A 57671-nucleotide genomic window follows, 5' to 3' on the forward strand; every position below is an offset into this window, starting at 1 on the left:
CGGACTTTTTTCATCATGACCTCTGCAAATTAAAGGGCAGAAAATCTAATTATAGCTGTCTTATTTTAGGGGAAGTGGACAATTCATTACTTTCATACCACTTCACAATCTAAACGTGGTGATCAAGTTACTGCAAATACGCTAACGACTAACTTTAAAAAGGCGAGAAATAAAACAGATATTGATTGGGGAGAAGGAACGCCTGCAACATTTCATGAACAGCGTTCTTTATCTGAAAGGTTATATCGAGCACAAGGTATAAACACTAAAGATTTACTCGGTCATAAGAACCAAATTCAAACAGATAAATACCATGATGATCGAGGGAAAGATTGGATCAAAGTAGTGATATAAATAAACTCTATGTGTATTAAACAAGAATGTCAGTATATTATGCTAGATATAGCATAATATACTGACTAGACCATATTTCTTTATTTTAAATTTTTCAACTTTTCTGTTTCATTTCAATTATTTTAGAAAAGTGATTTCGCAGTAAAACTATAGATGATATCAACCTTGCTAAGGTCTAATATCATCTGCTGCTTAATTATGAAGCGAACCTTATTTTTCAGAAGAGAATATCCTAGTTAATCTTCTGAATGAAGAATCGAATTTAGATGATCCTTAAAGCGCACTTGAATCATTTTACGAGCATCTGTTAGATTAACATTAGTCGTATCAAAACTCTTAAGTGCTTTTTCTAAGAGATTAATACATTGTTCGTAGTTTAAATCACTTCGAATTTTATGCATATAAAGTATATAGAAAATTTTCTGTTCTATTTTTTGGATACTATCAGTTGATAATGAATATGCTTTTTTAACATTAAAGTAACAATCGATTATTTCGGGAGCCTCGGATAAATTAAAGTTTGCTTCACTAAAAATTTCATCGTAATACTTGCCAAAAATATGTTGCTTTTGATTTGATGATTTCTCTGGGAATCCTTGTATAGCAAAAAGTATCTGGCCAAACTGCTCCATGCTAATTTTATAACGGTATTCTTTTTTATCATCCATTCCAGTATCGCCACTTTTTCTAGAATAGATAATATCGTGGGCATCTAGTAGCTGTTCCAACTGTATTTGCAATGTGCTTAATGATTTAAGATCCACGTTTGAAATGGAATTTTGGCTATTTGTATACTCAGCTATTTTATTTGCAGTTTCACTACTCGAAGCATTAAAAATTCGCACAAGAATTTCGCTTTTTGAAAGAAACTCCGTAATGTGGGATTTATCTGTAGCATTAAAATCATGAAAAGTCCTAAGTGTCTGACCTCCATTCAGTACCTGAATGCCTGTAAGACTAATTCTAACTTTTCTATTTCCATTTACAGGATATGCTTTAATATCATTAGCAACAATGGTTAAGCCATTATTATACATGAAGAACTTCCCTGGTTCCTCTCGAAGGGTTTTGGCTATTCCTCCATTATATCGTGATCGCTGAACTAAACCCCTTACGTTATCAAACAGTACACTAAAATCTATCTTTTCTTCAGCTAACTGTTCAATACTCTCACAATTATGCTCTAAACGTAGATCAACATTTCTACATGTAATCCTTATCACATCAGCAGCGTTCAATCGAACAACATATGATTTTGATGTCGATATTGAGCTTTCAGAGTAGGACATTAATGCATCATTATCGATTATCAATTCAGCATTAATAGGAGCCGGTCTTATTGACATAATACTAGCAATATGAGGCAAACATATCGATATCACTTCCATGTCATAAAAACTTTTTAGTTGCTGGATGGCACTCTCGTCATGCTCTATCGGAACCATTTCATTACTGATCATATAAAGCGAAAGCTTCCAAACATCGTTACCATTAAGCATTTCATTGACAGATTGAACATATAATTTAAGCTTTCCATCTAAACCAGTTATGCTTTCGTTCATTATACAATTGACTAGTTTAGTAGAAATAAAAGCTTCATTAAAACTTTGCTTTTGATCTGATTTAAATTTTTCACGAAATTTAAAGTTGAATAATTTTATCTCTTTATTTTCCTCATCAATGAAAAATGCATCAATACCATGGTCATCATAACGATCACCTGTTAAATAAGTATTATATTCTGTATCAGTAATATAATTACTTATCTTATCAATATCTTTTTCATTACAAAGAGACTCAAGCATAAACAGGTAAAAACCAAATCTTTGTTGAAGTTTAGTATCAATAACAGGATTAGTGAATGCATTTGTTTTACTGAAAAGGTCAAAATATTTTTGGTATTTAATATTTAGTAATTTGAAATCATTAATACTGACATACGACATAAGAAAATCCCTTCAGGCAGGAGATACTTTTTATGTATTATACCAGATATATATCCAATACCTGTGATCAACTATGTATTATCTATCAATAAAGCCATACTTGAATTAGAGTAATTTTTATATCCAATCTTTCGTAAATAGATATATATCCTCTCTCCATAAAAAATTATAAATTAACATTCGCTCTCCTTATCAAGGATAATTGGCTCATTTTCACCTAAAATAACTCATATAAATTTAGAGGTTTTAGCTAGTTTTGATAATTCGTTTTGATAACTTTTTGATAACCGTTTCAAAATTGACAATAAAAAACGGGAACTAATAAGCTCCCGTTAACTATTTATCAAATCAACAATTACATGTGTTTGATAATCGCGTCACCAAACTCGCTACATTTTAGCAGTTTAGCGCCTTCTAATTGACGCTCGAAATCATAAGTGACAGTTTTAGCGGCAATCGCGCCTTCCATACCTTTAATGATTAAGTCAGCAGCTTCTGTCCAACCCATGTGGCGTAGCATCATCTCAGCGGAAAGAATGATAGAACCAGGGTTAACTTTATCTTGGCCTGCATATTTAGGTGCTGTACCGTGTGTTGCCTCAAATAAAGCACACTCATCACCAATATTTGCACCTGGAGCGATACCAATACCCCCCACTTGAGCTGCTAATGCATCAGAAATATAGTCACCATTTAGGTTCATACATGCGATTACATCATACTCTGCTGGACGTAATAGGATTTGTTGCAAGAACGCATCAGCGATAACATCTTTAACGATGATTTCTTTACCTGATTTTGGATTCTTGATTTTAACCCAAGGGCCACCATCTAATAATTCGCCACCGAACTCTTCGCGAGCTAACTCGTAGCCCCAGTCTTTAAAGGCACCTTCGGTAAATTTCATAATATTACCTTTGTGTACCAATGTAACTGAATCACGGTCGTTATCGATAGCGTATTCAATTGCCGCACGAACTAAACGTTTAGTTCCTTCTTCTGAACAAGGTTTAATGCCAATACCGCAATCTTGTGGGAAGCGGATCTTGGTTACACCCATTTCATTTTGCAGGAATTTAATCACTTTATCTGCTTCTGCTGAGCCTGCTTTCCACTCAATACCTGCATAGATATCTTCTGAGTTTTCACGGAAGATAACCATATCAGTTAGTTCAGGTTGTTTAACTGGGCTTGGAGTACCTTTGTAATAACGTACTGGACGTAGGCAAATATAGAGGTCTAGTTGTTGACGTAATGCAACGTTTAATGAACGGATACCACCGCCAACTGGGGTAGTAAGAGGACCTTTAATAGAAACACGATATTCACGGATAAGATCTAAGGTTTCTTCTGGTAGCCAAACATCTTTACCATAAACCTGTGTTGATTTTTCGCCGGTGTAGACTTCCATCCACTCAATCTTACGTTCTTTGCCGTAAGCTTTTTCAACTGCAGCATCAACAACTTTTAACATTGCTGGCGTAACATCGATACCGATACCGTCCCCTTCGATATAAGGGATAACCGGATTATTTGGAACAACAAGCTTACCTTTAGCATCTAGTGTAATTTTAGCGCCATTAGCCGGAACAACTACTTTGCTTTCCATTTACCTCTCCTTTCATGTAAGCGCATGCTTTGTTAATTTTTTGTAAGAGACCTGTCAATACTACTTGATTATTCAGCTAACGCCAATCGCTTCTCTTTTAAGGTATAATCAATCTCCCATTTTTTACAAAAATTAACTATGGCAAATCAACTTAAAAATAGCGCTAAATCGAGAAAACATCACACGCCATCAGCACAAAGAAAACCCGTGCGCCCAAGAGGTGAGCGTAAAGTCGTTATCTTCAACAAGCCCTTCGATGTTCTTGTTCAATTTACAGACGAAAATGGCAGAAAAACACTAAAAGATTTTATTCCTGTTCGTGATATTTATGCTGCTGGACGTTTAGATAGAGACAGTGAAGGACTTTTAGTCTTAACAAATGATGGAAAGCTACAAGCAAAATTAACACAACCGGGTAAAAAAACAGGAAAAATCTACTATGCTCAGGTTGAAGGGAGCCCAAGCGATATCTCATTACAACAATTTAGAGATGGATTAGCGCTTAAAGATGGCAAAACATTACCTGCACAAGTCGAAATAGTTGAACAACCTGAATGGTTATGGGCGCGAAATCCGCCAATTAGAGAACGTCAAACTATCCCGACAACTTGGTTAAAAATAACGTTATTTGAAGGTAAAAACCGTCAAGTGAGACGAATGACGGCACATATCGGTTATCCAACATTGCGTTTGATCCGCTTTAGTATGGGAAATATTACATTGGATAATTTATTACCCGGTGAATGGAAGGAGATTGATTTTGTTTAAACCTAATGTGACTGTCGCTTGTATCGTTCATGCAAAAAATAAGTTTCTCGTTGTTGAAGAAACGGTCAATGGAAAAGCAACTTGGAATCAACCAGCTGGACACCTTGAAGCCAATGAAACACTGATTCAAGCGGTTCAACGCGAATTATGGGAAGAGACTGGATTAACACTTCCCGTTCAGTATTTTCTTAAATTACATCAATGGATTGCCCCAGATAAAACGCCTTTTCTACGTTTTCTTTTTCTTATTGAAGCGCAAGAACAATTGGAAACTCAACCTCAAGATAGCGATATTGATTGTTGTCACTGGGTTAGCGCCGATGAAATTATGCATAGCCAGCAATTACGCTCACCGTTGGTAAGAGAAAGTCTACTTTGTTATCAACAAGGTCAACGCTATCCCTTATCTCTTTTAAGCAGTTTTGGCGATCCTTTCCATTAAATGATGACGAAAGAAAAACAAGGCATTAAAAACAGAGCAAGACTTGATGCACCTGTCTCTGTGATATGGTAAAGTATGGCGCTTATTTTTCCGCAGTGAGATCCAGTCATGTCAGATAACAGCCAAAAAAAAGTCATCGTAGGAATGTCCGGTGGCGTAGATTCATCCGTCTCAGCCTATCTTCTTAAGGAACAGGGATATCAGGTCGTTGGTCTGTTTATGAAGAACTGGGAAGAAGACGACGATACAGAATATTGCTCAGCCTCTACCGATCTTGCCGATGCGCAAGCTGTGTGCGATAAACTTGGCATTGAGCTTTATACCATCAATTTTGCTGCTGAATATTGGGATAATGTTTTTGAACACTTTTTATCCGAATATAAAGCGGGCCGCACCCCAAACCCAGATATTCTGTGTAATAAAGAAATAAAATTTAAAGCATTTTTAGAATATGCAGCTGAAGATTTAGGTGCTGATTATATTGCTACTGGTCACTACGTTCGCCGTCGTGATATTGATGGCAAAAGTCAATTACTTCGCGGTGTTGATAATAACAAAGACCAAAGCTATTTCTTATACACATTAAGTCACGAGCAAATTGCACAAAGCCTTTTCCCTGTTGGCGAAATGGAAAAACCTGAAGTCAGAAAAATTGCTGAAAAACTTGAGTTAGCGACAGCAAAGAAAAAAGATTCAACAGGTATTTGTTTTATCGGTGAACGTAAATTTACCGATTTCTTATCGCGCTATTTACCTGCAAAGCCCGGCGCTATCGTGACTGTTGATGGTGAAACCATTGGTGAACACCAAGGCTTGATGTATCACACATTAGGTCAGCGTAAAGGCTTAGGTATTGGTGGTACAAAAGATGGCGGAGAAGATCCTTGGTATGTCGTTGATAAAGATGTTGAGAACAACATTCTTGTTGTCGCTCAAGGCCATGAACATCCAAGATTAATGTCTGTCGGTTTAATTGCTCAGCAGTTACATTGGGTATCGAGAGAACCTATTACTGAAGCTTTCCGCTGTACTGTTAAAACACGATATCGCCAACCTGATATTGCGTGTACAGTAACACCATTAGGTGAAGATAAAATTGAAGTCCGCTTTGATTATCCTGTTGCAGCAGTGACTCCGGGACAATCAGCCGTCTTTTATCAAGACGAAGTCTGTTTAGGTGGCGGTATCATTGAAACCCGTATTCAGGAGTAGATGTGGCTAAAGATTTTCGTGATATAACACTTGCATTGGCAGGCATCTGCCAAGCAAGTCGTCTTGTTCAACAAATTGCTTACCAAGGTAGTGCGAACGAGAGCGATGTTGAAGTGATGGTTAACAGTGTTTTTAATCTCAATCCAACTTCAACATTAGATGTTTATGGCAATCAAGTCAGCCACTTAAAATTAGGCTTTCAAACACTGAAGGCCATTCATCAAGCGGTAAGAAGAGAAAAATTAACGCTTGAATTGATGACTTACCAGCAAGGTTTAATCAATCTAGAGCGTCTTATCAATAGAAATGATGATTACAGCTCTCGTTTATCGCAAAAAATTTCTCAATTGGAGCGCCAAAAAAGTTACTTTGAACCCATGTCTGAAGGTGTATTTAATGCACTTGCGGGCGTTTATGTTGATGCAGTTAGCCCTGTTGGCCCTCGCATTCAGGTTCACGGCTCAATTGATTTGTTAAAGAACCCTATTATCCAAGCTAAAGTTAGAGCGTTGTTATTAACTGGCATTCGTAGTGCTGTGCTCTGGCGTCAAGTAGGTGGTCGTCGTTTTGATTTTTTACTGCATCAAAAGACTATCCTGCGACAAGCTGATGATTTTCTCGCTCAATGTTAATACTTTAAATTCAACCTGGGAGTTGCCAACAATGGAATTATCTTCGCTGACAGCGATTTCACCGATTGACGGTCGTTACGGTAGTAAAACTTCGTCATTACGCTCTATTTTTAGTGAATTCGGTCTTCTGAAATTCCGTGTACAGGTAGAAGTTCGCTGGCTACAAAAGCTGGCATCTTGCGCCGACATTAAAGAAGTTCCAGCCTTTGAAAAAAACGCAAACGATTACCTTGATGCGATTGTTGCTAACTTCAATGAAGAAGATGCAGCTCGTATTAAAACTATCGAACGCACCACTAACCATGATGTAAAAGCCGTAGAATATTTCTTAAAAGAAAAAGTGGCGACCATCCCTGCTTTACATCAGGTTTCTGAATTTATTCACTTTGCTTGTACTTCTGAAGATATTAATAACCTGTCTCATGCCATCATGCTGGAAACAGCACGCCAAGAGATCTTATTACCCGCATGGCGTGAACTTATTGATACCATTAGTAAAATGGCGCAAGAATACCGTGATTTACCACTGCTTTCTCGTACTCATGGTCAACCTGCGACACCATCTACAATTGGTAAAGAGTTTGCTAACGTTGCCTACCGTATGGAACGCCAATATCGTCAACTAACACAAGTTGAGATCTTAGGTAAAATCAATGGTGCAGTGGGTAACTATAATGCCCACTTAGCGGCATATCCTGAAGTAAACTGGCATCAATTTAGTGAAGAGTTTGTCACTTCATTGGGTATTACATGGAACCCATACACAACTCAAATCGAACCACACGATTATATTGCGGAGCTTTTTGATTGTATTAGCCGCTTCAATACTATCTTGATCGATTTCGACCGTGATATTTGGGGTTACGTAGCACTGAATCACTTTAAACAAAAAACTATTGCGGGTGAAATTGGTTCATCAACTATGCCTCATAAAGTAAACCCTATTGATTTTGAAAACTCTGAAGGAAACTTAGGGTTAGCAAATGCAGTTATGGGACATCTTTCTAGCAAATTACCTGTTTCTCGCTGGCAACGTGACTTAACAGACTCAACGGTACTGCGTAATTTAGGTGTTGGTATGGGTTATGCGCTGATTGCTTATCAATCAACCATGAAAGGCCTTAATAAACTTGAAGTGAATGAGAACCATCTTCGTGAAGAATTAGACTGCAACTGGGAAGTATTAGCAGAGCCGATTCAAACTGTAATGCGTCGTTATGGCATTGAAAAACCTTACGAAAAACTAAAAGAGCTGACTCGCGGTAAACGCATCACAGAACAAGATATGGCCGTTTTCATTGATGGTTTAGAACTACCGGAAGATGAAAAAACACGCTTAAAAGCAATGAAACCTGAAAGTTATATTGGTTTTGCAACTCAACTTGTTGATAAATTAAACTAATTTACCTCTCTAAAAAGGCAGATAACATCTGCCTTTTTTTATCACTCAAACACAAAGAAAACTATCTATAACCTAAACACTTTGCTAGATACAGTGTTTTTTAAGCGATAGATTGTCTATGATGAGCCCATATTTTTATCTGATAGGTTGACTATCATTTCCTATATTTATTTTACAACAGTGAATTTTTGCTGATTGTACTCAAGGTGGAATAATGCGGATCTTAATTATTGAAGATAATATCTTACTTCGCCATCACTTATCTGTGCAATTTCGTGATGCAGGACATCAGGTTGATGCAGCAGAAGATGCCAAAGAAGCAGATAGTTTTATTGCAGAAGGTACACCTGATGTTGCCATTGTGGACTTAGGGTTGCCAGATGAAGATGGCATTAGCCTTATTCGTAGATGGCGAGAAAATAATATTACCCTACCAATAATGGTCTTAACAGCACGAGAAAGTTGGCAAGAAAAAGTTTCAGCGTTAAATGCGGGTGCTGATGACTATGTGACAAAGCCCTTTCATTTTGAGGAAATTGTTGCACGTATTCAGGCATTAATGCGAAGAAATATGGGAATTGCATCACAAACCCTCGCTATTGAACCTTTTGAATTGGATTTGTCACGTAAAGAGTTCATGATTTCAGGAGAGCAAATTAAGTTAACCGCGTTTGAATATACAATTTTAGAAACCTTGATGCGCAATCAAAATAAAGTTGTTAGCAAAGATGCATTAATGCGTCAGTTGTATCCAGATGCTGAATTAAAAGAAAGTCACACTATTGATGTACTAATGGGCCGCTTACGTAAAAAAATCTTAGAAAAATACCCTGATGACGTGGTGGTTACAGTACGTGGACAAGGCTACCGTTTTGATATGAAACCTTAATATGCAAAAAAAGCAACGCTCTCCACTCTCATTACGAACGCGTTTTTTACTTGCAACTAGTGCCATAATTTTGGCACTTACGCTCTCTTATGGGTTAGTTGCCATTGTCGGTTCGATTGTTAGTGTAGATAAAACCACTTTCATGCTGATGCGTAGTCAAAGCAATCTTTACTACAGTTTAGCGCAGTGGGATAAGGGCAAGCTGAATATTGAGTTTCCCATAAACCTTCATAATAATAACACCTCACTGGTGATCATTTTTGATGATAAAGGCAGTGTCTTATGGACGCCTCCCGATTTACCCAAAGCTATTCCGGATAGTATTAAACATAAATGGCGCCATGAAGAAGGCTTATTTGAGATCTCCGTTGATATCAAAACAACACGGCTGATGTTAAAGCAGTTACCGCAATATCGTGTTTATCTTAAACGCCTTGAGGAATACTCCAGTGATGAGTTTTTAACTCACTCAGTTGTAATTAATCATTATCCTGCAGCGGATAATATGCCTTATATGGCGATCGCGGTTATCGATCCTATTCCTCAACGTATGCAAAAAGTCAGTCAAGTTTGGGATTGGTTCTTATATATCATTCTTGCAAATCTATTTTTGGTTGTTCCTTTAATTTGGTTGGCTGCACATTGGAGTTTAAGGCCCATAAAACAAGTTATTGAACAAATCAGTGCATTAGAAAAAGGGACTCGCAATGATTTGGATGAAAACCCGCCAACCGAGTTAAAAGGCTTAGTCCGAAATTTAAATGTGTTATTGCGAAATGAACGCAGTCGTTACAGTAAATATCGCACAAGTTTATCTGATCTTACCCACAGTTTAAAAACACCACTTGCCGTGTTGCAATCAACATTACGCTCTTTACGTTCAGGCAAACCGATGGCGATAGAGCAAGCTGAACCTATCATGCTCGATCAAATAGAACGCATCTCACAACAAGTCGGTTATTACCTGCACCGAGCGTCCATCCATGGTGATCACGATATTACCACGCGAAAACTCCATTCACTCTCAGGATTGCTAGATAATCTTTGCAGTGCATTAAGTAAAGTTTACCAGTCAAAAGGCGTTGATTTAACACTCAATGTTTCGCCTGAAATCATGTGGTTAGGTGAGAAAAATGATTTTATGGAAGTGATGGGCAATATTCTTGATAATGCCTGTAAATACTGCTTAGAATTTGTTGAAATCAATGTTAGCAATAATGAAAGTAGTGTAATAATTATTGTTGATGATGATGGTCCGGGCGTTAGTCCTGAAAAAAGAGAGGCCATTTTCCAACGAGGAATAAGAGCAGATGCTCTGCGTCCTGGACAAGGTTTAGGATTATCTATCGCGGCAGATATTATTGAACAATACAGTGGTGAAATTACGATTACCGATAGTCCTTTAGGGGGAGCTCGTATCACTGTAACCTTTGCAGAGCAGCAACTTACTACTGAGCGTGAATAATCATTGTTAATAAAAAGCCTCTTTCTTTTTTTAAATTACCGCTAAATATACGGCATTATGTATGATATCTGTTCAGTTATTATCGTGTGACTCGCTATTACTCACATTGCTCAAAGGAATGTTTAGCAGGAAGTTAAAATTCATTATACTATGGCTTCAGGCTTCCCGAATTCAGGATATACACAATGGACTATAAACTTAATTTAGATTGGCAATCATTCCTCGAAAGCCATTGGCAAAAACGCCCTTTATTAATTAAAAACGGCTTCTCTCGTTTTGTTGATCCTTTATCTCCTGACGAACTTGCTGGTCTTGCAATGGAAGATGAAGTCGATAGCCGTCTTGTTAGCTGTCAAGACGGACAGTGGGGAGTCAAACACGGGCCTTTCGAGCACTTTGAAGGTCTTGGTGATAAAGATTGGTCTTTACTTGTACAAGCCGTCGATCACTGGCATTTTCCTAGTGCGGCATTAATGAAGCCATTTCGTGTGTTACCCGATTGGCGTATTGATGATTTAATGATCTCTTATTCTGTTCCCGGTGGTGGTGTAGGCCCACATCTTGATCAATATGATGTCTTTATTATTCAGGGACAAGGTCGTCGTCGTTGGCGTGTGGGGGAAAAAATCCCAATGAAACAACACTGCCCTCACCCTGATCTGCTTCAAGTTGATCCTTTTGAAGCAATTATTGATGAAGAGTTAGAACCGGGCGATATTCTTTATATCCCACCAGGATTCCCACATGAAGGCTATGCGATTGAAGAATCGCTAAACTACTCTGTTGGTTTCAGATCGCCGAATGCTCGTGAACTTTTCAGTGGTTTCGCTGACTATGTGCTAGCAAATGATTTAGGTAGCTATCGTTATAGCGATCCTGATCTCACACCGCGTGAAAACCCAGCATTAGTGCAGCATCAAGAGTTAAATAAGCTACATGACATGATGGAAGATTTACTTGCTCAACCAGAAGTATTCCGTCATTGGTTTGGTGAATTTATTTCTCAATCTCGTCATGAACTTGATCTCGCAGTTCCAGAGCCTTTGTATGAAAATGCGGAAATTCATGATTTGCTGCAACAAGGCGAGCAACTTCATCGTTTAAATGGCCTTCGCGCACTGCGTGTTGGTGATAACTGTTTTGTAAATGGCGAATTAATCGATACTGATCATATTGAAGCAGCAGATGCACTTTGCCAATATGATTATATTGATAAACAACACTTAGGTGATGCACTAGCTGATCCGAAATTTGTGCGTTTATTAACACACTTAGTTAACCAAGGTTATTGGTATTTTGAAGATTAATTATCACTAATTTTCAATTATAAGTTACAAAGCCTTGCCATATTTATGGCAGGGCTTTTTATTATTAGAAATATTAAAAATATATCTTATTTTAAAATCTAACGAATTAAATAACTTATTGATTCTTTTAAAAGCACTCTTGTATTATGAAAGAAGAAAGGAATTGCGACAAAAAAAGTACTTTGTAAGAAAAAGAGTAATAACGTATGTTTGCTATTTGTTGCATAAAGAGAAAATGAGATTAAAAAAGTTATTAAAAAATAGCTAAAAATAATCATAAACGATTGCTGCTCAGATTTTTTTATCACTTTATTTTTATAAGACCTGAGTTGATCTTCTATTACAGGTTTTAATAATTTTCCTGTTATGGTTTCCATTCAATATCCTTATATTATATTTGTTTATTTCACTATAATTATAAAGGAAATCCAGTAAATTCAATTTATCAAGGAGTTATTAATATTAAGCCTATATTAAAAGTTTAAGAGTAAATAATATGTAAGCCTATTATTATAAAATTATTCTATTTTTAATTAAGTAAACTTCCCCATTAACATTCCGTCTATTTTCCAGCCAGTTATCCTATTTTATGTCATCAATTCCCTCTAAGCTAAAATGAGTTTTTTATTGCATTGATATCATCGGTGGATCAAATACCATTTAGCTGAAAATAAAAATCGCCCAGAAAAATCCATTTAGCCATTATTAAAAAAATAATAGCCGAAATATCGGCTATTATTTTTATTTTCGAAGCTCAATAAGCGATTAGCTAATCACTTTAGTCTTTTCTCTTTCAGCCGTTATTTCAGCAATGCGCATAATCACACTCACCGCCGCTTCCATGCCTTCTAAAGAGATAAATTCATGCTTACCATGGAAATTATACCCCCCTGTAAAAATATTAGGGCAAGGTAATCCACGGTAAGAAAGTTGAGCGCCGTCTGTTCCACCACGAATAGGCTTGATATTTGGCTCAATATCACAATCAATCATGGCTTGTTTGGCTATTTCAATGATATGAGGGAATTGAACAACTTTATCATGCATATTGTAATAGCTATCATCAATCGTTAGCTCAATATAGCAATCAGGGTGCAGGCCCTTACCCACTTTCTCTGCAATCGCAATCATATTCTGTTTACGCTTTTCAAATAAGTTACGATTAAAATCACGGATAATATAATGCATTTCCGCTCTTTCTACCGAGCCTTTGATACTTTGCAGATGGTAAAAACCTTCATAGCCATCAGTATTTTCTGGAGTTTCATCAACAGGGAGTTCTTGATGGATGCGTGTTGCTAATCCTAATGCATTAACCATCACCCCTTTTGCACTGCCTGGGTGAACATTGTTACCGACAATTTTGATATTCACCGATGCAGCATTGAAGTTTTCATATTCCAATTCGCCAACACCACCACCATCAACGGTATACGCCCAGCTTGCGCCGAATGCTTTTAAATCTACATAATGCGCACCACGCCCGATTTCTTCATCAGGCGTAAAAGCGATGCGAATATCCCCATGAGGTCGATTGGTTTCTTTTAAGCGCACCATCGCAGTGATAATTTCAGCAATACCCGCTTTGTCGTCTGCACCCAGTAATGTTTTGCCATCCGTAGTAATTAATGTTTTACCAATCATTGAATGTAAGATTGGGAACATAACTGGCGATAACACTTCATCACCAATACCTAAAGCAATATCACCACCACGATAATCTTCAAGCACTTGTGGTTTTACATGTTTTCCTGAAAAATCAGGAGATGTATCAAGATGCGAAATAAAGCCAATAACGGGCACTGGCCAAGATACATTGGATGGTAAACTTGCCATTACACATCCTTTGTCACTGAGCGTTACATCGGAAAAACCCAGTTTTTTTAATTCTTGAGCCAATGCCTTAGCAAGTTTTAATTGTCCATCACTGCTTGGTGACATTTTTGAAGAAGGTTTTGATTGTGTATCAAAATTAATATATTCAAAAAAACGTTCTAATAATTTATCCATTTTGCCCCCTAAGATCTCTCTAAGAACAATAATAGGGAACTCTATAAAATAATTATTGCGTCAAATCAGCTTTAGGATCATTAATTAATTCAAACAATTTATGAACATATTCATCAACGACCTGACTTGCAGGACCATAATGTTTCTCTTCAAATTGGCTTTCAACCAAACTGGGTTCAAGATTTAACTCTACGGTATGAGCGCCTGTTAACCGAGCTTCGTGGACAAAACCCGCAGCTGGATAAACATTTCCAGATGTACCGATAGAGATAAAAATATCCGCCTCCGCCAAAGCACGATAAATCTCTTCCATACCAATAGGCATTTCACCAAACCAAACAATATGCGGGCGTAGTGGTGATGGGAATTGACAACAATGACAACGATCGGTTGTTTCTAAGTTCCCCTTCCACTCAAATACTTGACGAGATTGAGGACAACGCACTTTCAGCAATTCGCCATGCATATGCAAAATATGTTTACTGCCTGCTTTTTCATGCAGGTTATCAATATTTTGCGTCACCAGTAAAAAATTTTCTTTACCTAAACATTGTTCTAGTTTCGCTAATGCATAATGCGCTTCATTAGGTTGAATAGAGGGTTGTTGCAATTGGCGACGACGTTCATTGTAAAACTGCTGAACCAATTGGGGATTGCGTTGATAACCTTCAGGTGTTGCAACATCTTCAACGCGATGTTCTTCCCACAATCCATCTTCTGATCGGAATGTTTTAATTCCTGATTCAGCCGAAATGCCAGCCCCTGTTAATACAACAACTTTGGGTAAATTCATTTCATGTTCCGTTTTATGGGTTAGATGAAAATAGCGACAACGTGAATGTTGTCTACGCAAATTCTTAATTTTACGAAACTTCCTAAGCCGACGATGACGAAGTTTAAGTTTCATCATTACAATCCTTGGTTTTCAAGTTTAAATATCGCGTTTCTTATCTTCATTAGTTTAAGCATTTTTTCTTCTTTGTATGTCAATAAACTTATTGTCCACTTAAAATTCTTGCAGGATCTAGTTTAGTGGCTCGACGTGCCGGATACCAACTCGCTATCAGGCTTAAGATCACAGTGGTGATAAATACAGAGAAAACGTCAATTAAATGCACTTCAGAAGGGAGGAAATCGACGAAATAAACATCGCCAGACAACACACTATGTCCCGTTAATGATTCAATAACAGACACTAATGGCGTTAAATTATAAGCAACCAATACACCAAATATTACACCAGCAACACAGCCAATCATGCCTGATAATAAGCCATACCATAAAAAGATATTCCGAATATGGCTATCTCGTGCGCCTAGCGTTCGTAAAATAGCAATATCACTACTTTTATCTCTTACTGCCATAATCAGTGTTGAGACAATATTAAAACACGCTACACCAATCACTAAGATCATCGATAAATACATAATGCTACGGATCATCTGAATATCGCTATACATATAGCCATAGTCGCTTATCCAACTTTTGGCATAAACATATTCTTTGCTATTTAAACCTGCATTATGAATAATTTCATTCGCGAAAAAAGGATCTACTGTTTTCACTTCAATCCCTGTAATGCCTTGCCCATAATCCATATAGTGTTGAGCATCGGCTAAAGGAATTAAGGCTAATTGGTGATCGAGCATCCCACTTAATTTAAAGATACCACTGACTTGTAGGCGAATACGTTTAGGCTGTAATAGCTTAGTTGGATCATCATTATTCGGGATTAATACCGTTAACCAATCACCCTGTTTAATTTTTAATGCATCTGCAACACCTTGCCCAATAATAATTTGTTGCTTACCAGCCTTAAAATTTTGCCATGCATTGTTTTGTACATATCGAGGTAATAAGCTGATATCACCTTGTTTTTCAGGTGAAACCCCCATCACTTGTACTGCCTTTAACTCTGTTCCTTTTTCTAACAATCCCGTAAGTAAAATATAAGGAGCCGCAGCGACAACACCTTGGGTATTTTCAATACGAGGTAATGCTGATTGCCATTGTACAAATGGCTGTTCTACTGAATAAATTTGTCCGTGAGGCACCACAGATAAAATGCGATTTTTTAATTCACGTTCAAACCCATTCATAGCACTTAAGCCAATAATTAAGACAGCAACACCAAGCATAATACCCAGTGTTGAAATAACTGAAATTAAAGAAACCATTCCCGCACGTTTTCGCCCTCTTGAAAAACGTAATGCGGTCACTAATGCAAGTGGCAATTGCGCCATTATTTCACTCCTGAAATTGCGTTTTGTGACTGTAGTTGACCATCTTTCATTTCAAGTTGGCGCTGAAAACGAGCAGCCAGTGATAAATCATGCGTTACGACCAGAAAAGCGGTTTGTTTTTCTCTGTTCAACTTAATCAACAATTCAAAAATCCCTTCTGCATTTTTCTGATCAAGATTACCCGTTGGTTCATCAGCAAGGACTAATGCAGGATCGTTCACTAATGCTCTCGCAATCGCAACACGTTGTCTCTCACCACCAGAAAGCTCTGAAGGACGGTGATGAGCGCGACCTTTTAACCCAACCGCTTCAAGTAAAGACATCGCTTTTTCTTTCGCAACTGAAGCGCTCGTGCCACCAATCATCAGTGGCATAGCAACATTTTCAAGTGCGGTAAAATCAGGTAATAAATGATGAAATTGATAAATAAAACCCAATTGGCTATTACGTAGATCAGCCTTTTCAGAAGAGGTTAATTTATTAAGTGATTGCCCTTTAAAAAAGACTTCACCTGATGTTGGTGAATCTAATCCACCCAGTAAATGTAATAAGGTACTTTTTCCTGAGCCTGAACTTCCCACTATGGCAAGAAAATCGCCCTTCTCCATTTTAAAAGAGACTGATTTCAGCACTTGAGTGGAAATAGAACCATCTTGATATTGTTTACATAGGGCGTGGCAATCCAATAAACCATCTTTGTTAATTTGCATTTGTTTTTCTGATGCCATGGGTTGTTTATTCAAAGAAGAATTACTCATAACGTAGCGCCTCTGCTGGCTGAATAGCCGCGGCCCGCCAAGACGGGTATAAAGTGGATAAAAGGGAAATGACAATAGCGGAGAAACCAATCATAAAGACGCGCCCCCACTCCAGTGTTGCGGGCAATTCCACACCTTGAGGGATAAGTCCTACCGCTGGCATAATGACGTTTAATTGGCTTGAAAGTAATGCGCCTAACAGCCCACCAGCCACTGCCCCTAAAATACCTGCTCCTGCACCTTGTAGCATAAAGATGGACATAATCTGAGCGCGTTTTAAGCCCATAGTTTGCAAGATAGCAACTTCACCTTGTTTTTCCATGACCAACAAAGAAAGTGAAGTAATAATATTAAAAGCTGCCACCGCTATAATTAAGCTTAATAATAATCCCATCATATTTTTTTCCATTTTAACCGCTTGGAAAAATTCACCTTTACGCTCGCGCCAATCTCTCCAACTTAGATTTTTATCTAAAGGTTGGGCACTGTATTTTTCAATATTGAGAGGATCAGTAAAGAAAAGACGCCATCCTGTAATATTACCTGGCTGATAGCGCATTAAACGCGCTGCATCTTGCTGATTCACTAAGAGTTGTGAGGCATCTGCATCACCACCACTTTGGAAAATACCTTTAACGGTAAATAACCGTTGGCTCGGTAATCTCCCCATTGGCGTTAATTGGCTCACGCTTGGCACAATAAGGCGGATATTATCACCTTCTTTTGCTTTTAACTGTTTAGCTAGGCCACTTCCTAAAATCACACCATAATCACCCGCTTTTAACATAGAAAAATCGCCATAACGAATATGTTTCGTTAAAGGTTCATCTTGCTCTTTTTCTATACCCAGCATGACACCAACGCTGATATTGTCTTTACTTTGCAAAACAACATCGCCTTCTACTAAAGGCGTCACGTTTATGATACCTTCACGCGTCAGTAATCTTTCAGCTATATTGGGATCTCGGGGTAATTGCCCGTTAGGTGATGTCACGATTGCTTGTGGAATATAAGCAAGAATGCTTTCTTGCAATGAACGTTCAAAGCCATTCATGACAGAGGTCACTGTGATCAGTGCCGCTACACCTAACATAATCCCTAAAGCGGATAGCCATGAGACGAAGCGACCGAATTTATCGACCGCACGACCCCGCATATAACGGAGCCCTATATAAAATGAGACAGAATTGTACATGAAATCTGTGCTGTTCCTGTTGCTAATGCGAAGTGTTCAGGGATAATAAAGGGTAGTCTTACTGAATGGAACCACTCTATTCCCAAACTGTGGTTTTTTCTTTTATCTTAACCTGCCCGCCAGTTTAAGCTTTAGCCATTAAGCTAAAGATGTGTTGGGAGTTAACTACAACAAAGAGTTCACATTACACGCTTATGTCCTCAGAATATCGTTATCAACTTCCTATAAAACAAGGGGATACTCGTCAGCTAGGTCAACTGACTGGTGCCGCTTGTGCTCTAGAATGTGCAGAGATCATCAAACGTCACTCTGGATTAGTCGTTCTTGTTACTCGTGATATGCAAAATGCGTTGCGTTTACAAGATGAAATCCGTCAGTTTTGTGATTATCCAGTAGAGACATTATCGGATTGGGAAACGCTGCCATACGACAGTTTCTCACCGCACCAAGAAATTATCTCAAACCGCCTTTCTACGCTATACCGTATTCCATCACTTCTCAAGGGAATTTTAATCTTACCTGTCAATACGTTAATGCAGAAAGTCTGCCCTACGGATTATCTCGCAAGTCATGCGTTGGTAATGCAAAAAGGAGAGGTACTTTCTCGTGATAATTTACGTAAAACGTTAGATGGAGCGGGATATCGCCACGTCGAGCAAGTATTAGAGCATGGGGAATACGCTACGCGTGGTGCATTATTAGACTTATTTCCTATGGGAAGTGAATTTCCTTATCGTATTGATTTTTTCGATGACGAAATAGATAGCCTGCGTACTTTTGATGTCGATACACAGCGGACATTAGCTGAAGTTGATCAAATTAATTTACTGCCTGCCCATGAATTCCCAACAGATGCAAATGCGATCGAAATTTTCCGTAGCCAATGGCGTGAACGATTTGATGTAAGACGTGATCCTGAACATATTTATCAGCAAGTCAGTAAACACATATTGCCAACGGGTATTGAATATTGGCAATCCCTGTTTTTTGAACAACCCTTATCTCACTTATTTGCTTATTTTCCTAAAAACACATTGATAGTGACGCAAGATCTACACGATTTTGCAGAAAAATTTTGGCAAGACATTAATCAACGTTTTGAAAGCCGTCGCGTTGATCCTATGCGACCCCTGTTACCACCTGATGATATTTGGCTGAATGTTGATAAATTTAATAAAGAGTTAAAACAGTGGCCTCGTATTCAACTTAAAACAGAAACGTTGCCAGAAAAAGCGGGGCAGACCAATTTAGGCTATCAACCCCTTCCTGATTTATCGATTAACGCTCAAAGCAAATCACCTTTAGATAACTTACGCCGATTCCAAGAACAATTTTCAGGCAGTGTTATTTTCTCTGTTGAAAGTGAAGGACGACGTGAAACCGTACAAGAGCTTTTATCGCGGATAAAAATAGCCCCCAAGCAGATCATTGAATTATCGGATGCTCAAGAGAAAGGTTTTTACTTTATCATTGGTGCGGCTGAACATGGATTTATTGATAGCCATCGTCAATTAGCCATGATCTGTGAAAGTGATATGTTGGGTGAACGCGTTAATCGTCGTCGCCAAGACAATCGTCGCGCTATTAATACAGATACTTTAATTCGTAACCTTGCTGAATTAAGCATAGGACAACCGGTTGTCCACCTTCAGCATGGTGTTGGTCGCTATCAAGGAATGACCACTCTCGAAGCGGGTGGCGTTAAAGCTGAATACTTGATGTTAAGCTACGCGGGCAATGACAAGCTTTATGTACCTGTTTCATCACTGCATTTAATCAGCCGTTATTCTGGTGGCGCCGATGAAAATGCCCCACTGCATAAATTGGGTGGCGATGCATGGGTAAGAGCGCGCCAAAAAGCCGCCGAAAAAGTGCGTGATGTCGCAGCAGAGTTATTAGATGTTTATGCTCAGCGTGAAGTAAAAACAGGCTTTGCCTTTAAAATGGATAAAGAGCAGTACCAGTCATTCCGCCAAAGCTTTCCTTTTGAAACAACACCTGATCAAGAAATGGCTATCAATGCTGTACTTAGCGATATGTGCCAAGCCATTTCAATGGATAGATTGGTGTGTGGCGATGTCGGATTTGGTAAAACAGAAGTGGCAATGCGTGCCGCATTTCTTGCCGTGAACAACAATAAACAAGTCGCCATTTTAGTGCCAACCACCTTATTGGCTCAGCAACATTTTGATAATTTCCGTGATCGTTTTGCTAATTGGCCCGTTAACATTGAGATGATCTCACGTTTTCGTAGCGCAAAAGAGCAACAGCAAATTACAGAAAAATTGGCTGAAGGAACGGTTGATATTGTCATTGGTACACACAAACTCCTGCAACCTAATATCCAATGGAAAGATTTAGGGCTATTAATTGTCGATGAAGAGCACCGCTTTGGGGTTCGTCACAAAGAGCGGATAAAAGCCATGCGTGCAAATGTCGATATTTTAACGCTAACAGCAACACCTATTCCTCGTACGTTAAATATGGCAATGAGTGGCATGCGTGATCTTTCCATTATTGCAACACCACCAGCACGTCGTTTATCCGTGAAAACCTTTGTACGAGAATATGATGACTTAGTGGTGCGCGAAGCTATCTTGCGTGAAACATTGCGTGGCGGACAAGTTTATTACTTGTATAACGATGTTGAAAATATCGAAAAAGCACGCGATAGACTGGCTGAACTTGTTCCTGAAGCACGTATTGGTATCGGTCATGGACAAATGCGTGAACGTGAACTTGAGCGTGTGATGAATGATTTCCATCACCAACGTTTTAATGTGTTACTTTGCACCACAATTATTGAAACTGGTATCGATATACCAAGCGCGAACACCATTATTATTGAACGTGCCGATCACTTTGGTTTAGCGCAATTACACCAGTTACGTGGTCGCGTAGGTCGTTCTCATCATCAAGCTTATGCTTATTTGTTGACACCACATCCTAAAGCAATGACAAAGGATGCGCATAAACGTTTAGAAGCGATTGCTTCACTGGAAGATTTGGGGGCAGGTTTTGCATTAGCGACTCATGACCTCGAAATTCGAGGTGCCGGTGAATTATTAGGTGAAGAGCAGAGCGGTCAAATGAATACCGTCGGCTTCTCTCTTTATATGGAATTGCTAGAAAGTGCGGTAGAAGCGCTTAAAGAAGGTAGAGAACCCTCACTTGAAGATCTCACCAATCAACAAACTGAAATTGAATTAAGAATGCCAGTCTTGTTGCCTGATGAGTACATTCCTGATGTAAATGTCAGACTTTCATTCTATAAACGAATAGCCAGTGCTATCGACTTAACAGAGCTTAATGATCTAAGAGCAGAGTTAATTGATCGATTTGGTAAATTGCCTGATGCTGGGCGTTATCTACTGCGTAATGCGGCGATTCGCTTAAGCGCAATGAGCTTGGGTATCACGCGAATTGAAGCCCATGATAAAGGTGGATTTATTGAGTTTGGTGAAAAGAACAAGGTTGATCCAGGATATTTAATCAGCTTACTTCAAGAGCAGCCTGCTATTTTCCGTTTAGATGGCCCATCAAAACTGAAATTTATTACTGATTTAACTGAACGCGAGAAACGACTCACTTTTATTGATGATATGTTAAAGGCATTTGATGAGCATAAAATAGCCGCACTCTAACGGTTATCGAATTAACAGAAAGGCGTAATAAAGTAACTTTATTACGCCTTTCTTTTTATATTGTTAGGTTTATTCTTTGCGGCAAGGTACTTTTTCATTCATAGAACAATAAGGTTCTTGTTCTAAAATCAACCTACCATCAGGATCTAACGCGATAACTTCACCGGGTTTAAACGTGGTACGGACTTTGCCCGGTGTTCCATCGATAGTATAAAGTACATCGTAACCAACGATTCTACGCTCTTGTCGATAAATCGGGATGCACTCTTTAAATTGAGGATAAGGGAAATTAGCAATATTGCTGTTATTGAGTGCTTCAATCATATAAAACACTCGACACTCTTGTTCTGCTGGGTGAAATCGTGACAATTTTTCTGGTGTAAAAGGTGTCGGTAAGCCAATTCGATGACAATACTCTTCTGTCACAAAAACGGTCGATTTAATAGGTGTAGCCGAAACGACATGAGCGTATTGAGGCTGGGGAAATACCCACCTCCATATAATAAATGAAAGAATAGCTAATACAATGATTAGTCCTATTAGTGTGTACTTTCTGACATTAACACCCACTTTTACCCCTTTTTATCTGTTTTATCCTTAATTGCTACAGATACGTAATAAAAGCCACTGTTTCACGCTAACTGGCTAATATATTGAGTATTCAATAAATAAATTCTCTAATCTGATAGCTTAATTCAACATCCATGCTGATTAACATAATAAGTAAACTACGTATTTATGACATGTTAAATACACCACTTATTTCTGTTTTAATTACTTAATTAAATAAATACTGACTACATTCTTAATGACTTACACATTATATTAAGATAGATCTTAATTTATTAAGCTGAAAAAATAGAAATCGTTATCCTATTTATAATACATCATTATGATAACACTAAGTTAACAAATGTCGCCTAAAAATAGGAGATATTTCATATTTAACTCATATTATAAAATTTACTTTTAAGATTTATAAAATTATTTTACCCACTTAAACATGAGTAAAAATAACACGTTAAGCATATCTTTAATAATTTTCACTTATTAGCTTTCTAATATAAAGCTACGAAATACCATAACATTTTATTTGATGAATTAATGAATTAAACATCATTTTTTATTTAAGAAAAGTCTTAAATAATTTAGCGTAATAAATAAAATAAACGCTATCTTTAATATTACAAGTTTGACCTTAATGATAAAATTATATTTATCATTGTTCTATTGAGCTTTAGAGTTATTGGTTATTTTCGATATGGACAGATAAATCATCTAGTGCTTTATGCTGAGATTATTTATCTTATTTAGATATTCTCATTTAATTATTTAATTTGAAAGAAAAAATAGATAAAAAACCCTCATATAATATGAGGGTTTAAAAAGATAACTTCTATCTTACCTGAAAAGCAAAAGATAAATTAATGAAGTTTTAGTTTAGGTCTAATCACTCTGTTGATTGATCCGACTAACATCATAAGTCCCGTTTTGATATAACCATGCAAAGCGATTTGATGCATTCGATATAAAGAGATATATACAATCCGCGCTATGCGCCCTTCGATCATCATATCCCCTTTCATCAAATTACCCATCAAACTCCCGACAGTACTAAATTTAGAGAGTGAAACTAATGAGCCATGATCGGTAAACACATAATCTTTTAGCGGTTTGTCTTTTAACATTGCTAAAATATTGCCGTAACAACGACTTGCCATTTGATGTGCGGATTGTGCTCTTGGAGGAACAAAGCCGCCCTCTTTTCTTGGACAAGAAGAACAGTCACCAATCGCAAAGATAGACTCATCTAAGGTTGTTTGTAAGGTAGGTTTAACAACCAACTGATTAATACGGTTAGTTTCTAGACCCGCAATCTCTTTCATAAAATCAGGCGCTTTAATACCAGCCGCCCACACCATTAAGTCAGCATTGATATGCTCACCCTCTTTGGTGTTTAATCCACCTTCATCTGCGCTTGTGACCATGGTTTTGGTCATCACTCGCACACCTAATTTTGTTAATTCTTGATGCGCAGCACTAGAAATACGCACTGGTAATGCAGGTAATATGCGTTCTCCAGCTTCAACCAAAGTAATATTTAATGCTGAAGGTGCTAATTTTTTTAATCCATAGCTATTAAGCTGGCGTACCGCATTATGCAGTTCAGCTGAAAGCTCAACCCCCGTTGCACCACCACCCACAATCGCAATATTTACCTTACGATTTTCTTCTTGTGCATTGGTATCTGCGGAGTATTTTAAAAATAAATTCAACATTTCGTTATGAAAACGATGTGCTTGTTGAGGACTGTCCAAGAAAATACAGTTCTCTTTAATACCTGGAGTGCCAAAATCGTTTGATTTACTGCCCAATGCCATCACTAAAATATCGTAATCTAATGTGCGTTCAGGTACGAGTAGCGCTTGATCTTCATCATAAATAGCAGCCAGTGTGATATTTTTTTGCTCACGATCAAGCCCTGTTAATGAGCCTAATTGGAAATTGAAATGATGGTTATAGCCGTGTGCTAGATAGCTTAAAGCATCAACACCATCATCTAAAGAGCCCGTTGCCACTTCATGTAAAAGAGGTTTCCATAGATGACTGTTGTTGCGATCCACTAAAGTGATTTCTGCTTTTTTGCTGCGTCCTAATTTATTGCCTAATTTGGTCGCAAGTTCTAAGCCACCAGCGCCACCACCGACAATAACAATTTTTTTTAATGACATTTAACGTCACTCCATAAAGATATTTACTGTTGTTATTTAAATAGCCTTAGTGAAATCTACTTAAATAACGACAGTTAAATCGTTTCGGCTGTTGTTTTTGTTCTTAAGCAAGTTAATTGGAAAGATGGTCATACCAAAGATTGATTTATATCAAAAATATTTGAATATTCATATCTATTTTTTGAAGAAAATAGTTGTTTTTTGTCTTTTAGTGATGAATAAATCACCATTAAAAACATATGGATAATCTTTTTTATCAATTAATACAATAAACTAGAAAAAACAGAAAGAAGATCCGTTAAAATCAGTCGTGATAATTAAGATGGTAAAAATAAGGGATCAAAAAAATTTTGGAAAAAGAGAGATAAAGAGGACAGTATAAGTATTTTAACTGTGTTAGATAAAAAAATGGATGGAACAAGCACCATCCATTTTAAACAGATGACTTTAGTCTTACTCTTTGCTATTAAACGCTTTAATTTTAAATAGGTGCTCAGAGAGGCTCTTAAATTTATGCGTTTGCACTTCATCCCAAATGACAGAGTAATAAGGCGATAATTCATCAGCAGAACGCTGATTATCTAAAATTTCATCATTACGGGATAAAATCACTAAAGCGTTATCTTTGTTTTTAGAACGGAAATTTTTAATGCATTTCGTTGCAATATCTAAATATTCTTCAGGTCTGTCGATTTTGTCTGTCATGTTTTCGTAAGGAAAAAGATTAGGATTAATCATTACCTGACGAATATTACATAAAAAACCAATACGCTCTGCCCAATATCCACCTAATCCTACGCCGCAAATTAATACGGGCTCTTTTGTGGATTTAATCACTTTATCCGTTTCTTTCAGTAAGTGTTGCATGTCATGACGAGGATGCAACGTACTGTAGCTTAAAAAACGGACATCAGGGTCAATAAACTGTAGCTGTAAAACTTTCTCATGATTTCCAGGACTTGTGGAATCAAAACCATGTAAATATATAATCATGCTCGCTCCTGCCATTGCTCCTGTAATTGGGTCAGCAACTGATTCGCTTTTTTCCAACGATCAGAGGTTTGTAGCTCACTCAATGTGTAACGACCTCGGTGATGGTACAATGTGGAAATGCGTTCTGCTTTGACAGAGGACAGGTTATCCAACACACTCACCGCCCCTTTTCGGTTATTACACACTAAAAGCATATCACAACCAGCATCAAGTGAACGTTGTGCTCTTTCTGCATAACTTCCCATAATCGCAGCGCCTTCCATTGATAAATCATCAGAGAAGATAACGCCTTGGAAGCCCAACTGTTCACGTAAAATGGATTTTAGCCAGTACGGCGAGCCACTTGCAGGGCGCTCATCAACCTGAGAATAAATAACATGAGCCGGCATAATGGCATCTAATAACTGGCGTTGAATAAAATCTTTAAAAATAGACATATCACGTTGGCGAATATCATTTAAAGAGCGATCATCACGAGGTGTTTCTTTGTGAGAATCAGCCCTTACAGCACCATGTCCCGGGAAGTGTTTGCCTGTTGATTTCATGCCCGCAGAGCGCATACCTTTAATAAAGCTCTCTGCCATTGTCATCGCAATTTCAGGCGAATCATGGAAAGAACGCTCACCAATGGCAATGCAGTTATGACCTAAGTCGAGTACAGGTGCAAAACTGATATCAATATCCATAGCAATCATTTCTGATGCCATTAACCATCCGGCTTCTTGTGCTAAATGGCTCGCTTGATAACCTTCATTTAATGCCGCATAAGATTGAGCTGCGGGTATGCGTGTAAAACCATCACGGAAGCGTTGTACTCGTCCCCCTTCTTGGTCTACTGCAATCACAAGGCGCTCATGAGATGCATCACGAATTTGGCGAACTAATTCATTTAATTGTTCAGCATCGTGGAAGTTGCGGGTAAAAAGGATTAATCCACCGACAAGAGGATGCTTTAAAATTTCGCGCTCTTCACTATCGAGTTCATATCCTTCAACATCAAGCATTACTGGACCCATAACATTCCTCTCTTTGTAATTGTGACAAAATAATGTCTTTACGTTGTCAGACTGAAATAGCGACGTAAAGGTTCAGACATTATTAAAAATGATCCATCTTTTGTCTGTTGCCAACGGACTTCATACCACATTAGCATCATATAAAAAATGAATGGCTCTCTTGAAAAAATGCGCTCTCTCAACTCCCTCACAGAATAAACATCCGTCTCTTTGGGTTGAGCATAATGACAGTGATACGAATAATAATAATCTAAAAATGCATTTTGTTGCGCTTCATTGAGTCGATTTGTTGCAAAGAACGTCATCAACGAATCCGCGGTATCAATATCAGCGGCATATTCCCAATCAATAAATTTTATACCGGAATCACTAAGAAGAATATTATCAACATGCAAATCCATGTGAGCAGGCGCGTATTTTATGAGATTGCATCGCGGTTGGCGTAAAAAATATTGTTGTAAGCGTAACCATTTAGCAGATAAACGTTTTCTATCAATACCCTGCCAATAAATTAATAATTCATGATGTAAGTTGAGAGGAAAACCTAGCGGAGTGTGTTGATGAAGTATGGCTACTTTTTCAGCCAACGGTTTTAAATAAGTACTGAAAAGTGATTGGTGAGTAAGATGTTCGCCCTGTTGCCAATAAAGAAAAAACCACTCTTTATAACGTGTGGCAACGTTAGGTGATAAATCAGAGCCTGATAGCCGTTTTAAAATGGCGTATTCTTTTCTTCCATGGACATAAAGCGCTTTTTTTTCATCGCCATAATAGCGAGCAACCCAATCAGTATCTGCACATTGCACGCGAAAAGCACCCCCGCCAGTACCTTCTAATGCAGTGATTTTCCATTTGCTTAATGCCGTTGCCGGAAAAAGCGCTTGCAAGGCATTAAGCAAACTGGAGTAATGCGGATCACTCAACCTTATGGCGTCCATTCCAAAGAATTTCACCAGAAGAAACCGACATTAACTGCATACTGATCACACGATTATCTTTTTTACCATCAACGGTTGAGAATAAAATATAATCAGCTTTCAAATAACGGGCTAAACCAATCGCTGCGCTACGAAGGCCGAGGCTATCTTCACCAGATAAACCGAGGGCTTTTCGTGCTGACATCATTTGCGTATAAGGCACGGTTTGCAATGCACTAATACTATTAACTGATTCAATAATAGTATTGGTTGCATTTACCGCTTGAATATTCCCGCCTGAATTATTTTTAACATTATCGACGACGATAAGCTTACCCACGTCTAAATCACCCGTAACCGCCATTTCTCTAATTAAAGGCGTGACGGCTGCATTCCAATTAATACTCGTGATTTTAGGTGGCGTTGGCACAACTTCAATCGGTGGCTCTATAGGTTTAGGCAGCTCTACTGGCTCTGTAGGCGTAACTGGCTCAATAGGTTCAACAGGTACCGGTGGTTGTTGTGGCAACATTGATGGACAACCTGCTAATAAAAACACAGACATCGCCACAAATAGAACTCTTTTCATGCTCGTGTTACCTTATCCTAAGTAAAGAGATAAACTCTGACATAACTAATGGTTTTATTTGGTATATCACCACTAATTTCGATATCACCATCACCAAGAATAGTCACATCATTTACATTCCCAGCAGGAGAAACTTCAAGTCCTTGTTCGTTATACCAATAAAAACGATAGCGAATAGAGACAGGGTAAGTTTGTGTATTTGATAACATGACTGTCGCTTTTGTGCCATTAGCATGGTGTTCAATAGTTGGCTGACCAGCAACAACGCCTACAACTAATACCGAAGGCTCCATAATAATAGCCTGCTGACGATTGAAATAGAGTTTATTATCTGAATGAGATGATAAACATCCTGAGAGCAACGTCGACATAAACACAGCGATAAGTAATGAGTAAACGGCCTTACCTTGTCTTATCATGTATGAGTTCCTGTTATCCTGCTGTTAGCATCACATCCATTACTGGCTTAATAATGGCCCTAATGGTTTTCCGCCAAGCAAATGCATATGAATATGGAAAACTTCTTGTCCACCATGTTTATTACAGTTCATCACTAAGCGATAACCGTCTTCAGCAATACCTTCTTGTTGTGCAATTTTTGCTGCAACAACAAAAAGGTGTCCTAATACTTGCTCATCTTCCGCAGTAACATCATTTACAGTAGGGATCAGTTTATTAGGAATAATGAGAATATGAGTGGGAGCTTGGGGTGAAATATCACGAAATGCCGTCACTGTCTCATCTTGAAAAACGATATTGGCTGGAATTTCACCACGAATAATTTTACTGAAAATTGTTTCTTCTGCCATTTCCATCACCTTATTATTTATTTTAATTCCTGATTAATTCTATTAAGCAGGTAAGTTTTGAATATGAAAGAGCTTAGCAAAATTGCGTGTTGTTTGTTGCGCTAACTCTTCAACGCTCACCCCTTTTAAGACAGCCATATACTCTGCAACATCACGGACATAAGCCGGTTGATTTTCTTTTCCGCGATGAGGAACTGGTGCTAAATAAGGGGAGTCTGTTTCAATTAAAATTCTATCAAGAGGAACGATACGCGCAGCCTCTCTAATTTGTTCCGCATTTCTAAATGTCACGATACCGGAAAAAGAGATATACATTCCCATATCAAGTAATGCTGTTGCAGTCTCTTTATCTTCAGTAAAGCAATGCAAAACACCGCCACAATCTTGAACTTTCTCTTCTTTTAAAATGGATAGCGTATCTTCACGAGCACTGCGTGTATGTACAATAACTGGCTTATTAACTTGGCGTCCAATACGAATATGCTCACGGAAAATTTCACGTTGCAGAGCCGCATTTTCTTGTTGGTAATAGTAATCTAGCCCTGTTTCACCTAAAGCCACAACATCAGGTGCGGCAGCTAAACGTGCTAACTCTTCAACATCATAACCTTCATCTAAATTTAAAGGATGGATCCCACAAGAAAAGGCGATATTGTCACGTTTACCGATTAGCTCACGCATACTCTTAAAACCCGGTAATGTGGTTGCCACGGCTAACATATATTGAACATCACGCTGCTGTGCTTTTTCGACAACATCATCAATATTTTCATGTAGTTTTTCATAATCTAAGCAGTCGAGATGGCAGTGTGAATCAACTAAAAACATAACTTACTCTCATTTATCTGGTACGACTTATATACTCGTCATCCTTCAAGTTATAGGGGGGTTGGCTACGCTCAGCTACCCGAATCACATACATGAGTATACTCATCGGGATATCTTTGCTTGCCGCCTACCTGCAATTCGAATGATTTAGAGTATAGGTGTTTTTTATTACAGCTAAATCAATAATTAATATATAGATAATTAATTTTTTGTGGCTAGCTGATTTTCCCAATCTAGTAGCTGTTCTACTAGCAATAATTCTTTATTTAATGCTGGAATGCTCATTAACTGATAACGACACTGTTTCCATCCATCAATAGTGGATAATAAAATATCCGAAGGCCATTGTGATAGCGCCATAATCAATGCTTGCTGATCTTGATTCACACAATACACTTGTGCATTAGTTTGGTATTTTAATGCATCAAGCAGCAGTGATAATAACCAATACAAGCGACGTTCGGCATTATCTTGATTTAATTGTGGCAAAAATGCATATAAATCACGTTGTTGTATGCTTGTATATAAAGCTTGGCAAAAAGTCTCTCGTTCTTTCCACTCATCTTTCAATAATGAAAGCGCTAAAACTGGGGCGTTCTGAGATAAATTTAATGCCGTTACACTATTTGCATAAGGTATGTTGGGTAATTGTTGCTGTAACCAGTGCGTTGCGTGTTGGAGATCTGGTGGTGCTAAATGATAATAAAAACAACGACTACGCAATGTCGCTAATAAAACCTCTGGTTGCTGACAATTCAGTAAAAAATAGGTGTTTTTAGGCGGTTCTTCTAACGTTTTGAGCAATGCATTTGCTGCCGCTTCTGTTAACGCTTCAACATCTTTGATCCAAACAACTCTAAAGCCACTTTGCTGAGCATGATGCTCCAGCTTTTCAGTGACTTTTCTTACGGCTTCAATGCCAATCGAGGACTTACCCTTTTCACTCTGCAAAACATGCCAATCAGGGTGTGTTTCAGCAAGCATCAAACGACAGCTATGGCATTCATTACAACTTTTTAATCCCTGTTTATTCTGGCACATTAACCAACGACTTAACCCATAAGAGAGTGCTTCTCCTCCCATGCCTTCTATTGCATGTAGAAGCAAAGCATGATGACCACGCCCTTCTTGATACATGCTAATAAGTTGTCGATATGCCTGATTTAGCCAAGGATACCAATTCATAATGATTTATTTTCCTGCTGAACTAGCCACGCTGTTAATGTTTGACGGATATCTGCTTGTACTTTTTCAATCGTTTGAGATGCATCTATCGTGATAATTGCGTCATCATCTTTAGCCAATGCTTGATAACGTTCACGGGTGCGATAAAAGAAATCCATTGATTCTTTTTCAATCCGGTCTAACTCACCTCTAGCTCGTGCTCTAGCAAGACCAATAGCCGGATCTAAATCAAGATATAAGGTTAAATCCGGACGAAATTCACCAAGAACAGTATTACGAAGTGACAACATAAGATCTTTATCTAAACCGCGGCCTCCGCCTTGATAAGCTTGTGAAGAGAGATCGTGCCTATCCCCAATAACCCATTTACCTTCCGCAAGCGCAGGTTTTATCACGTTTTCGATAAGCTGAACACGCGCTGCATATAGCATCAACAATTCTGCTTTATCCGTGACTTTCTCACCCTCAATACCGAGTTTGATTAGTTCACGTAATTTTTCAGCAAGAGGTGTACCGCCTGGTTCACGAGTAAAGGCAAGATTTGTGATACCCTTTTCTTTTAATGTATCAACAACCGTCTGAATTGCACTGGTTTTTCCAGCACCCTCTAATCCTTCAATAACAATAAATTTGCTGTTGTTCATAATTATCTTTGTTGTAAGCGTCGATATTGTGCGACGGCTTTATTATGTTCATTAAGTGTGGTTGAAAACTTATGACCACCCGTACCATCTGCAACAAAATAGAGATAACGTGTATCCGCTGGATGTGCAGCCGCTCTAATTGAAGCAACACCCGGCATTGCGATTGGTGTTGGTGGCAAGCCATCAATTTGATACGTGTTATAAGGTGTATAGCCATTTAAATCACTACGATAAATCGTACCTCTATATTTATCGCCTAAGCCATAAATTACAGTGGGATCAGTCTGCAATCGCATATTAGTTTTTAATCGATTAACAAAAACAGACGCAACCTTGGTTCTTTCGGCATCAATACCTGTCTCTTTTTCAATAATAGAGGCCATGATAAGCATTTCATAAGCCGATTTATAGGGCAAATCACGGTCACGTTTGATCCATTCTTCTTCTAGTGTCTTTTCCATTTGTTGATAGGCACGTTTTAAAATTGCAACATCGGTTGTGCCCGCAGTGTAATGGTATGTATCTGGTGCAAACCAGCCTTCTAGATTAGTGATCTCTGGTTTTATCCCTATTTCTTGACGTAACTTATCGCTATCCATCGTGTGTGCGACAGCAGTAAGTTGAGGCGCTTGTTCAAAAATAGATTGCCAATCCTTTAAACGGCTTCCTTCAATAAAACGGATAGAAAACTGCGCCTCTTTACCACTTTTAATAAGCAGTAAGACATCATGCAATGTCATTCCTCTAGTTAAACGATAAGTACCGGCTTTAAATTGGCTTAGTTCTGGTTTGACTTTTAATAAAACCTGAAAATAATCCCCTTCGTTAAGCAGATTATTTTTTATTAATAGTTGCTCCATGGCAACACGCCCTGTTCCTGCTGGCACTGTCAGTAGCATTTCATCTTGTTTTACAACAATATTTTCTTCTAGGCCTCGGATATGTTGCATCATATACAATGCAATGGCACCAAGACTAATCAATAAGGCAAAAAAAACTATCCATACTATTTTTTTTATCTTCATTTATAACTCATTAAATTCTATTTAAGTGACAAACTGTGTTGTAAAACAACATGATAATAATCCCTACTAGGATATTGATAGCACTTATCATCTGAAAAAGTAATTTGTGAAACGGGGATCACTGGCATCAACGCATTTGTTAACCATATTTCATCAGCCTGATAAAGTGTTTCAGGTTTTTCTCTCACAATATCAATTTCCCAATGATTTTTTTGAGCTAATTGAAAAATAGATTGACGCATAATGCCATTTACCCCTGAATTAGTCAGATTTGGTGTAAAAAGCCTATTTCCTTTGCGCCAAAAAAGATTCGCTGCATTAGCTTCAACTAAATATCCTTCATTATCACACACTAAAACATCATCAAATTCTGTTTTTTCTAAATGATATTTGATAAGAACTTGTTCTAGACGATTGAGATGTTTGATCCCAGCCAACAAAGGATTTTGCCCTAAGATAACGGGACTTATGCCAAGCGATACACCTTCACTTTGCTGGTGGAGATAGAGGGTAGGATAAGATGACAGTGACATGATTACCGTCGGCGTTATAAATCCATTAGAGGAATATCCTCGTCCACCATCACCACGACTAATAATAATTTTAATAACACTTTTTGTTTGAGCCAGAGAAGCGATATCTATGATCTGCTTTTCAAGTTCAAGCCAATTAGGATGAGGTAAAAAGAGCGAGTTACAGCCTTGTTTTAAGCGATTTATGTGTGCAGATAATAAAATGGGATCACCCTGCTCAACAGCAAGTGTTGTGAAACAGCCATCCCCAAACTGTACCGCTCGATCACTGGCATCTACATTTTGTTGCTGTTGTCCATTTACCCAATACATCTAACACACCTTACATCTATGTTATTGATATCAATCTGCACATGATAAAACAACTGGCAGTAAAAGGACAAAATAAAAGACCCAGAATAATCCTGGGCCTTTAGGTGTTTTTCAACTTTCTACAAAAAACGGCTTATACGCGTTTAAAGAGAATTGAACCGTTAGTACCACCGAAGCCGAATGAGTTACACAGAGCATATTCCATGTTCTCAACTTTACGTGCTTTATGTGGAACAAAATCAAGATGACAATTTTCGTCTTGATTATCTAGGTTAATTGTTGGAGGTACGATTTGATCACGCAGTGAAAGGATAGTAAAGATAGACTCAATTGCACCTGCAGCACCTAATAAGTGGCCTGTCATCGATTTTGTTGAGCTAACTAATACATCTGTACCTTTGCCAAATACGTTTTCTACCGCTTGTGCTTCAGCAACGTCGCCTGCATTTGTTGATGTACCGTGTGCATTGATATAACCCACTTCTGATGAGGCAATGCCCGCATCTTTCAGTGCATTTGTCATTGCCAGCGCACCGCCTTCGCCATTTTCTGCTGGTGAAGTCATGTGATAAGCATCGCTGCTCATACCAAAACCAACTACTTCAGCATAAATTTTAGCGCCACGGTTTTTAGCGTGTTCGTACTCTTCAAGAACAAGAACACCCGCACCATCACCTAATACAAAACCATCACGATCTTTATCCCATGGGCGGCTAGCCGCTTGAGGATTGTCGTTACGTGTTGATAATGCACGAACAGCACCAAAACCACCCAAACCTAATGGTGTGGTTGCTTTTTCGGCACCGCCTGCCAGCATTGCATCTGCATCACCATAAGCGATAATACGTGCAGCATGCCCAATATTATGAACACCTGAAGTACACGCTGTTGCGATAGAGATCGTAGGGCCACGAAGACCATACATAATGCTTAAATGCCCTGCAACCATATTAATGATGGTTGAAGGTACAAAGAATGGGCTAATTTTACGAGGGCCACCATTCATCATAGATGTATGGTTTTCTTCGATAAGGCCTAAGCCACCAATACCAGAACCAATAGCAGCTCCGATACGACTTGCATTGGCTTCTGTTACTTCAAGACCTGAATCCGCAATGGCCTGCACACCTGCTGCAATACCATATTGAATGAAAAGATCCATCTTACGCGCATCTTTACGCGAAAGATTATAATCTTCGTGATTGAAATCTTTTACCAATCCAGCGAATTTAGTCGCATGATGACTGGTGTCAAAATCTTCGATAAGGCCGATACCACTCTGTCCGGCACACACTGCTTCCCAAGAAGCTTCTGCGTTATTACCGACAGGAGATAACATGCCTAGTCCGGTCACAACTACACGACGCTTAGACACGCTTATCCTCCAAGGAGGGAAAAAGTTTAGGATTAAAAATATAGGCGGTCGAGTGACCGCCTAGATTAGCAAGCTTATTTGCCTGCGTTTTCAACGTAATCAATAGCAGCTTGAACTGTAGTAATTTTTTCTGCTTCTTCGTCTGGGATTTCGATATCGAATTCTTCTTCCAGAGCCATTACCAGCTCAACTGTGTCAAGAGAATCAGCGCCTAAGTCATCAACAAATGAAGCTGAATTTACAACTTCTTCCTCTTTAACACCCAGTTGTTCAACAATGATTTTCTTAACGCGTTCGTCGATAGTGCTCATACTATTAAATTTCCTATCAAAACTCGCTTGCGCGATGATTTTCTTAGTTTATAAATACAGGAAAAGATCTAACCAATCCCGACTGTGTGGACTACTTTATTTGCTATATTTTGCATTATATTGTACGCAAAAAGCAAATATAAAGACGTCCCCATAATTAGATCATGTACATGCCACCATTGACATGCAATGTTTCACCCGTGATATAGCTTGCTTCATCAGAAGCTAAGAAAGCTACAGCACTGGCAATCTCTTTGGCATCACCTAAACGGTTAGCAGGGACTTGAGATAAAATACCTGCTCTTTGGTCGTCTGTTAATGCTCTAGTCATATCAGTTTCGATAAAACCAGGAGCAACAACATTCACCGTAATGCCACGGGAAGCAACTTCGCGTGCTAATGATTTACTAAAACCAATCACACCCGCTTTCGCCGCCGCGTAGTTTGCCTGTCCTGCGTTACCCATGGTTCCAACAACAGAACCAATGGTAATTATACGACCATAACGTTTTTTCATCATAGCACGCATAACTGCTTTAGACAGACGGAAGACTGATGAAAGATTAGTGTCAATGATATCTTGCCACTCATCATCTTTCATGCGCATCAACAGGTTATCACGAGTAATACCTGCATTATTGACCAAAATATCAATTTCGCCAAATTCAGCGCGCACATCTGCTAAAAATTTTTCGATTGAGTCGTTTTCTGTGACATTTAACACAAAACCCTTACCCTTACCGCCTAAATATTCGCTGATAGCTTGCGCACCGTTTTCACTCGTTGCTGTACCAATTACTGTCGCACCGCGTGCAACTAAATCTTCTGCAATCGCACGGCCAATACCACGGCTTGCACCAGTAACTAGCGCTATTTTTCCGTCAAATCCCATGAGATCCCTCAGTCATTTCCTAATGCAGCATCTAATGATGCAATATCATTAACTGCTGCAGCGTTCATTTCTTTAGAAATACGTTTTGTTAAGCCAGTTAATACTTTTCCTGGTCCGATTTCTAATAGTTGTGTGATGCCTTTTTCGGCAATAAATTCAACCGTTTCAGTCCAGCGAACCGGATTATAAAGCTGGCGAACTAATGCATCACGGATTGCATTTGCATCAGTTTGCGCTATCACATCAACGTTATTAACCACCTGAACTTCAGGTTGTTTAAATTCAATTTCTTGTAATGCAACGGCTAGCTTATCAGCAGCAGGTTTCATTAATGCACAGTGAGAAGGCACGCTTACCGCTAAAGGTAAAGCACGTTTAGCGCCCGCTTCTTTACATAACACACCAGCACGTTCTACGGCTTCTTTGTTACCCGCAATAACAACTTGCCCTGGTGAGTTAAAGTTGACAGGTGAGACAACGTCTCCTTGCGCTGCTTCTTCACAGGCTTTTGCAATAGCGTCATTATCTAAACCGATAATCGCATACATTGCACCTGTACCCGCAGGCACAGCTTCTTGCATCAGTTGACCACGTAATTCTACTAGCTTAATCGCAGCAGCGAAATCAATAACACCAGCACACACTAAAGCAGAATACTCGCCAAGACTGTGACCTGCCATCATTTGTGGCATTTTGCCTTGTTTTTCTTGCCATACACGCCAGATAGCAACAGAAGCTGCTAATAACGCTGGCTGTGTTTTCCATGTTTTGTTTAGCTCTTCTTCTGGGCCATTCTGAACTAAGTCCCAAAGAGAGTAACCCAATACATCAGATGCTTGAGCAAATGTTTCAGTCACGATTGGATATTGCTCTGCAAGTTCTGCAAGCATTCCAACAGTTTGTGATCCCTGTCCGGGAAAAACCATTGCAAAATCAGTCATGTTTATTTTCCTGATAATATTAAAAACGGATAAGTGCAGAACCCCAAGTAAAACCGCCACCAAACGCTTCCAGTAAAATTAACTGGCCACGCTGAATGCGATTATCTCTTACAGCTTCATCTAATGCTGTTGGGACTGATGCTGCTGACGTATTGCCATGGCGATTTAATGTCACCACTACTTTATCCATTGTCATATCCAGCTTTTTCGCTGTCGCTGAAATAATTCTTAAATTTGCCTGATGAGGCACAAGCCAGTCCAGTTCAGATTTATCAATTTTGTTAGCTTCAAGAGTCTCATCCACAATGTGGGCAAGCTCACGAACTGCGACTTTAAAAACTTCATTTCCTGCCATCGTAACGTAAGCAGGTAAATCGTCGTTCTCTCTACTCTGATAAGGTAATGCTAATAGATCACCAAAACGTCCATCAGAATGTAAATGGGTAGAGATAATGCCTTCTTCTTCTGATGCGCCAACAACCGCAGCCCCTGCCGCATCACCAAAGAGGATAATCGTACCACGATCTTCTGGATCTAAAGCGTGAGATAATCTGTCAGCACCAATAACCAGTGCATTTTTAACAGAACCTGCTTTAATAAATTGATCCGCAATACTTAATGCATAAACAAAACCTGAACACGCAGCTGCAACATCAAAAGCAATACAGTCATTGATACCTAATGCATTTTGAATTTGGCAAGCTGCACTTGGAAATGCATGTGAGCCAGATGTCGTTGCAACAATAATTAATCCAATATCTTGCTTATCAATACCTGACATTTCTAATGCTTTTTCGCCAGCACCCGCCCCCATCACGGCAACAGTTTCTTCTTCTGTTGCAATTCGACGTTCATGAATACCCGTTCTGGTAACAATCCACTCGTCAGATGTTTCAACCATTTTTTCTAAATCGGCATTAGTTCGCACTTGTACAGGCAAGTAACTACCAGTACCTAAGATTTTTGTATACATTCTATCAATCGCTCTTGGGTAATACTGTTGTCAGTCGTGAAGCAATTCGTTCTGGAATTTTTCGCTCAACGGCATGAACAGCCTGTTCTATTGCTGCTGTAAACGCGCTTTCATTTGCGCCACCATGGCTTTTAATGACGATACCGCGTAATCCTAACAGAGAAGCACCGTTATACTGGTCGGGGTTCATATGTCCAAAACGCTTAATTAGCCGTTTTTGTAACCACTTCTTCAATATTTTCATCCACCACGACGTTTTTTTATTTTCGGTAGTAGAAGATTTAATCAATGAAAGGAAAACTCTGATAACTCCTTCCATCGTTTTAAGGGAGACATTACCTGCGAAGCCGTCACACACCAATACATCAGTTTTACCTGTCAGTAATTCATTACCTTCAACATAACCAATATAATTAATATTCGGTGTCGATTTTAATACCGTAGCAGCTTCGCGGATATTATCTAATCCTTTACTCTCTTCTTCACCAATATTTAAAAGTGCCACTTTCGGTGAATCAATCTCTGCTATCTCTTCGGCCATAACTGCGCCCATTACCGCGAACTGTACCAGCATTTTGCTATCACAATTAACGTTAGCGCCAAGATCAAGAACAACCGTCTTGCCTTTTTTCTGATTAGGTAATACCGAAACCAGTGCAGGACGTTCAATTCCATCAATCGCATTAAGTCGAAGTTTTGCTAATCCCATCAATACGCCGGTATTCCCTGCACTTACACAAGCCTGTGCATCCCCTGTTTTCACGAGATCAAGTGCCACTCGCATTGATGTGCCTTTACTTGCTCTAATAGCTTGTGAAGGTTTGGCATCATTGGCGACAATATGTTCTGCGGGTATAACTTGTAAACGGGAGATTAGCTCAGCATTTTGATTTGCAAGCAGAGGAGAGATAGAGTCTGGTTGACCTACCAGCAATATTTTTAAATGAGGATTAGATGCCAGCGCCCGCAAACAAGCAGGCACTGTGATGCGAGGACCGAAGTCCCCGCCCATCGCATCTAACGCTATGGTTAGATTTGTCAAGGTATCAACGAGCTATAAAGCTAATTACTTGTTGATAACCTTGCGACCACGGTAGTAACCGTCAGCAGTTACATGGTGACGCAGGTGAGTTTCACCAGAAGTTTTGTCAACAGAAACTTGAGTTACTGTCAGCGCGTCATGAGAGCGACGCATACCGCGTTTAGAACGAGTTGGTTTGTTTTGTTGTACGGCCATTGACCTTACTCCTTAGTACTTTTCTTTAAACTGGCTAATACGGCAAATGGATTTGGCTTCTCTGATAATTCTTCAGGGAGTTCACCAAACACCATATCCGCGTCGGACACTTCACAGTGTTCAAAATCATGTACCGGAACCACCGGCAAGTTGAGGATTATTTCATCTTCAATCATTGCCAGCAAATCTATTTCACCAAATTCGTTTACATAAACTGGTTCATATTCTTCCGGTAATGTCTCGGCCCGTTCATCACTGACAACAGGGCTAAAACAATATGTTGCGTGAACATGATACGGAAAATGGCCACCACAACGTTGACATTCTAAAGTCACATCCACATCGGAATGTCCTTTAATCACGGCAAGACGCTGATGGTCAATATCAAATGATAAAGCCACATCAATATTACTGTCCACACTGACCACCGATTCAGCTAAGCGGCTTACTTGCTCTGGAGAATAATGACCGTCATAGTCTAAATTCTTTTGAGCTGCTCGCAGCGCATCAATGGTCAGGGGTAATTTTACCTTTTGCATAAGGCGCGCATATTATCTTTGTAATGGAATATAGTCAAAGAAAAAGGCGGGTTATCTACACCTTTCCACCAAAATTCGCTTTATCAGCGGCGCATAGTTTAGAATGTCAGGCATCATTTTGCTACGGATTTTAAAAAAAATATGTTGCCACTCGTTCTTGCGTCTACTTCACCCTTTCGAGCTCAGTTGCTGAAAAAGCTTGGAATGCCTTTTATACAGGCATCTCCAGAGATTGACGAAACCCCGATGCCCACAGAGTGCGCTCAAGATCTTGTCAGTCGCTTATCCTATGAAAAAGCCAGCGCTTTACAAGCAAAATTTCCACATCACCTTATAATTGGTTCTGATCAAGTTTGTGTGCTGAATAACAAGATCACAGGGAAACCCCATAATTTTGATAATGCCTTTGCACAATTAAAACAAGCTTCAGGGCAATGTATCTCGTTCTACACCGGATTAACTGTATATAATAGCCTAACTTTAGAACATCAAACGCATTGTGAATTATTTCAAGTTTATTTTCGTTATTTAACTGATGAAGAAATCATCAGTTATTTAAATAAAGAAATGCCTTTCAATTGTGCAGGAAGTTTTAAATCTGAGGGGCTAGGTATTACGCTATTCGATAAACTTGTCGGTGACGATCCAAATTCTTTAATTGGTTTACCACTTATCCGATTGAATAAAATGTTACTTTCACAAAGAATAAACCCATTATTTTTCTCTGATGATCAAAAATAAATCTGATCATCTTATTTTTTAATCTTATGTAGCGATAAAGCGTATTATGAATAAATTAGCATCAGTCTTAACAGCTTTAGTGGTGGCAACAGCATTAGTGGGTTGTTCTGATGAAAAAGACACTGAAATTTCAACAACAAAAACAACTAACACGATCCAAGACAGTGTCATTTCAGACAAAAAAGATGACAACACATCCTCATTTAAAAAGAATTTTGTCAGTAGCTGCATATTAGGTTCTGGCATTACTGATGATGCGCTAATTCCTCAAATTGCCGAAGTGTGTGAATGCACTTACGACGGCATTATTAAAAATTACGGAATGACCGAATTTATCCGCGTAGATATGGAAATGCGCAAAAACGGCTCAAAATCACTGCCTAAAGAGTGGAATATTGATAAAGTTGTTGAACAATGCATGACAAAAGTGGAAGGTTAATTCTATTTCCTATTCACTTTCTTAGTGGTTTAAGAAAAGCAATACGCCCAGCTAACTGGGCGCATTGAGTATTCAGATTTTCTGTCGAAATAAAATTTTTTAGACTTAAGATTTTTGACTACGTAATACTTGCAAACAATGGCGTAACTGGTTATCCATTGGCGCTTCAATGCGCATTTGTTCACCCGTTGAAGGATGAGTAAATGTCAAAGAACTTGCATGTAAAAATAGGCGATTAAGTTTTGTTCCTACCAATTGTGAATCAAAATCACGATCACCATAACGATCATCAAATGCAATAGGATGACCTGCATGTAATGTATGTACACGAATTTGGTGTGTTCTTCCTGTCACAGGACTTGCTTTCACAAGTGTGGCGAATTCAAAACGCTCTTCAACCTTAAAACGTGTTTCTGAAGGTTTTCCTTCATTACTCACTTTAACCACTCTCTCACCACTTTGAAGAATATTTTTCAATAACGGCGCCTGAACAACTTTAGTGTGAGATTGCCACTGACCACGAACTAAGGCTAAATAATCTTTTTGCATCTGTTTTAAGCGCAATTGCTCATGTAAGGCACGCAATGCTGAACGTTTTTTTGCAATTAATAAAACACCCGACGTATCTCTATCAAGACGATGTACAAGCTCTAAAAAACGGGCTTCTGGGCGCAATGCACGTAAACCTTCAATCACACCAAAACTTAACCCACTTCCCCCATGTACCGCCGTACCTGAAGGTTTATTGATGAGCATTAAGTGGTCGTCTTCATATAAAATACAATTTGACAATGCAGCGACTTTATCAAGCTTTGGTGATACCGCAACTTCTTCTTTTTCCGATACTCGCACAGGAGGAATACGGATGCTATCACCCGCATTGAGTTTGTATTCAGGTTTAATTCGCCCTTTGTTAACTCGAACTTCCCCTTTCCGGATAATTCGGTAAATCATACTTTTTGGTACACCTTTCAAGCGTGCCAGTAAAAAATTATCGATACGCTGGCCTGCTTCATCGCCATCAATGGTGACGAACTGAACTTGATTAAATGATTTCATAGTGGCGATTCTTTGGCTCTCTTAAAATAAAAATAACAAACAACTTTGTGGTGTACAAAATAACATCAAACCTGCCGTCTATTTTAACCTGAATAATGAGAAAAAGACGAAACATTAGCTAATCTCTCATATTTATACAGAAAAAGTCACCAAAGCAGAAAAGTCATCTTGCTATAACCCTAACACCAATGGAATAATGCAGACTCTCCTGATTATGTTTATCAGGTATATTTATGAAAATTTTGTTTGTTTGATTTTCAAAATGCAGCAATGGCGTAAGACATAGTCGAAAATCAAACAATTTAGTATGCCATAAATACATCGCTTATTGAGTTGAAACATCGTGTTCAATTAAAGAGTGCTGAATTTTTGAACTAAAAATCAGACTCACCGACATATTGCACCTCAATACAATCGACAACCGTGAGGTTGACGCCTTTGTAAAAGACACGAGGTCATCGGTTATCAATAGTGTAATTACGTATGTTAGTGGCACATTATAAAACGTGAAAATAACGAGTAAGTCACAATATGAAAAGAATGTTAATTAACGCAACTCAGCAGGAAGAGTTGCGTGTTGCCCTTGTCGATGGGCAACGTTTGTACGATCTGGATATCGAAAGCCCCGGTCATGAACAGAAAAAAGCGAATATCTATAAAGGTAAAATCACGCGAATTGAACCCAGCTTAGAAGCCGCTTTTGTTGATTATGGTGCGGAACGCCACGGTTTCCTTCCTATCAAAGAAATAGCCCGCGAATACTTTCCTAGTAATTATCACTCCCATGGTCGTCCTAACATCAAAGATGTCTTAAAAGAAGGCCAGGAAGTTATTGTTCAAGTTGATAAAGAAGAGCGAGGCAATAAAGGTGCAGCGTTAACCACGTTTATCAGCCTTGCAGGTAGTTATTTGGTATTAATGCCAAATAATCCTCGTGCAGGTGGTATTTCTCGCCGTATTGAAGGTGAAGACCGTACTGAACTCAAAGAAGCTTTATCAAGCCTTGAAATCCCAGATGGTATGGGTCTAATTGTACGTACAGCAGGTGTTGGCAAATCTGCCGAAGCGCTACAACAAGACTTAAGCTATCGTCTAAGACACTGGGATGCGATTAAGAAAGCGGCTGAGAGTCGCCCTGCTCCATTCTTAATCCATCAGGAAAGTAACGTCATCGTTCGCGCATTCCGCGACTACTTACGTCCTGATATTGGTGAGATTTTAATTGATAACGCGAAAGTCGTTGAGATGGCGCGTAGCCATATTGAAGCGATTGGTCGTGGTGATTTTGCTAGCAAAATTCGCCATTACACAGGTGCAGTACCTCTATTCAGCCATTACCAAATTGAATCACAGATTGAATCTGCGTTTCAGCGTGAAGTTCGCCTGCCTTCTGGTGGCGCTTTAGTTATTGATACAACTGAAGCATTAACAGCGATTGATATCAACTCATCACGCTCAACTCGCGGTGGTGATATCGAAGAAACGGCCTTTAATACTAACTTAGAAGCGGCTGACGAAATTGCACGCCAATTACGTTTACGCGACTTGGGTGGTTTAATTGTTATCGACTTTATCGACATGACGCCTGTGCGCCATCAGCGTGAAGTAGAAAACAGAATGCGCGAAGCTGTTCGCCAAGATCGTGCGCGCATTCAAATTGGACGCATCTCTCGCTTTGGCTTATTAGAGATGTCTCGTCAACGTTTAAGCCCTTCATTAGGTGAATCTAGCCATCACGTTTGTCCACGTTGCTTAGGCACCGGCACTATTCGTGATAACGAATCACTGTCACTTTCTGTGTTACGTCTTATTGAAGAAGAAGCACTTAAAGAAAATACACATGAAGTGCATGCGATTGTGCCTGTTCAAATCGCCTCTTATTTGCTTAACGAAAAACGTAAAGCGGTTACTGACATTGAATTACGTCAATCTAATGTCAAAGTGGTTATTGTTCCTAATGACCAAATGCAAACGCCTCATTTCTCTGTTATTCGTGTACGCAAAGGCGAAGAAATTACCTCTCTAAGCTATAACTTAGCGCAATTCCATGAAAGCCAGTTAAATGAAGCTGAGGACGATGTTGTTACAGAGCGTAAAGCGCCTGAACAGCCGGCTATTTCAGCCTTTGGATTGCAAGAAGAAGAGCCAACTGAAGCGACGAAAAGCAAAAAAACACCTCAGCCTCAAGCTAAATCTGTTAAATCGGAACAAGCTCAAGGTACCGGTTTCTTTGCCTCTATCGCAAAATTCTTCTCTAACTTATTTAGTAGTGAACCAGAGCCTGTGGTAACACAAGAAAAACCACAGGAAAATAAGAAAGAGAATAACGACAATCGTCGTGATCGTCGTAATAACAATAATCGACGTAACAACAATAATCGCCGTGACCGTGATAACGATCGTAATCGTGATAACGCAAATAGCGAAGACAATCGCAAAAGTCGCAATCAAAAACCACAAACTACACCAACAACTGAAGTGAGTAGTGAACAAGAGATTGCAGAACGCGAAGCTCGTCGCCAACAGCGTCGTGAACAACGTGCTGAGCAACGCCGTCGTCAAGAAGAAAAACGTCAACAGCAACAAGAAGCGGCTAAAGCACAAGCGGCTCTTGCTGGAAATGATACCGCAGCAAAAGACAGTGCTGATGAGAAGAAAGAAGAACCTCGTCGCCCTGCTATGCAACGCCGTAATCGTCGTCAATTAACACAATCTGTACGCGTGACTGACAATGATAATGCATTAGCTGTTGTACCTGTTGCGACTGAAAAAGCCGTTTCTGAGCCACCTGTTGCAACAACACAAACTAAAGTTGCGCCAACGGAAAAATCAGCACCTAAAGCAGTCGCTGTTGCGAAAGTTGAAGCAAATGAAGCACAAACTGTAAAAGCATTACCTGATGCAACTAAATCACAAGATGACAATAAAAACGAAGATAATAACGGGCAAGATAATGTTATGCCACGTCGTTCTCGCCGTTCACCTCGTCATTTACGTGTAAGTGGTCAACGTCGTCGTCGCTATCGTGATGAACGTACTTTAACCGTATCACCAATGCCTCTGGCAATGGCAGTGGCTTCTCCTGAACTTGCTTCAGGTAAAGTCTTCATTCGCTACCCAATCACACCGGTCAGTGATGCACCATTTATTGAGAATAATGTTGAAAACAACAATGACGTTTCTGTTAACCACATTGTTACTCATCAAGATCCACAAATGGTCGCTATCACACCAGCGGTTTCAGAAGCCATTGTTGCTGATATTGCACAAGTAGGATCGACTGAATCAACTTATTCTGTCACAGTGAGCACTGAATCAACCACAGAGGCTGTTGCTGAAATTATTGCAGTAGAACCACAAGCTGTGCCTGTTGAAACTAATGACATCATTGAAAACAACGTTATTAGTGATGTTATTAATGAAGTGAATACAGAAGAGCACGTTACTCGTAAAGAGAATATTTCAGCGGTATTAAATACCACTGAAGCTTATATGCATGAAACTTCACAACAAGCTGAAACAGACATCGCACCAGTAGAGAATAAAACATCAACGCCTGAATCTCAACCTGTTGAAACGGTGATAGCGACTGAAGAAACGGTTGAGCAACACAAAGAAGTTGCTGCTGAAACTGTTGTTGCTCCTGTTGTTGAAACCGTTGTTGAAACCGTTGTTGAAACCGTTGTTGAAAACCAGCCAGTAGAAAGCGCAACCCCTGCTATAGAAGTTGAAACAGTAACAGAGAGCAAACCAGCGGAAGTCGTTATTCGTCAAGAGCCTGTTGCAGTTGCACGCCAGCTACATGCAAGCTCACCAATGACAAAAGCACCAGCTGCCGATGAAGCACCTGTGGCAATTGAAATCAAAGCGTGGGAAGCACGTCCTGCTTTTGATAAGAAAGGACGCACTGGTGCAGGTGGACACTGTTCTACTAATCATGCGTCTTCAGAAATGACTAAAGCTGAAAGTCAAAACTGATAATAAGATGTTATTAAGAATATCTTGATAATACGTCTAAATTGAGAACCCACTTTTTAGTGGGTTCTTTTTTTGGGGTAACTATTAGCAAATTCACTTAGTATGAATTAAGCCAAAAATAAAATAAAAAAAAGCCCCTGAATATTCAATTCAGGAGCCTTCAACTTCTTATTCTGAATAAAGCAATCAGTCTTTTAGATCAGGAAGATTTTTAATTTCACCCATCGCTTTTAATTGCTTAGACAATTCACGGCGCTCTTTAGACAGATCGGCATTTTTAATAATGTAATCGTCAACACGATCGTCATAGTCACTACGCATATTAGCAATAATACCGAGTACATCTTCAATCGACATACCTGGTTTAATGTATTCACTTAAGTTGTCTAATAAAAGAACACGTTTTTGGTTATCACGGATCTTTTTCTCATTGTCAGTGATCTCACGACGGATTTTGTTTTTACGACGATACATACGCACAAACTCCAGTACGTTTTGGAAAGACGGCTTGTTTGCGTTATCCATTTCCTACACCTTTACAATTGATATTTAAGATAAATAGTTCTGTTTAAGATTATCGCTTAATCGTGTCAATAAACAAGCAAAGTTTACAAATTTAATTGATTTTGCTTAATTAACAATTGATTAGGATGATATGTATTAATAAATATAGTCAACATTCTTTAACCCGTAAATGTTCACTTAATTAATGATAAAAAAATGGCTACACATTTTTACTGGTAGCCAAAATTGACACTACAAAGGATAAATTAATGAGCAATTAAATAGGCTGTGCTTTATTTTTATCTTCATGTTGTAGGCCATCAAGTAACGCTTTTTCGTCTGAACGTAAAAACACAGCGGAGAGAAGGGTTGTCCCTATCACAATACATCCCATCACCATATAGGTTGGTGCAAAACCATAATGATCATAACCATAACCGGCTAATGGAGATAATAATGTAGCGACAATAGAGCTCACACATTGAAAACCGACTAAATAAAGTGTCGAAGATAAACGTTTATCAAAGTGTTGACTGTTATATTTAAAAATTGAAATTAATAAAATCGGTAACTCGACAGCATGTAATAATTTCATACAAGAGATCAAAACAGGTCCTTCAACGAGCCCTGAGCCAATAATACGTGTAGCCATAACACTGCTTGCCAGTAATAAGCCGTTTTTAGCCCCTATTCTATTGACAAGGAAAGGCGCGATAAACATACCACCAGCTTCTAAGAATACCTGCAATGAATTCAGATATCCGTACATCTCATTACCCTGCTGTAAGGTCGCAAATTGCGATGAGAAAAAGACGGGAAACTGTTGGTCATAAACCCCATAAACACAGGTACCAATAACAAACAAAATAAGCGCCCAAAAACGAGGCAATGAAAGTAAATTCAGTGCGTCTTTTATGGTGATAGCCGATGTTTTCCCATGCTCTAATTGATTAAATGCGTCTGATTTATCTGTTTTTAACAGTGCTAAAAAAATTAAAAACACAACACCAGAAATAGAAGCCATGGCAAAATTGTAATTAGGGTCGATATTAATATTGTGTCCAGCGATAAATGTTGCAGATGCCCAACCTAACGATCCCCACATTCTCGCTCTACCGTATTCAAAACCACGAATACGGCTAACACGCTCGGTATATGACTCTAATACACCAATACCTGCATTAAATGTCATACCAACATATAAGCCCCCTAGAATGGAGCCAACAAAAATATTCCAGCGTAGTATTGATGCGAAACCGAGAAAAAATGGCCCAGAAAGGATCAGTAATACTGCAATCACTAATAATAAATTCTTTCTTAGCCCTAATTTATCTTGAATAAAGCCATATAAAGGTTGAGCACATAACGCAATCAGCGAAATTGCAGAGAATATTAATCCAGTATCCGTCGCTTTTAATCCAACATACTGATTTAACCAAATAGAAACTAATGAAAATGATGAGGACCAGGTAAAAAAGAAGAAAAATAACAGCGCACTTAAGATCGCATAGTATTTTTTTGAGTCTTTGTTCATTGGTTGAGCGCCTTATAAAGTCATTCCACCCCTAAATGTTAACGTTAACTTTTAAGTTCACAAACAATTATATCGCTTTAATGTGACATAAAGCACACAAGTTAACGTTAACAAATTTAGTTATGTGCTCTAGATCTACTTTTATTCTTTCATTGTCGAGTCCTAATATCAAATACATAATTAACTCCTATTTAATCTGTTTAAAACACGCTATTACATTCAAATAAAGCCATTTGCATAGGTTATTTCACGTTTCCACAAATATAGTTTACCATGTCCTTATGTCGATTAAGCATTACTAACAATTTGATACTGAAAGCTCTTTTATCCATTCAAATAGAGATTTATTGTCAATTATTTAAATCTTAAGTAGCTTATTAGTGTAAGGTTTAATGCTTTATAATCAATTAATTAAGTAGATAAAATACGGTAGGAAACCTTGTCTAATACAGCGAAAACACCCACATTTTATATCCATGACTACGAAACCTTTGGCACTCATCCTGCCCTAGATCGTCCAGCCCAATTTGCGGGTGTAAGAACCGATATGGACTTCAATATTATTGAAGATCCCCTCGTGATTTATTGCAAACCTAATGATGATTATCTGCCTCATCCAGAAGCCGTGATGATCACAGGAATAACACCACAAATTGCGGCAAAAAATGGGGTGATTGAAGCTGAATTTACTCGTCAAATTCACCAAGCTTTTAGCCAACCTAATAGTTGTATTATGGGTTATAATAACCTTCGATTTGATGATGAAGTAACCCGAAATATCCTTTATCGTAATTTTTATGATCCTTATGCTTATAGCTGGCAAAAAGGAAATTCACGTTGGGATTTACTTGATGTTTTACGTGCCTGTTATGCACTGCGCCCTGAAGGTATTGTTTGGCCTGAAAATGAAGACGGTTTTCCAAGCTTCCGTTTAGAGCTATTAACCAAAGCAAACGGCATCTCTCATGAAAATGCGCATGATGCGATGTCTGATGTTTATGCCACCATTGCGATGGCAAAAAAATTAAAGCAAGCGCAACCACGAATGTTTGATTATTTCTTTAATTTACGCGATAAACGCAAAGTACAGACGTTAATTGATATTCCTGCAATGACGCCGATTGTGCATGTTTCAGGTATGTTTGGTGCCGCACGTTCTAATTTAAGCCTTGTTGCCCCACTAGCGTGGCATCCGGATAATCGTAATGCAGTAATTGTTTGCGACTTAGCCGCAGACATATCCCCTTTATTAACACTCGACTCAGATCAATTGCGTGAGCGTTTATATACACCACGTAGTGAATTATCAGTTGATGAACCACCTGTTCCAATTAAATTGTTGCATATTAATAAGTGCCCCATTGTGGCACCACAAAATACACTAAGACAGCAAGATGCAGATAGAATTGGTTTAGATGTTGATACTTGTTTAAAAAACCAAGCGATTTTGTTTTCTCATCCTGAGATACGCAATAAAGTCGTGGAAATATTTGCACAACAAGCGCCTTTTGTTGTATCTGATAATGTTGATTCGCAAATTTATAATGGTTTTTTCAGTGAAAATGATCGTAGTGCGATGGAAATTATTCGATCAACACAACCACAGAATTTACCCGCTTTAGATTTAACGTTTGAAGATGCGAGAATGGAACCTCTGTTTTTCCGTTATCGTGCAAGAAATTATCCTTCGACGCTTAATTATGACGAACAACAACGTTGGCTAGCGCATAGAAAAGAGATGTTAACGCCAGAAAAGCTCACCGAATATATTAATACTATTCAGTTATTAGCTGAAGAACATGCTGATAACGAGGAAAAATTAAAACAGCTACAAGCGCTTTATTTATATGCTCAAGAGATCGCAAGTTAATTGGTAAATAAAAGGCAGGTTTTATCCTGCCTTTCTTTTTAATTTAATAAACACAATCGACAACAATTATTCTTTATTCTCTGCATTAGCATCATTATGAGCACGTCCACAACCACACTCTTCTCCCCAATATTTTAGTTTTGAGGTTTTACCAATACCGGGGTTCATGCTATTGGTTGGATCGTTATGTTTATAGAATGCTTTTAGTTGAGGCTTAGCATAATACATATGCCCTACGTTATGCTCTGCGGGATATTCCGCTCCACGTTGATCTAATAACGCCAGCATTTCTGCTTTTAATGCCTTAGCATCAACACCTTTTTTAATAATATAATCTTGGTGCATAACATGACACATAAAATGCCCACAATAGAGTTTATAAAGTAATTTACTCTCTATTTCAGGTGGTAATTTTTCAAACCAATCTTTGTCATTACGGCGCAATGCAATATCTAATGGCAACACATCTTCTACATCATTAACATGAACGGCATGATAACGCACAGCAGCACCGGCGGCGGCAAAACGATGTAAAAAGGCTTTATTTCCCTCTTCTTCGGTACATTCAAAATAATCGCCTGATGCTAACTTAAAGTATTCTTTTAAATAAGTTGCAGCTTCTTCAATCCCATCATCTGCCATTCTTAACATAAGATGATGTTCATATTTGTCACGAAAATCTGTCATACGCTCGGGTAAATGAGCAGGCCATAGTTTGCTCATAAACTGCATGGTTCTATCCACCATATTTTTAGGTAAAAAAGGCACTTTATTTAATACCGCATCTACTCGCCCTTTTACGGCAAATAATATTGGCATTTTATCTGTACCTAATTTATCAATCACCAAAAACGTATCTTTTCCATACACTTCAGCCATTTTATAATAGCTTCTATGCATATATTCCCCAGCAACAGGCAGCTTTTTAAAATGGCTTAAAATATGACGACGAATATCTTCAAGCTCATCCGGATTATTAGTACCAATATAAAAAACTTGAGTGCGATGATCTGCGGGGAAAGTATCTAATCTCACTGCAAATACAGATAATTTTCCTGCGCTCCCTGCGGCTTCATATAAACGCCGTTCATCATTGTTAAAACGAGAAGGTGTATTAGCATCTACATCACGTATACGCTCATGATATTCATGATCAGAGGCTAATTTTTCTGTCGTTTGTATCTGTTTCTCATGATAATGACGATTATCTAAGTTGGTTAATATTTCTTCTGGCGTCTCGCCTAGCTCAATACCTAAATGGTTAACTAATTCGGCTTCACCTTTTTCATTAACGCGAGCATAAAGTGATAATTCGGTATAAGCAGGCCCACGACGAACTAAAGCACCGCCTGAGTTATTACAAATTCCCCCTATTACTGACGCACCAATACAAGAAGATCCAATAACGGAATGCGGTTCACGCCCTAATGGCTTTAATACTTTTTCTAAATGCCATAACGTACTACCGGGAAAAGCAATAACTTGATTATGTTCTGAAAGAACCTGTATTTTATCTTGACGTAATGTACTAATAATCACGATATCTCTATCATAATTATCACCATTAGGTGTCGAGCCCTCTGTTAATCCAGTATTCGCCGCTTGCATAATAATAATTTTATCGGCTTCAACACAGGTTTTAAAAACTCGCCATTGTTCTAATAGATTAGCAGGAAAGACAACGGCTAGCGCCTTACCTTGCCCTGAACGAAAACCTTTGCGATAACGTTCTGTTTTATGTGCTTGTGTTAATACTTGTTTTTTACCAACAATGCCTTCAAGTTTACGAATAAAATGTTGATTTACAGAACTATTACTCTCATTCATTTTCCCTATCCTATTCCTGTCTTATCTGATTAATCTTTTATTTGCTCATTTTTATTATTACTCATAAGACTATGCGCAAAATATAAACTTATCATTTATATAACTGTTTTTATACTGCTATCCGCATTTCTTAAAAAATAATATTTATTTCTAATCACTTTTATTATTTAAAGATAATTTCGATATTTGTTTCTTAAATAGAATATAAATAAGCACTATTTTAATATTTTATTCTATGATTAGCTTTTCTCTTGCTAACTGCTCCCATGCTTGGCAGCTCCGACTTTTATAGCTATTTTTATTATTTGCTAGTGCTATTTTATATGACAATGTAGGTTCTACCACAGGAAGAACAACTAAATCATCAATAGGATTTTTATTACACATGCTGTTTGGTAAAAGTGTTACTCCCACCCCCGCTTTCACCATTGCGATAATTAAATCTAAATGGTTACTACGCCCAGCAATAATAGGCACTGTATTGTAAATACCACAAGCACTATAAATTAAATCATTAATACGAAAATCTTCAGAAAAGAAGATAAAAGGTTCATTAATCAACTCTCTAAAATGAATTTCCGTTTTTATAGCTAAAGGATGGGATGGCGACATTAATAGCATTAAATGATCTTCTGAAAAAGGGGTTAATTCAAAAGTATCTTCATTAAAAGGCAATACAACTGCAGCAGTTTCAACTCTCCCTTCTCTCATTGCATCAGCCATTTGCTTAGTGCCCAATTCAAATATTTTTAGTTCAACTTGAGGATGACGAGAGCTAAATACCATAATAATATCTGCAAAATACGTCGATGCAATGACAGGTGGTAATCCAACATTTAGTGTCCCTGTTAATGGCCCAGACTTGTCCTGTAATGCTTTATTCATATCATTAAATTGTGCAAGTATCTGTTTTGCATGTTCAAACAGTATTGCACCATCATCCGTTAATCTAACACCATCAACCTCTCTCACTAATAAAATAACACCTAACTCATCTTCTAATTTTTTAATACTACGACTAATCGCAGGTTGAGTGATAAATAGCGCATCAGCGGCTCGACTAAAACCATTTAGTTGAACAACCTCAACGAAATAGCGCAATGTGCGAATATCCATTAGCAACGCTTACCTTATTACATTTAGTTATGCCCTCAATGATAATAAACCATTTCATATCAAACAATATTCACGATAAAACATTAAGCATAATATAAAAGAACTTCTATATTTTTATAGTTTATTATTCGGATTTTTTGGAGATAATATGAATAAGACTGTCGTTGAGTATATGTTAACCCGCTTATATGACTTAGGAATAAGTGATGTTTTTGGTGTTGCTGGCGATTACGCATTTCCTATTGAAGACACGATTTGTAATAGCAATCATATGCGTTGGATTGGTAACTGCAACGAACTAAATGCAGCTTATGCCGCTGATGGTTATGCTCGAATTAAAGGTATGGCTGCGTTATCGACAACATTTGGTGTTGGCGAATTAAGTGCAATTAATGCGATTGCTGGCTCTTATGCAGAAAACCTACCTATTTTCCATCTAGTCGGTATGCCAGCAAGTGGTGTTCAAAAAAGTAAGCGCCTTGTTCATCACACATTAGGTAATGGTGATTTTGATGTTTTTTATCAATTAGGCCAACGTCTTGCTTGTGCTCACGCAATATTAACACCTGAAAATTGCGTTACAGAAATGGAACGCTTAATTGCTACCGCATTAAAAGAGCGTCGTCCTGTTTATATTGGCCTACCTTCTGATTATGCCACAATGCAAGTGATAGAACAGTCACCTGTTACCATACCGAAAAGAGCAATAAGTGATAAAAAAACATTAGAAAAAGTGGTATCACTTATTATTGAAAAGCTTACACACAGCAATAATACCTGTGTATTACCCGGTATTTTATCAGCACGTTTGGGGCTATCAGAGAATATCCAAGCTTTTATCGATAAGACAGGCTTACCTTATGCCACTATGTTTATGGATAAAAGTATTTTAAGTGAATCTCATCCCCAATATGTTGGTATGTATGATGGCAAATTAATGACACCTGAAGTCAGAGAATTTGTAGAAAATAGTGAGTACGTATTAGGAATTGGTGCAATGATGACCGACTTCAATACAGGAAGCTTCACTGCCAATATTAAACCAAAACAGTTTATCAACATCATGCCCGAATATGTTGAGATTGATTCCGTTATCTACACATCGATTTACATGGAAGACGTGCTTTCAGCACTGACTCAAAGTTTACCGAATAGAACTTATCATCAGATAAAAGCCAAAGGATTGGGCGAAGCTGTGTTATCTGATAATGGTAAAATTACTGCTCAGTATCTATATCCTCATTTAGAAAAATTCTTTAAACCTAATGATATTATTATTGCCGAGACAGGTACATCCTCAATGGGATTAGGTTTTGCCCTATTACCAGACGGTGCCCAATTCCATAACCAAACATTATGGGGTTCTATTGGTTGGGCAACACCAGCATCATTTGGTGCAGCACTTGCAGCACCTAACAAACGAGTTATTTTAATTACCGGTGAAGGCTCACATCAATTAACCGTACAAGAGATTAGCCAATTTGTTCGTTTTGGATTAAAACCGATCATCCTTGTTTTAAATAATGATGGTTACTTAATTGAACGATTATTATGTGATTACCCTGAAGCTTATTATAACGATCTTGCTCAATGGAATTATCATCTATTGCCTAAAGCTTTTGGTGCAAGCGATTGGCATTGCGAAAAAGTCACAACGATAGATGAATTAAATAAAGCGCTTGAAGTGGCTGAGTCAACCGATAGTGCTTCTTATATCGAAATAGTCACCGAACGATACGAAGCATCTGAATTAGCACAAAAATTAAAAGGATCGAAAAGTTCATTATATTCATTCTAAAATAAATGAATAAAATGATAAATTAAGTCTTTCGATAGAATAAAATTAAAAATAGTTTAGCTTTTTTATTCATCAAGTTAAGTATAACTTAAATAATCGGCATGATCTAATTTACACTTTTAAATATAGAGATCATGCCGATATATCATTACCATACTACTCGAATTATATTTAAATCATCGCATATTGTTAGTAAAACCAATTAAAAAAATTTTAATAAATTAATTAAAGCGTAGATTAATATATCTATAAATAGAATAACACCTGTCATAAAAATTAAACATAGTTAATATAAATTAGCTCTGAATTTTTTTTAGAGACTATGGCTTATTTTATGAAAAATATCGTAATACCTACTTCGTTAAGTTTCTTTTTTTTACTTTTCCCGAATTCATCATGGTCTGAAACTAATATTTCAGAAACCCAAAAACATATTATCGACCAGCGTAATAATTGGTTGGATGAAATAAAAAATGGAGTCATCATAGACAGCCCTAAAAAAGGATCGAGAACAGCCGAGCTAGATAGAATAATCAGTAATAACTATCAAGCAATTACCGGCGAACGGAGAAAACTCGCCGAAGCCGATAAATCACAGACTCATTCTTATTTGTTTAATACCTATGCCAATATTTTATTTGGTGGCAATACCAAATCGATTAACTTAAGCGATACTCAAGCTTATCAAGACCTGAGTAAATTACATAGCACGGGTACATATGCTTATGATGCAAACAAAAAAAGGGTACGTTCGATAGATTTTATTTTAAAAGACCTTTTTTTACGAGGTAGACCTTATCAAGTTATTGATAAAAAAGGAAATTATATTGATAACCACACCAATGTAACAGGCTCATCTTATCCTAGTGGGCATACGTGGAACGGATACAAGCAAGCTGCGGTGTTATCCATCTTATTTCCTGAAAAAGGCAGCGAAATGTTTGCCCGAGCAATAGAGTATGGTGAAAGTAGAGTCATCGTAGGGGCGCACTTTGCAACAGATACCATCGCATCGAGAATAGGTAATTATTACTTACTATCACAAATGCTTGCGGATGATGATACAACCCGCACATTTGTTAAGCTTGCCAAAGAAGTCCGCCAAAATGTCGCTAACCAATGCAAAAATCAAAATTGCTTCACTACGTCGAAAGAAATAACTAACGATGAAACAGGTTATTACGGAACAAAAGATCCGGAAACTGCACCGCTCATTACCCCCAATGAAGTTCCAAAATCTGCCAGTAATTTACTGCGTTTACGTTTTGCATATTTAACCAACGAGCAGAGGCAATCTATTTTAGCGAGCACAGCCTACCCTAGTAATTCTTTGGCTGGCTGGGCTTCAAACAAAAATAAACCAAACTCCAACTGGGGATTAATTAATCTTCCTAAAGCTTATAATGGACCTTCATATTTTTATAATCATTTTCTTGTTAATCAAACAACGAATGAATTTGACTTCGCTGAATTTGGTAAACTTGATGAATGGAAAAATGATATTAGTGGACCCGGTAAGTTAATCAAACAAGGTGATGGCACGTTGATCCTGTCAGGCAATAACCGTTTTGCGGGCGTCGAGGTTAATCAAGGTAACTTACTACTCACAGGCGAAAATCACTATTCAAAAAATTCGGCCATCAATGGTGGTACATTACGACTTGAAGGGACATTAAATTCTTTATTAGATGTTAACAATGGAACATTGCTATTAAATGATGGGAGTATAAATTCTCAAGTTAATATTAATAATAAGGGTGTACTTTCTGGCAAAGGGAATATTAATAAGCTGGTGGTTAATTCAGGAGGCATAATATCACCGGGCTATTCAATTGGTACTATTCGTATAGGCGATACTGTAGTTTTTAATTCTGGTAGTCACTACCACGTTGAAATAAACTCACAAGGTGATAGCGACCAAATAACCAGCCTCGGTACAGCAGTACTTAACGGAGGAATGGTTAATGTATCTCTTGAAAATAATCAAAATCTCCTCACAAAAGACGATGTTCAGCGTTTATATAACACCCAATATACCATTTTAATGGCAGATAAAGGTATTAATGGTAAATTTACTGATATAAACCCAAATTACCTTTTTATAGGCACAACACTATCCTACGATCAAAATGCAGTAATATTAAATGTCGGAAGAAATAATACGGCCTTTTCAAGCTTAGCTAAAACAAAAAACCAAACATCAATCGCCAATGCAATAGATGCATTACCTTCAGAGCATCCTATCTATGAAAGCATTGTAGGAATGGATATAAAAAATGATGTCCGCTATGCCTATAATGAATTAACTGGTCAAATTCATGCCGATATCTTATCTAATCAACTCAACAGTCGTCGGCAAATAAAAGAAGCACTCCTCTCTCAGGTTAAAAATGCAGAAGTCCTTAATGGTGAAAAAGAAAGCACAGAAAATAAAGGCAATGTCTGGGCTAAAACTTTATATAATTGGGATAATAGCTCAAGTGATGGTAACGCGAATAGCTATGACGCTTCTACCTATGGCGTACTATTAGGTGCAGATCAACGTTTTAATAACGATAAAATGTTGTTTGGTATAGCAACGGGTTTCACCAAAACCTCACTCTCTGGCTATAACAGTCACGCAAACAGCGAAAATTACCACTTATCACTCTATGGTGGTTATGATTTTGACCGTATCACATTGCGTGCAGGTGCATCTAATACGTTTCATCGCGTTCATACGTCAAAAACGGTCAATTATGGTGCACAATCAGATAAAAATAAGGCTAATTATAATGGGAATACCAACCAGATCTTTATCGAAGCGGCTTATCCAATAGTTCTCTCGGACGCACAATTAGAGCCTTTTATTAATTTAGAATATGCCAAAACGAAAAACGCATCCATTAACGAGCAAGGGGGGCGTGCCGCCTTACAAGCTCATTCGCAAAGCCTAGATTCAACCACATCCACTACAGGGCTGCGTTTAAATAATCAGTGGAAACTTAGCAGTAAATCAAGTGTTTCACTGTATGGTGAGCTAGGTTGGCTACACCAATACAACGATGTGGAACGAGATCTCCATTTACGTTTCAAAGG

The 57671-nt window shown here is 38.3% G+C and carries 49 protein-coding genes and 1 pseudogene (1 of these 50 running past the window's edge); 16 read left to right on the plus strand and 34 right to left on the minus strand.

From position 1 onward, the window contains the following. Nucleotides 1-84: 84 nt before the first annotated feature. A pseudogene (locus tag B6258_RS16355) lies at nt 85-354 on the plus strand (tyrosine-type recombinase/integrase); the annotation flags it as partial. Nucleotides 355-590: 236 nt separating this feature from the next. On the opposite strand, the gene B6258_RS16360 reads toward B6258_RS16355, so the two are convergent. Further along, nucleotides 591-2300: an AIPR family protein gene (locus B6258_RS16360; RefSeq protein ID WP_099076159.1), complete on the minus strand. Its 1710-nt coding sequence runs from the start codon at nt 2298-2300 to the stop codon at nt 591-593. A gap of 355 nt (nt 2301-2655) precedes the next feature. After that, nucleotides 2656-3909 carry an NADP-dependent isocitrate dehydrogenase gene (gene icd, locus B6258_RS16365; RefSeq protein WP_006537208.1) on the minus strand — a complete coding sequence of 418 codons (1254 nt, stop codon included), beginning with the start codon at nt 3907-3909 and terminating at the stop codon, nt 2656-2658. 138 nt (nt 3910-4047) lie between these two features. Here icd and rluE point away from each other — a divergent pair, with 138 nt between their 5' ends. The 8 genes from rluE (at nt 4048) to B6258_RS16405 (ending at nt 12026) form a co-directional block, all read left to right on the plus strand. Beyond that, entirely contained in the window at nt 4048-4677 is a 630-nt protein-coding gene (rluE, locus tag B6258_RS16370) for a 23S rRNA pseudouridine(2457) synthase RluE (RefSeq protein ID WP_099076160.1), read from the plus strand. After that, entirely contained in the window at nt 4670-5119 is a 450-nt protein-coding gene (locus tag B6258_RS16375) for an NUDIX hydrolase (RefSeq protein ID WP_099076161.1), read from the plus strand. Before rluE ends, B6258_RS16375 begins: the two co-directional genes overlap by 8 nt. A 108-nt stretch (nt 5120-5227) precedes the next feature. After that, entirely contained in the window at nt 5228-6331 is a 1104-nt protein-coding gene (mnmA, locus tag B6258_RS16380) for a tRNA 2-thiouridine(34) synthase MnmA (protein WP_099076162.1), read from the plus strand. 2 nt (nt 6332-6333) lie between these two features. Further along, nucleotides 6334-6963: a high frequency lysogenization protein HflD gene (hflD, locus tag B6258_RS16385; RefSeq protein WP_099076163.1), complete on the plus strand. Its 630-nt coding sequence runs from the start codon at nt 6334-6336 to the stop codon at nt 6961-6963. 31 nt (nt 6964-6994) lie between these two features. After that, nucleotides 6995-8365 (plus strand): adenylosuccinate lyase, encoded by a 1371-nt coding sequence (gene purB, locus B6258_RS16390; protein WP_099076164.1) that lies wholly within the window; start codon nt 6995-6997, stop codon nt 8363-8365. A 214-nt stretch (nt 8366-8579) separates the two neighbouring features. Continuing rightward, nucleotides 8580-9254: a two-component system response regulator PhoP gene (gene phoP / locus B6258_RS16395; protein ID WP_075672656.1), complete on the plus strand. Its 675-nt coding sequence runs from the start codon at nt 8580-8582 to the stop codon at nt 9252-9254. A 1-nt stretch (nt 9255) separates the two neighbouring features. Continuing rightward, nucleotides 9256-10719, plus strand: coding sequence for a two-component system sensor histidine kinase PhoQ (phoQ, locus tag B6258_RS16400; RefSeq protein WP_099076165.1), 1464 nt, complete (start codon nt 9256-9258; stop codon nt 10717-10719). Between the two features lie 185 nt (nt 10720-10904). Beyond that, nucleotides 10905-12026 carry a ribosomal protein uL16 3-hydroxylase gene (locus B6258_RS16405; protein WP_099076166.1) on the plus strand — a complete coding sequence of 374 codons (1122 nt, stop codon included), beginning with the start codon at nt 10905-10907 and terminating at the stop codon, nt 12024-12026. A 98-nt stretch (nt 12027-12124) separates the two neighbouring features. On the opposite strand, the gene B6258_RS16410 is transcribed toward B6258_RS16405, so the two are convergent. The 6 genes from B6258_RS16410 to lolC form a co-directional block, all read right to left on the minus strand. Beyond that, nucleotides 12125-12403 carry a hypothetical protein gene (locus tag B6258_RS16410; protein ID WP_099076167.1) on the minus strand — a complete coding sequence of 93 codons (279 nt, stop codon included), beginning with the start codon at nt 12401-12403 and terminating at the stop codon, nt 12125-12127. A 388-nt stretch (nt 12404-12791) separates the two neighbouring features. Next, on the minus strand, nt 12792-14036 hold the full coding sequence (gene pepT / locus B6258_RS16415; protein WP_099076168.1) for a peptidase T: 1245 nt from the start codon (nt 14034-14036) through the stop codon (nt 12792-12794). A gap of 52 nt (nt 14037-14088) precedes the next feature. Further along, on the minus strand, nt 14089-14946 hold the full coding sequence (cobB, locus tag B6258_RS16420) for a Sir2 family NAD+-dependent deacetylase (RefSeq protein WP_099076169.1): 858 nt from the start codon (nt 14944-14946) through the stop codon (nt 14089-14091). A gap of 85 nt (nt 14947-15031) precedes the next feature. After that, nucleotides 15032-16279, minus strand: a complete 1248-nt coding sequence (lolE, locus tag B6258_RS16425; RefSeq protein ID WP_099076170.1) for a lipoprotein-releasing ABC transporter permease subunit LolE — start codon at nt 16277-16279, stop codon at nt 15032-15034. Then, on the minus strand, nt 16279-16989 hold the full coding sequence (gene lolD / locus B6258_RS16430; protein WP_420820601.1) for a lipoprotein-releasing ABC transporter ATP-binding protein LolD: 711 nt from the start codon (nt 16987-16989) through the stop codon (nt 16279-16281). Before lolD ends, lolE begins: the two co-directional genes overlap by 1 nt. Nucleotides 16990-17029: 40 nt before the next feature. Next, the gene (gene lolC / locus B6258_RS16435) at nt 17030-18232 is read right to left on the minus strand and encodes a lipoprotein-releasing ABC transporter permease subunit LolC (protein ID WP_099076171.1); all 1203 of its coding nucleotides are present in this window, start codon (nt 18230-18232) and stop codon (nt 17030-17032) included. Nucleotides 18233-18426: 194 nt separating this feature from the next. Here lolC and mfd point away from each other — a divergent pair, with 194 nt between their 5' ends. Beyond that, nucleotides 18427-21876 carry a transcription-repair coupling factor gene (gene mfd / locus B6258_RS16440; protein ID WP_099076172.1) on the plus strand — a complete coding sequence of 1150 codons (3450 nt, stop codon included), beginning with the start codon at nt 18427-18429 and terminating at the stop codon, nt 21874-21876. Between the two features lie 69 nt (nt 21877-21945). Here mfd and umoD read toward each other — a convergent pair whose 3' ends face one another. From umoD to yceD, 21 genes are all read right to left on the minus strand, one after another. Then, nucleotides 21946-22446 carry a flagellar biogenesis regulator UmoD gene (gene umoD / locus B6258_RS16445; protein WP_099076173.1) on the minus strand — a complete coding sequence of 167 codons (501 nt, stop codon included), beginning with the start codon at nt 22444-22446 and terminating at the stop codon, nt 21946-21948. Nucleotides 22447-23300: 854 nt separating this feature from the next. Continuing rightward, a complete protein-coding gene (locus B6258_RS16450) occupies nt 23301-24608 on the minus strand; it encodes an NAD(P)/FAD-dependent oxidoreductase (protein WP_099076174.1) in 1308 nt (435 codons plus the stop codon). A 453-nt stretch (nt 24609-25061) separates the two neighbouring features. After that, complete coding sequence (gene ycfP, locus B6258_RS16455; RefSeq protein WP_099076175.1) at nt 25062-25601, minus strand: alpha/beta hydrolase YcfP; 540 nt, start codon at nt 25599-25601, stop codon at nt 25062-25064. Beyond that, on the minus strand, nt 25598-26617 hold the full coding sequence (gene nagZ / locus B6258_RS16460) for a beta-N-acetylhexosaminidase (RefSeq protein WP_099076176.1): 1020 nt from the start codon (nt 26615-26617) through the stop codon (nt 25598-25600). The genes ycfP and nagZ overlap by 4 nt, the downstream gene beginning before the upstream one ends. A gap of 38 nt (nt 26618-26655) precedes the next feature. Further along, entirely contained in the window at nt 26656-27555 is a 900-nt protein-coding gene (locus B6258_RS16465) for a phosphotransferase (protein WP_099076177.1), read from the minus strand. Continuing rightward, complete coding sequence (locus tag B6258_RS16470) at nt 27533-28123, minus strand: penicillin-binding protein activator LpoB (protein ID WP_099076178.1); 591 nt, start codon at nt 28121-28123, stop codon at nt 27533-27535. Before B6258_RS16470 ends, B6258_RS16465 begins: the two co-directional genes overlap by 23 nt. 17 nt (nt 28124-28140) lie before the next feature. Then, complete coding sequence (locus B6258_RS16475) at nt 28141-28542, minus strand: YcfL family putative periplasmic lipoprotein (protein WP_099076179.1); 402 nt, start codon at nt 28540-28542, stop codon at nt 28141-28143. Nucleotides 28543-28581: 39 nt separating this feature from the next. Continuing rightward, nucleotides 28582-28932 (minus strand): purine nucleoside phosphoramidase, encoded by a 351-nt coding sequence (gene hinT / locus B6258_RS16480; RefSeq protein ID WP_099076180.1) that lies wholly within the window; start codon nt 28930-28932, stop codon nt 28582-28584. A gap of 42 nt (nt 28933-28974) precedes the next feature. After that, on the minus strand, nt 28975-29760 hold the full coding sequence (locus tag B6258_RS16485) for a metal-dependent hydrolase (RefSeq protein ID WP_099076181.1): 786 nt from the start codon (nt 29758-29760) through the stop codon (nt 28975-28977). Nucleotides 29761-29961: 201 nt separating this feature from the next. Then, complete coding sequence (holB, locus tag B6258_RS16490) at nt 29962-30945, minus strand: DNA polymerase III subunit delta' (protein ID WP_099076182.1); 984 nt, start codon at nt 30943-30945, stop codon at nt 29962-29964. Continuing rightward, a complete protein-coding gene (gene tmk / locus B6258_RS16495) occupies nt 30942-31589 on the minus strand; it encodes a dTMP kinase (protein WP_099076183.1) in 648 nt (215 codons plus the stop codon). The genes holB and tmk overlap by 4 nt, the downstream gene beginning before the upstream one ends. A gap of 2 nt (nt 31590-31591) precedes the next feature. Then, on the minus strand, nt 31592-32614 hold the full coding sequence (gene mltG / locus B6258_RS16500) for an endolytic transglycosylase MltG (RefSeq protein ID WP_099076184.1): 1023 nt from the start codon (nt 32612-32614) through the stop codon (nt 31592-31594). Between the two features lie 17 nt (nt 32615-32631). Further along, a complete protein-coding gene (gene pabC, locus B6258_RS16505) occupies nt 32632-33459 on the minus strand; it encodes an aminodeoxychorismate lyase (RefSeq protein ID WP_099076185.1) in 828 nt (275 codons plus the stop codon). Nucleotides 33460-33592: 133 nt separating this feature from the next. Then, nucleotides 33593-34834, minus strand: a complete 1242-nt coding sequence (fabF, locus tag B6258_RS16510) for a beta-ketoacyl-ACP synthase II (RefSeq protein ID WP_099076186.1) — start codon at nt 34832-34834, stop codon at nt 33593-33595. Between the two features lie 74 nt (nt 34835-34908). Next, complete coding sequence (acpP, locus tag B6258_RS16515) at nt 34909-35145, minus strand: acyl carrier protein (RefSeq protein ID WP_004247087.1); 237 nt, start codon at nt 35143-35145, stop codon at nt 34909-34911. A gap of 157 nt (nt 35146-35302) precedes the next feature. Beyond that, nucleotides 35303-36037: a 3-oxoacyl-ACP reductase FabG gene (gene fabG, locus B6258_RS16520; RefSeq protein ID WP_099076187.1), complete on the minus strand. Its 735-nt coding sequence runs from the start codon at nt 36035-36037 to the stop codon at nt 35303-35305. Between the two features lie 8 nt (nt 36038-36045). Next, a complete protein-coding gene (gene fabD / locus B6258_RS16525; RefSeq protein ID WP_099076188.1) occupies nt 36046-36978 on the minus strand; it encodes an ACP S-malonyltransferase in 933 nt (310 codons plus the stop codon). A 19-nt stretch (nt 36979-36997) separates the two neighbouring features. Then, nucleotides 36998-37951: a beta-ketoacyl-ACP synthase III gene (locus B6258_RS16530; protein WP_099076189.1), complete on the minus strand. Its 954-nt coding sequence runs from the start codon at nt 37949-37951 to the stop codon at nt 36998-37000. A gap of 4 nt (nt 37952-37955) precedes the next feature. Beyond that, nucleotides 37956-38993 (minus strand): phosphate acyltransferase PlsX, encoded by a 1038-nt coding sequence (gene plsX / locus B6258_RS16535; protein WP_099076190.1) that lies wholly within the window; start codon nt 38991-38993, stop codon nt 37956-37958. A 24-nt stretch (nt 38994-39017) separates the two neighbouring features. Further along, nucleotides 39018-39188 carry a 50S ribosomal protein L32 gene (gene rpmF, locus B6258_RS16540; protein WP_006537252.1) on the minus strand — a complete coding sequence of 57 codons (171 nt, stop codon included), beginning with the start codon at nt 39186-39188 and terminating at the stop codon, nt 39018-39020. Between the two features lie 5 nt (nt 39189-39193). Next, nucleotides 39194-39727, minus strand: coding sequence for a 23S rRNA accumulation protein YceD (gene yceD / locus B6258_RS16545; RefSeq protein WP_023582576.1), 534 nt, complete (start codon nt 39725-39727; stop codon nt 39194-39196). A gap of 141 nt (nt 39728-39868) precedes the next feature. Here yceD and B6258_RS16550 point away from each other — a divergent pair, with 141 nt between their 5' ends. Continuing rightward, on the plus strand, nt 39869-40468 hold the full coding sequence (locus B6258_RS16550; RefSeq protein WP_099076191.1) for a Maf family protein: 600 nt from the start codon (nt 39869-39871) through the stop codon (nt 40466-40468). Nucleotides 40469-40514: 46 nt separating this feature from the next. Then, nucleotides 40515-40907 carry a hypothetical protein gene (locus B6258_RS16555; RefSeq protein WP_099076192.1) on the plus strand — a complete coding sequence of 131 codons (393 nt, stop codon included), beginning with the start codon at nt 40515-40517 and terminating at the stop codon, nt 40905-40907. Between the two features lie 105 nt (nt 40908-41012). Here the strand turns inward: B6258_RS16555 and rluC are convergent, their stop codons facing one another. Beyond that, nucleotides 41013-41966, minus strand: coding sequence for a 23S rRNA pseudouridine(955/2504/2580) synthase RluC (rluC, locus tag B6258_RS16560; RefSeq protein WP_099076193.1), 954 nt, complete (start codon nt 41964-41966; stop codon nt 41013-41015). A 531-nt stretch (nt 41967-42497) separates the two neighbouring features. Between rluC and rne the strand changes: the two genes are divergently transcribed. Next, nucleotides 42498-45944 (plus strand): ribonuclease E, encoded by a 3447-nt coding sequence (gene rne / locus B6258_RS16565; RefSeq protein ID WP_099076194.1) that lies wholly within the window; start codon nt 42498-42500, stop codon nt 45942-45944. Nucleotides 45945-46130: 186 nt separating this feature from the next. On the opposite strand, the gene tmaR is transcribed toward rne, so the two are convergent. Together tmaR and B6258_RS16575 are read right to left on the minus strand one after the other, a co-directional pair. Continuing rightward, nucleotides 46131-46469 (minus strand): PTS system regulator TmaR, encoded by a 339-nt coding sequence (gene tmaR / locus B6258_RS16570; RefSeq protein ID WP_036937771.1) that lies wholly within the window; start codon nt 46467-46469, stop codon nt 46131-46133. A gap of 256 nt (nt 46470-46725) precedes the next feature. Beyond that, the gene (locus B6258_RS16575; protein WP_099076195.1) at nt 46726-47982 is read right to left on the minus strand and encodes an MFS transporter; all 1257 of its coding nucleotides are present in this window, start codon (nt 47980-47982) and stop codon (nt 46726-46728) included. Nucleotides 47983-48421: 439 nt separating this feature from the next. Between B6258_RS16575 and sbcB the strand changes: the two genes are divergently transcribed. Further along, nucleotides 48422-49852: an exodeoxyribonuclease I gene (gene sbcB / locus B6258_RS16580; protein ID WP_099076196.1), complete on the plus strand. Its 1431-nt coding sequence runs from the start codon at nt 48422-48424 to the stop codon at nt 49850-49852. Between the two features lie 66 nt (nt 49853-49918). On the opposite strand, the gene dld is transcribed toward sbcB, so the two are convergent. Beyond that, the gene (dld, locus tag B6258_RS16585; protein ID WP_099076197.1) at nt 49919-51679 is read right to left on the minus strand and encodes a D-lactate dehydrogenase; all 1761 of its coding nucleotides are present in this window, start codon (nt 51677-51679) and stop codon (nt 49919-49921) included. Nucleotides 51680-51907: 228 nt separating this feature from the next. Continuing rightward, nucleotides 51908-52795, minus strand: a complete 888-nt coding sequence (locus tag B6258_RS16590) for a LysR family transcriptional regulator (RefSeq protein WP_099076198.1) — start codon at nt 52793-52795, stop codon at nt 51908-51910. A gap of 148 nt (nt 52796-52943) precedes the next feature. Between B6258_RS16590 and B6258_RS16595 the strand changes: the two genes are divergently transcribed. Further along, nucleotides 52944-54593 carry an alpha-keto acid decarboxylase family protein gene (locus B6258_RS16595; RefSeq protein ID WP_099076199.1) on the plus strand — a complete coding sequence of 550 codons (1650 nt, stop codon included), beginning with the start codon at nt 52944-52946 and terminating at the stop codon, nt 54591-54593. Nucleotides 54594-54915: 322 nt separating this feature from the next. Further along, nucleotides 54916-57671: the 5' portion of an autotransporter domain-containing protein gene (locus B6258_RS16600; RefSeq protein WP_099076200.1), read on the plus strand. Its footprint extends 178 nt past the window's final position; only the first 2756 of its 2934 coding nucleotides appear in the window; it begins with the start codon at nt 54916-54918; its stop codon lies off the right edge, out of view.

The sequence above is a fragment of the Proteus alimentorum genome (genome assembly GCF_002607735.1).
Classification (GTDB): domain Bacteria; phylum Pseudomonadota; class Gammaproteobacteria; order Enterobacterales; family Enterobacteriaceae; genus Proteus; species Proteus alimentorum.

Excerpts from the sequence above, each read along its gene's own strand:
- B6258_RS16575 (WP_099076195.1), bottom strand. The coding sequence starts at position 47,982 with ATGAACAAAGACTCAAAAAAATACTATGCGATCTTAAGTGCGCTGTTA.
- purB (WP_099076164.1), top strand. The coding sequence starts at position 6,995 with ATGGAATTATCTTCGCTGACAGCGATTTCACCGATTGACGGTCGTTAC.
- ycfP (WP_099076175.1), bottom strand. The coding sequence starts at position 25,601 with ATGATTATATATTTACATGGTTTTGATTCCACAAGTCCTGGAAATCAT.
- tmk (WP_099076183.1), bottom strand. The coding sequence starts at position 31,589 with ATGAACAACAGCAAATTTATTGTTATTGAAGGATTAGAGGGTGCTGGA.
- B6258_RS16450 (WP_099076174.1), bottom strand. The coding sequence starts at position 24,608 with ATGTCATTAAAAAAAATTGTTATTGTCGGTGGTGGCGCTGGTGGCTTA.
- mfd (WP_099076172.1), top strand. The coding sequence starts at position 18,427 with ATGTCCTCAGAATATCGTTATCAACTTCCTATAAAACAAGGGGATACT.
- B6258_RS16530 (WP_099076189.1), bottom strand. The coding sequence starts at position 37,951 with ATGTATACAAAAATCTTAGGTACTGGTAGTTACTTGCCTGTACAAGTG.
- B6258_RS16550 (WP_099076191.1), top strand. The coding sequence starts at position 39,869 with ATGTTGCCACTCGTTCTTGCGTCTACTTCACCCTTTCGAGCTCAGTTG.
- B6258_RS16360 (WP_099076159.1), bottom strand. The coding sequence starts at position 2,300 with ATGTCGTATGTCAGTATTAATGATTTCAAATTACTAAATATTAAATAC.
- B6258_RS16410 (WP_099076167.1), bottom strand. The coding sequence starts at position 12,403 with ATGGAAACCATAACAGGAAAATTATTAAAACCTGTAATAGAAGATCAA.
- lolC (WP_099076171.1), bottom strand. The coding sequence starts at position 18,232 with ATGTACAATTCTGTCTCATTTTATATAGGGCTCCGTTATATGCGGGGT.
- B6258_RS16485 (WP_099076181.1), bottom strand. The coding sequence starts at position 29,760 with ATGTTTTTAGTTGATTCACACTGCCATCTCGACTGCTTAGATTATGAA.
- B6258_RS16405 (WP_099076166.1), top strand. The coding sequence starts at position 10,905 with ATGGACTATAAACTTAATTTAGATTGGCAATCATTCCTCGAAAGCCAT.
- B6258_RS16595 (WP_099076199.1), top strand. The coding sequence starts at position 52,944 with ATGAATAAGACTGTCGTTGAGTATATGTTAACCCGCTTATATGACTTA.
- acpP (WP_004247087.1), bottom strand. The coding sequence starts at position 35,145 with ATGAGCACTATCGACGAACGCGTTAAGAAAATCATTGTTGAACAACTG.
- hinT (WP_099076180.1), bottom strand. The coding sequence starts at position 28,932 with ATGGCAGAAGAAACAATTTTCAGTAAAATTATTCGTGGTGAAATTCCA.
- yceD (WP_023582576.1), bottom strand. The coding sequence starts at position 39,727 with ATGCAAAAGGTAAAATTACCCCTGACCATTGATGCGCTGCGAGCAGCT.
- icd (WP_006537208.1), bottom strand. The coding sequence starts at position 3,909 with ATGGAAAGCAAAGTAGTTGTTCCGGCTAATGGCGCTAAAATTACACTA.
- B6258_RS16475 (WP_099076179.1), bottom strand. The coding sequence starts at position 28,542 with ATGATAAGACAAGGTAAGGCCGTTTACTCATTACTTATCGCTGTGTTT.
- B6258_RS16465 (WP_099076177.1), bottom strand. The coding sequence starts at position 27,555 with ATGGACGCCATAAGGTTGAGTGATCCGCATTACTCCAGTTTGCTTAAT.
- cobB (WP_099076169.1), bottom strand. The coding sequence starts at position 14,946 with ATGATGAAACTTAAACTTCGTCATCGTCGGCTTAGGAAGTTTCGTAAA.
- rpmF (WP_006537252.1), bottom strand. The coding sequence starts at position 39,188 with ATGGCCGTACAACAAAACAAACCAACTCGTTCTAAACGCGGTATGCGT.
- pabC (WP_099076185.1), bottom strand. The coding sequence starts at position 33,459 with ATGTATTGGGTAAATGGACAACAGCAACAAAATGTAGATGCCAGTGAT.
- dld (WP_099076197.1), bottom strand. The coding sequence starts at position 51,679 with ATGAATGAGAGTAATAGTTCTGTAAATCAACATTTTATTCGTAAACTT.
- pepT (WP_099076168.1), bottom strand. The coding sequence starts at position 14,036 with ATGGATAAATTATTAGAACGTTTTTTTGAATATATTAATTTTGATACA.
- rne (WP_099076194.1), top strand. The coding sequence starts at position 42,498 with ATGAAAAGAATGTTAATTAACGCAACTCAGCAGGAAGAGTTGCGTGTT.
- mnmA (WP_099076162.1), top strand. The coding sequence starts at position 5,228 with ATGTCAGATAACAGCCAAAAAAAAGTCATCGTAGGAATGTCCGGTGGC.
- fabD (WP_099076188.1), bottom strand. The coding sequence starts at position 36,978 with ATGACTGATTTTGCAATGGTTTTTCCCGGACAGGGATCACAAACTGTT.
- rluE (WP_099076160.1), top strand. The coding sequence starts at position 4,048 with ATGGCAAATCAACTTAAAAATAGCGCTAAATCGAGAAAACATCACACG.
- B6258_RS16470 (WP_099076178.1), bottom strand. The coding sequence starts at position 28,123 with ATGAAAAGAGTTCTATTTGTGGCGATGTCTGTGTTTTTATTAGCAGGT.
- fabG (WP_099076187.1), bottom strand. The coding sequence starts at position 36,037 with ATGGGATTTGACGGAAAAATAGCGCTAGTTACTGGTGCAAGCCGTGGT.
- nagZ (WP_099076176.1), bottom strand. The coding sequence starts at position 26,617 with ATGGGTCCAGTAATGCTTGATGTTGAAGGATATGAACTCGATAGTGAA.
- rluC (WP_099076193.1), bottom strand. The coding sequence starts at position 41,966 with ATGAAATCATTTAATCAAGTTCAGTTCGTCACCATTGATGGCGATGAA.
- tmaR (WP_036937771.1), bottom strand. The coding sequence starts at position 46,469 with ATGGATAACGCAAACAAGCCGTCTTTCCAAAACGTACTGGAGTTTGTG.
- lolD (WP_420820601.1), bottom strand. The coding sequence starts at position 16,989 with ATGCAAATTAACAAAGATGGTTTATTGGATTGCCACGCCCTATGTAAA.
- B6258_RS16555 (WP_099076192.1), top strand. The coding sequence starts at position 40,515 with ATGAATAAATTAGCATCAGTCTTAACAGCTTTAGTGGTGGCAACAGCA.
- holB (WP_099076182.1), bottom strand. The coding sequence starts at position 30,945 with ATGAATTGGTATCCTTGGCTAAATCAGGCATATCGACAACTTATTAGC.
- mltG (WP_099076184.1), bottom strand. The coding sequence starts at position 32,614 with ATGAAGATAAAAAAAATAGTATGGATAGTTTTTTTTGCCTTATTGATT.
- phoP (WP_075672656.1), top strand. The coding sequence starts at position 8,580 with ATGCGGATCTTAATTATTGAAGATAATATCTTACTTCGCCATCACTTA.
- lolE (WP_099076170.1), bottom strand. The coding sequence starts at position 16,279 with ATGGCGCAATTGCCACTTGCATTAGTGACCGCATTACGTTTTTCAAGA.
- B6258_RS16590 (WP_099076198.1), bottom strand. The coding sequence starts at position 52,795 with ATGGATATTCGCACATTGCGCTATTTCGTTGAGGTTGTTCAACTAAAT.
- phoQ (WP_099076165.1), top strand. The coding sequence starts at position 9,256 with ATGCAAAAAAAGCAACGCTCTCCACTCTCATTACGAACGCGTTTTTTA.